This is a genomic window from Neptunomonas marina (assembly GCF_004005935.1).
GTDB classification, from domain to species: domain Bacteria; phylum Pseudomonadota; class Gammaproteobacteria; order Pseudomonadales; family Balneatricaceae; genus Neptunomonas; species Neptunomonas marina.
This window is the reverse complement of sequence record NZ_SACQ01000011.1, coordinates 1-56233: the sequence shown is the minus strand read 5'-3', so window position 1 is coordinate 56233 and position 56233 is coordinate 1. Positions and strand designations below refer to the sequence as shown.

Annotated in this window: 59 protein-coding genes and 1 riboswitch (1 of these 60 cut by a window edge); of the genes, 20 read left to right on the top strand and 39 right to left on the bottom strand. The window is 51.3% G+C overall.

What is annotated here, in order from left to right; genetic code table 11:
* From EOE65_RS17065 to EOE65_RS17045, 5 genes are all read left to right on the top strand, one after another.
* On the top strand, nucleotides 1–601 hold the 3' portion of the coding sequence (locus EOE65_RS17065; protein WP_127695981.1) for an acyltransferase family protein. 458 nt of this gene lie to the left of the window's left edge; 601 of the gene's 1059 nt are visible here — the last part of the coding sequence; the start codon falls outside the window, past its left edge; its stop codon occupies nucleotides 599–601.
* Nucleotides 602–804: 203 nt separating this feature from the next.
* Nucleotides 805–1059, top strand: a complete 255-nt coding sequence (locus EOE65_RS17060) for a type II toxin-antitoxin system Phd/YefM family antitoxin (RefSeq protein WP_127695979.1) — start codon at nucleotides 805–807, stop codon at nucleotides 1057–1059.
* Nucleotides 1052–1315 carry a Txe/YoeB family addiction module toxin gene (locus EOE65_RS17055; protein ID WP_127695977.1) on the top strand — a complete coding sequence of 88 codons (264 nt, stop codon included), beginning with the start codon at nucleotides 1052–1054 and terminating at the stop codon, nucleotides 1313–1315. Before EOE65_RS17060 ends, EOE65_RS17055 begins: the two co-directional genes overlap by 8 nt.
* A gap of 165 nt (nucleotides 1316–1480) precedes the next feature.
* On the top strand, nucleotides 1481–1939 hold the full coding sequence (locus EOE65_RS17050) for a carboxymuconolactone decarboxylase family protein (protein WP_127695975.1): 459 nt from the start codon (nucleotides 1481–1483) through the stop codon (nucleotides 1937–1939).
* Entirely contained in the window at nucleotides 1929–2699 is a 771-nt protein-coding gene (locus EOE65_RS17045) for a helix-turn-helix domain-containing protein (RefSeq protein ID WP_206052712.1), read from the top strand. Before EOE65_RS17050 ends, EOE65_RS17045 begins: the two co-directional genes overlap by 11 nt.
* Before the next feature lie 48 nt (nucleotides 2700–2747).
* Here the strand turns inward: EOE65_RS17045 and EOE65_RS17040 are convergent, their stop codons facing one another.
* The 3 genes from EOE65_RS17040 to EOE65_RS17030 are packed head-to-tail and all read right to left on the bottom strand — an operon-like array spanning nucleotide 2748 to nucleotide 5270.
* The gene (locus tag EOE65_RS17040) at nucleotides 2748–3524 is read right to left on the bottom strand and encodes an ABC transporter ATP-binding protein (protein WP_127695971.1); all 777 of its coding nucleotides are present in this window, start codon (nucleotides 3522–3524) and stop codon (nucleotides 2748–2750) included.
* Nucleotides 3521–4525, bottom strand: coding sequence for a FecCD family ABC transporter permease (locus tag EOE65_RS17035; protein WP_127695969.1), 1005 nt, complete (start codon nucleotides 4523–4525; stop codon nucleotides 3521–3523). Before EOE65_RS17035 ends, EOE65_RS17040 begins: the two co-directional genes overlap by 4 nt.
* Nucleotides 4515–5270 (bottom strand): ABC transporter substrate-binding protein, encoded by a 756-nt coding sequence (locus EOE65_RS17030; RefSeq protein ID WP_164847151.1) that lies wholly within the window; start codon nucleotides 5268–5270, stop codon nucleotides 4515–4517. The genes EOE65_RS17035 and EOE65_RS17030 overlap by 11 nt, the downstream gene beginning before the upstream one ends.
* Here EOE65_RS17030 and EOE65_RS18065 point away from each other — a divergent pair.
* From EOE65_RS18065 to EOE65_RS17015, 4 genes are all read left to right on the top strand, one after another.
* Nucleotides 5269–5472, top strand: coding sequence for a hypothetical protein (locus tag EOE65_RS18065; RefSeq protein ID WP_164847150.1), 204 nt, complete (start codon nucleotides 5269–5271; stop codon nucleotides 5470–5472). The genes EOE65_RS17030 and EOE65_RS18065 overlap by 2 nt on opposite strands.
* A 94-nt stretch (nucleotides 5473–5566) precedes the next feature.
* Complete coding sequence (locus tag EOE65_RS17025; RefSeq protein ID WP_206052708.1) at nucleotides 5567–5962, top strand: VOC family protein; 396 nt, start codon at nucleotides 5567–5569, stop codon at nucleotides 5960–5962.
* Between the two features lie 29 nt (nucleotides 5963–5991).
* The gene (locus tag EOE65_RS17020) at nucleotides 5992–6507 is read left to right on the top strand and encodes a P-loop nucleotide/nucleoside kinase family protein (RefSeq protein ID WP_127695965.1); all 516 of its coding nucleotides are present in this window, start codon (nucleotides 5992–5994) and stop codon (nucleotides 6505–6507) included.
* Between the two features lie 236 nt (nucleotides 6508–6743).
* Nucleotides 6744–8207, top strand: coding sequence for a DUF4397 domain-containing protein (locus EOE65_RS17015; RefSeq protein WP_127695963.1), 1464 nt, complete (start codon nucleotides 6744–6746; stop codon nucleotides 8205–8207).
* Between the two features lie 240 nt (nucleotides 8208–8447).
* On the opposite strand, the gene EOE65_RS17010 is transcribed toward EOE65_RS17015, so the two are convergent.
* The 3 genes from EOE65_RS17010 to EOE65_RS17000 form a co-directional block, all read right to left on the bottom strand.
* Nucleotides 8448–9131 carry an RES family NAD+ phosphorylase gene (locus EOE65_RS17010; RefSeq protein WP_127695961.1) on the bottom strand — a complete coding sequence of 228 codons (684 nt, stop codon included), beginning with the start codon at nucleotides 9129–9131 and terminating at the stop codon, nucleotides 8448–8450.
* Nucleotide 9132: 1 nt separating this feature from the next.
* Nucleotides 9133–9522 carry an MbcA/ParS/Xre antitoxin family protein gene (locus tag EOE65_RS17005; protein ID WP_127695959.1) on the bottom strand — a complete coding sequence of 130 codons (390 nt, stop codon included), beginning with the start codon at nucleotides 9520–9522 and terminating at the stop codon, nucleotides 9133–9135.
* A 268-nt stretch (nucleotides 9523–9790) separates the two neighbouring features.
* Nucleotides 9791–9997 carry a hypothetical protein gene (locus tag EOE65_RS17000; RefSeq protein ID WP_127695957.1) on the bottom strand — a complete coding sequence of 69 codons (207 nt, stop codon included), beginning with the start codon at nucleotides 9995–9997 and terminating at the stop codon, nucleotides 9791–9793.
* 53 nt (nucleotides 9998–10050) lie between these two features.
* Between EOE65_RS17000 and EOE65_RS16995 the strand changes: the two genes are divergently transcribed.
* From EOE65_RS16995 to EOE65_RS16980, 4 genes are all read left to right on the top strand, one after another.
* The gene (locus EOE65_RS16995; protein WP_127695955.1) at nucleotides 10051–12354 is read left to right on the top strand and encodes a type I restriction-modification system subunit M; all 2304 of its coding nucleotides are present in this window, start codon (nucleotides 10051–10053) and stop codon (nucleotides 12352–12354) included.
* A gap of 129 nt (nucleotides 12355–12483) precedes the next feature.
* The gene (locus tag EOE65_RS16990; protein ID WP_127695953.1) at nucleotides 12484–13848 is read left to right on the top strand and encodes a restriction endonuclease subunit S; all 1365 of its coding nucleotides are present in this window, start codon (nucleotides 12484–12486) and stop codon (nucleotides 13846–13848) included.
* A gap of 9 nt (nucleotides 13849–13857) precedes the next feature.
* Nucleotides 13858–17118, top strand: coding sequence for a type I restriction endonuclease subunit R (locus EOE65_RS16985; protein ID WP_127695951.1), 3261 nt, complete (start codon nucleotides 13858–13860; stop codon nucleotides 17116–17118).
* Between the two features lie 68 nt (nucleotides 17119–17186).
* Nucleotides 17187–18128 (top strand): restriction endonuclease, encoded by a 942-nt coding sequence (locus EOE65_RS16980; protein WP_127695949.1) that lies wholly within the window; start codon nucleotides 17187–17189, stop codon nucleotides 18126–18128.
* Nucleotides 18129–18679: 551 nt separating this feature from the next.
* Here EOE65_RS16980 and EOE65_RS16975 read toward each other — a convergent pair.
* The 30 genes from EOE65_RS16975 to cobU all read right to left on the bottom strand — a co-directional run bounded on the left by EOE65_RS16975 (nucleotide 18680) and on the right by cobU (nucleotide 47518).
* Nucleotides 18680–19090: a MazG nucleotide pyrophosphohydrolase domain-containing protein gene (locus EOE65_RS16975; RefSeq protein WP_127695947.1), complete on the bottom strand. Its 411-nt coding sequence runs from the start codon at nucleotides 19088–19090 to the stop codon at nucleotides 18680–18682.
* Nucleotides 19087–19560 (bottom strand): NUDIX hydrolase, encoded by a 474-nt coding sequence (locus EOE65_RS16970; RefSeq protein WP_127695945.1) that lies wholly within the window; start codon nucleotides 19558–19560, stop codon nucleotides 19087–19089. Before EOE65_RS16970 ends, EOE65_RS16975 begins: the two co-directional genes overlap by 4 nt.
* A gap of 124 nt (nucleotides 19561–19684) precedes the next feature.
* Nucleotides 19685–20020: an NUDIX hydrolase gene (locus EOE65_RS16965; RefSeq protein ID WP_206052707.1), complete on the bottom strand. Its 336-nt coding sequence runs from the start codon at nucleotides 20018–20020 to the stop codon at nucleotides 19685–19687.
* Nucleotides 20021–20194: 174 nt separating this feature from the next.
* Nucleotides 20195–21679, bottom strand: coding sequence for a cobyric acid synthase (locus EOE65_RS16960; RefSeq protein ID WP_127695942.1), 1485 nt, complete (start codon nucleotides 21677–21679; stop codon nucleotides 20195–20197).
* Nucleotides 21680–21685: 6 nt separating this feature from the next.
* A complete protein-coding gene (gene cobD / locus EOE65_RS16955; RefSeq protein WP_127695940.1) occupies nucleotides 21686–22705 on the bottom strand; it encodes a threonine-phosphate decarboxylase CobD in 1020 nt (339 codons plus the stop codon).
* Nucleotides 22702–23634, bottom strand: coding sequence for an adenosylcobinamide-phosphate synthase CbiB (cbiB, locus tag EOE65_RS16950; protein ID WP_206052706.1), 933 nt, complete (start codon nucleotides 23632–23634; stop codon nucleotides 22702–22704). The genes cobD and cbiB overlap by 4 nt, the downstream gene beginning before the upstream one ends.
* Nucleotides 23634–24281, bottom strand: a complete 648-nt coding sequence (bluB, locus tag EOE65_RS16945) for a 5,6-dimethylbenzimidazole synthase (protein WP_127695938.1) — start codon at nucleotides 24279–24281, stop codon at nucleotides 23634–23636. The genes cbiB and bluB overlap by 1 nt, the downstream gene beginning before the upstream one ends.
* A 2-nt stretch (nucleotides 24282–24283) precedes the next feature.
* Entirely contained in the window at nucleotides 24284–25321 is a 1038-nt protein-coding gene (locus tag EOE65_RS16940; RefSeq protein WP_127695989.1) for a sirohydrochlorin chelatase, read from the bottom strand.
* Nucleotides 25322–25388: 67 nt separating this feature from the next.
* Complete coding sequence (gene cobN, locus EOE65_RS16935) at nucleotides 25389–29186, bottom strand: cobaltochelatase subunit CobN (protein WP_127695936.1); 3798 nt, start codon at nucleotides 29184–29186, stop codon at nucleotides 25389–25391.
* 3 nt (nucleotides 29187–29189) lie between these two features.
* Nucleotides 29190–30266: a cobalamin biosynthesis protein CobW gene (gene cobW / locus EOE65_RS16930; protein ID WP_127695934.1), complete on the bottom strand. Its 1077-nt coding sequence runs from the start codon at nucleotides 30264–30266 to the stop codon at nucleotides 29190–29192.
* A gap of 9 nt (nucleotides 30267–30275) precedes the next feature.
* Nucleotides 30276–31055: a precorrin-4 C(11)-methyltransferase gene (cobM, locus tag EOE65_RS16925; RefSeq protein WP_127695932.1), complete on the bottom strand. Its 780-nt coding sequence runs from the start codon at nucleotides 31053–31055 to the stop codon at nucleotides 30276–30278.
* On the bottom strand, nucleotides 31052–31837 hold the full coding sequence (gene cobJ, locus EOE65_RS16920; protein WP_127695930.1) for a precorrin-3B C(17)-methyltransferase: 786 nt from the start codon (nucleotides 31835–31837) through the stop codon (nucleotides 31052–31054). Before cobJ ends, cobM begins: the two co-directional genes overlap by 4 nt.
* Nucleotides 31834–32631 carry a cobalt-precorrin 5A hydrolase gene (locus EOE65_RS16915; protein ID WP_127695928.1) on the bottom strand — a complete coding sequence of 266 codons (798 nt, stop codon included), beginning with the start codon at nucleotides 32629–32631 and terminating at the stop codon, nucleotides 31834–31836. The genes cobJ and EOE65_RS16915 overlap by 4 nt, the downstream gene beginning before the upstream one ends.
* On the bottom strand, nucleotides 32613–33338 hold the full coding sequence (gene cobI, locus EOE65_RS16910; protein WP_127695926.1) for a precorrin-2 C(20)-methyltransferase: 726 nt from the start codon (nucleotides 33336–33338) through the stop codon (nucleotides 32613–32615). Before cobI ends, EOE65_RS16915 begins: the two co-directional genes overlap by 19 nt.
* A complete protein-coding gene (gene cbiE, locus EOE65_RS16905; RefSeq protein ID WP_127695924.1) occupies nucleotides 33331–34641 on the bottom strand; it encodes a precorrin-6y C5,15-methyltransferase (decarboxylating) subunit CbiE in 1311 nt (436 codons plus the stop codon). Before cbiE ends, cobI begins: the two co-directional genes overlap by 8 nt.
* Before the next feature lies 1 nt (nucleotide 34642).
* The gene (locus EOE65_RS16900) at nucleotides 34643–35296 is read right to left on the bottom strand and encodes a precorrin-8X methylmutase (RefSeq protein ID WP_127695922.1); all 654 of its coding nucleotides are present in this window, start codon (nucleotides 35294–35296) and stop codon (nucleotides 34643–34645) included.
* Between the two features lie 12 nt (nucleotides 35297–35308).
* Nucleotides 35309–36097 (bottom strand): precorrin-6A/cobalt-precorrin-6A reductase, encoded by a 789-nt coding sequence (locus tag EOE65_RS16895; RefSeq protein ID WP_127695920.1) that lies wholly within the window; start codon nucleotides 36095–36097, stop codon nucleotides 35309–35311.
* The gene (locus EOE65_RS16890) at nucleotides 36087–37238 is read right to left on the bottom strand and encodes a cobalt-precorrin-5B (C(1))-methyltransferase (protein WP_127695918.1); all 1152 of its coding nucleotides are present in this window, start codon (nucleotides 37236–37238) and stop codon (nucleotides 36087–36089) included. Before EOE65_RS16890 ends, EOE65_RS16895 begins: the two co-directional genes overlap by 11 nt.
* Complete coding sequence (locus tag EOE65_RS16885) at nucleotides 37238–38602, bottom strand: cobyrinic acid a,c-diamide synthase CobB (protein WP_127695916.1); 1365 nt, start codon at nucleotides 38600–38602, stop codon at nucleotides 37238–37240. The genes EOE65_RS16890 and EOE65_RS16885 overlap by 1 nt, the downstream gene beginning before the upstream one ends.
* Nucleotides 38602–39207, bottom strand: coding sequence for a cob(I)yrinic acid a,c-diamide adenosyltransferase (cobO, locus tag EOE65_RS16880; protein WP_127695914.1), 606 nt, complete (start codon nucleotides 39205–39207; stop codon nucleotides 38602–38604). The genes EOE65_RS16885 and cobO overlap by 1 nt, the downstream gene beginning before the upstream one ends.
* Before the next feature lie 11 nt (nucleotides 39208–39218).
* The gene (locus EOE65_RS16875) at nucleotides 39219–40805 is read right to left on the bottom strand and encodes an ATP-binding protein (protein WP_127695912.1); all 1587 of its coding nucleotides are present in this window, start codon (nucleotides 40803–40805) and stop codon (nucleotides 39219–39221) included.
* Nucleotides 40802–41464: an energy-coupling factor ABC transporter ATP-binding protein gene (locus tag EOE65_RS16870; RefSeq protein WP_127695910.1), complete on the bottom strand. Its 663-nt coding sequence runs from the start codon at nucleotides 41462–41464 to the stop codon at nucleotides 40802–40804. The genes EOE65_RS16875 and EOE65_RS16870 overlap by 4 nt, the downstream gene beginning before the upstream one ends.
* Entirely contained in the window at nucleotides 41461–42243 is a 783-nt protein-coding gene (cbiQ, locus tag EOE65_RS16865) for a cobalt ECF transporter T component CbiQ (RefSeq protein ID WP_127695908.1), read from the bottom strand. Before cbiQ ends, EOE65_RS16870 begins: the two co-directional genes overlap by 4 nt.
* Nucleotides 42240–42803, bottom strand: coding sequence for a cobalt ABC transporter permease (locus tag EOE65_RS16860; RefSeq protein ID WP_127695906.1), 564 nt, complete (start codon nucleotides 42801–42803; stop codon nucleotides 42240–42242). The genes cbiQ and EOE65_RS16860 overlap by 4 nt, the downstream gene beginning before the upstream one ends.
* Entirely contained in the window at nucleotides 42800–43420 is a 621-nt protein-coding gene (gene cbiM / locus EOE65_RS16855) for a cobalt transporter CbiM (protein ID WP_127695904.1), read from the bottom strand. Before cbiM ends, EOE65_RS16860 begins: the two co-directional genes overlap by 4 nt.
* Nucleotides 43421–43429: 9 nt before the next feature.
* Nucleotides 43430–44245, bottom strand: coding sequence for a DUF4198 domain-containing protein (locus EOE65_RS16850; RefSeq protein ID WP_127695902.1), 816 nt, complete (start codon nucleotides 44243–44245; stop codon nucleotides 43430–43432).
* Between the two features lie 101 nt (nucleotides 44246–44346).
* A riboswitch (cobalamin riboswitch) is annotated at nucleotides 44347–44573 on the bottom strand.
* Between the two features lie 74 nt (nucleotides 44574–44647).
* Entirely contained in the window at nucleotides 44648–45388 is a 741-nt protein-coding gene (gene cobS / locus EOE65_RS16845; RefSeq protein ID WP_127695900.1) for an adenosylcobinamide-GDP ribazoletransferase, read from the bottom strand.
* Nucleotides 45385–45930 (bottom strand): histidine phosphatase family protein, encoded by a 546-nt coding sequence (locus EOE65_RS16840; protein ID WP_127695898.1) that lies wholly within the window; start codon nucleotides 45928–45930, stop codon nucleotides 45385–45387. Before EOE65_RS16840 ends, cobS begins: the two co-directional genes overlap by 4 nt.
* Nucleotides 45931–46983, bottom strand: coding sequence for a nicotinate-nucleotide--dimethylbenzimidazole phosphoribosyltransferase (cobT, locus tag EOE65_RS16835; RefSeq protein ID WP_127695896.1), 1053 nt, complete (start codon nucleotides 46981–46983; stop codon nucleotides 45931–45933).
* A 1-nt stretch (nucleotide 46984) separates the two neighbouring features.
* Nucleotides 46985–47518 carry a bifunctional adenosylcobinamide kinase/adenosylcobinamide-phosphate guanylyltransferase gene (cobU, locus tag EOE65_RS16830; RefSeq protein WP_127695894.1) on the bottom strand — a complete coding sequence of 178 codons (534 nt, stop codon included), beginning with the start codon at nucleotides 47516–47518 and terminating at the stop codon, nucleotides 46985–46987.
* 127 nt (nucleotides 47519–47645) lie between these two features.
* Between cobU and EOE65_RS16825 the strand changes: the two genes are divergently transcribed.
* Nucleotides 47646–48191 (top strand): hypothetical protein, encoded by a 546-nt coding sequence (locus tag EOE65_RS16825; protein ID WP_127695892.1) that lies wholly within the window; start codon nucleotides 47646–47648, stop codon nucleotides 48189–48191.
* Here the strand turns inward: EOE65_RS16825 and EOE65_RS16820 are convergent.
* From EOE65_RS16820 to EOE65_RS16810, 3 genes are all read right to left on the bottom strand, one after another.
* Nucleotides 48188–48856 (bottom strand): haloacid dehalogenase type II, encoded by a 669-nt coding sequence (locus tag EOE65_RS16820; RefSeq protein ID WP_127695890.1) that lies wholly within the window; start codon nucleotides 48854–48856, stop codon nucleotides 48188–48190. The genes EOE65_RS16825 and EOE65_RS16820 overlap by 4 nt on opposite strands.
* 86 nt (nucleotides 48857–48942) lie before the next feature.
* Complete coding sequence (locus tag EOE65_RS16815; RefSeq protein ID WP_127695888.1) at nucleotides 48943–50019, bottom strand: DUF418 domain-containing protein; 1077 nt, start codon at nucleotides 50017–50019, stop codon at nucleotides 48943–48945.
* A 100-nt stretch (nucleotides 50020–50119) separates the two neighbouring features.
* A complete protein-coding gene (locus EOE65_RS16810) occupies nucleotides 50120–50689 on the bottom strand; it encodes a COG3904 family protein (protein WP_206052705.1) in 570 nt (189 codons plus the stop codon).
* Between the two features lie 489 nt (nucleotides 50690–51178).
* On the opposite strand from EOE65_RS16810, the gene EOE65_RS16805 reads away from it, so the two are divergent.
* From EOE65_RS16805 to EOE65_RS16780, 6 genes are all read left to right on the top strand, one after another.
* Entirely contained in the window at nucleotides 51179–52558 is a 1380-nt protein-coding gene (locus EOE65_RS16805; protein ID WP_127695884.1) for a DEAD/DEAH box helicase, read from the top strand.
* 739 nt (nucleotides 52559–53297) lie between these two features.
* Entirely contained in the window at nucleotides 53298–54050 is a 753-nt protein-coding gene (locus EOE65_RS16800; RefSeq protein ID WP_127695882.1) for a hypothetical protein, read from the top strand.
* A gap of 29 nt (nucleotides 54051–54079) precedes the next feature.
* Entirely contained in the window at nucleotides 54080–54550 is a 471-nt protein-coding gene (locus EOE65_RS16795; RefSeq protein WP_127695880.1) for a hypothetical protein, read from the top strand.
* A gap of 105 nt (nucleotides 54551–54655) precedes the next feature.
* On the top strand, nucleotides 54656–55279 hold the full coding sequence (locus EOE65_RS16790) for a hypothetical protein (RefSeq protein ID WP_127695878.1): 624 nt from the start codon (nucleotides 54656–54658) through the stop codon (nucleotides 55277–55279).
* Between the two features lie 86 nt (nucleotides 55280–55365).
* Nucleotides 55366–56049, top strand: coding sequence for a hypothetical protein (locus EOE65_RS16785; RefSeq protein ID WP_127695876.1), 684 nt, complete (start codon nucleotides 55366–55368; stop codon nucleotides 56047–56049).
* A gap of 34 nt (nucleotides 56050–56083) precedes the next feature.
* The coding region (locus tag EOE65_RS16780; protein ID WP_164847149.1) for a transposase at nucleotides 56084–56233 on the top strand (150 nt) is incomplete at its 3' end.

Genomic DNA, 56233 nt, shown 5'->3' with positions numbered 1-56233 from the left:
GAATGTTGAAGAGCATAGTTATGTTGTATTGAGTGTCGTAGCCGTGCTGGCTCTTTGGGTTAGAAGGGTTTATTTAATAGTTCTTACGCTCGGTGTGAGCTGCATCGTTACCCATTTCATTTACGTTAAAAACCCCGGTTTCGCACCTGCGAACTTCGAATTCAGAACTGAAGTTGTGGCAAGCTTCCTGCTCATATCTGCAGGGTACTTTTTGGTTAAAAATCGATTCGAGAGGTTTCTGCCTGCTTGGTCGCCGCTTGTTTCTTTCGTGCTAGCTATAGCCTGTTACAGCCCTTATTCTCCGCACTGGAGTTTTGAGTGGTCAGTAGCACCGTTTCTTTTGGCCTTTACAGTGAATCACTTGAATTTACTCCCCAATTTCGTGAAGAGCGTACTGAGTATCCCTGCGCTCCGGTTATTGGGGATATGGTCTTTCTCCATCTACTTATGGCAGCAGCCGTTTTACTACTACGGTATCAAATTTGGTGAAGCCTTCCCGCTCGCTGGTGTTACGCTGTTTTCTTTAGCTATTTTAACCGGTGCCTTATCGTTTTATTTAATTGAAAACCCAGCAAGAAAATTCCTGAACGAACGATGGTAAATGAACAACGCATGTTCGTTTGTTTATCGGCTCGCGTGTCTAAATTGCTCTGGAGGCTAAGTGCCGTATTGGTCGCAGACATTCGTTAATGTTCTGCCATGCGATCCGTTCACTGTCTAGCTTTTTATCCTCTTGATCAAACTTGAACAATATATTGTACGAGATATACTTGTTCTTTATATCGTACATGTTGGAGGTGAGTAATGAGAGTAGTGAATTTCTCTGAAGCGCGTAATAAATTAAAAAGTGTTTTAGATCAGGTCGTTGATGATGCTGATTATACGGTTATATCTCGCAGAGATGCTGACGATGCGGTCGTGATGTCGTTGGATCAGTTCAACGGTTTGATGGAAACTGTTCATCTGCTTAAGACGCCAGCCAATGTTGCTCATCTTGAAAAGTCTATCCAGCAGTACAAGGAAGGTAAGGTTGTGCAGCGTGAGCTGAGTGATGATTGATATATTGTCGTGGACTCAAGAGGCGTGGGCGGACTACGTTTATTGGCAAGGACAAGATAGAAAAACGCTAAAACGTATTAATCGGCTAATTTCTGATACTAAGCGCTGCCCGTTCGAGGGAATAGGTAAGCCCGAGCCGTTAAAGGAAAACTTGGCGGGCTTTTGGTCACGCAGAATAGACGAGACAAATAGGTTGGTTTACGCCGTTGATGGCAGCCAACTGACCATCATTTCTTGCCGGTATCATTATCAATAAAAGGCTGAACCCCGCCCCAGCACTCTTTGTTTTGAGCGGTTATGCACGTTACCTACAAACCTGATACCTCACCTCAAGCACCAAGTTTCGTAGCGTGTCGAAAATCTTCAATACGGCGTTTTAGTTGTTGGTTAGATTCTCTAAAAACATAACGAGGATGTAACTATGGCACTACGCACTAACTATTTTGCACTTGCCCCCAAAGCGATAGAACTGTTGATGGGCCAAGAGGCTTACTTAGCCGAGCAGTTCAACGCTAGTGATACGGTCACGAGTACTACGTGGCACTTGGTCAAACTGAGGGTTTCACAGATCAACCAGTGCGCTTTTTGCGTAGATATGCATGGCCAAGAGTTGCTTAGCCAAGGTGAAACCATTGATCGCGTTATTGGCTTAAGCGCGTGGCGCGATATGCCGTTTTTCTCAGAGCACGAGCGTATCGCGTTAGATTGGGCTGAGCGCCTGACCAAAGCAGAGCCTATTGATGATGGCTGCTACCAAGTAGCGCTGCAAGCACTGGGCGAACAAGCTGTGGTAGATTTAACCATTGCAGTGAACGCCATAAATAGCTGGAACCGCGTTGCTAAAACGTTCAAGCCGGAGGTAGGTAGCTATAAGCCCTGATACACCATTACAGCGCGGGTTCGAGTTTCTTCTCTCAGAGCCCGACGCGCCGCTGTCTGCGTGGGTACAATCGATATGGTCAGCGTCAGTTTTACAGACTGAGCCGGTTGTAAAACCACTTTACCCTGATGCGGGTAGCGGGATTATCTTCAACTTGCGCGGCGAAGTACGTATCGGTACCGAGGTTTTGCCAGAAGGCATCATCATGCTGCCGGTAAAGCACAAGGCCGCGCATATCGCGTTAGCGCCGGGCGCTGAGTTAATGGGGGTTCGCTTTCATCCTGCGATCGGGTTTGGGGTGTTAGGCCGGTTGTACGATAAACCAACGCTGTTGCCGCAAGAGGATTCGCAGTACAGCTTGCACGAAACCTACACTGCGCTGCAAACAACGGGCAGCTCACGTCGAATAGAAGCACTTTACCAGTGGGCGCATTGCCATTTGGCACTGATACTTGCGGTTCCAGATAGCTTAGAAAAAGCGCTGGAATATGTTGAGCAGGGTGATCTATCGGGTGGCCTGAGTGGCTATTCCAACCAAAGCCTGCGGCAGATCGAGCGCCAGTTTAAGCGGTGGCTTGGCATAACGCCTAAGCACTATCAGCGCGTGCTGCGCATCAAAAAAACCATCGGTTATTTGCGCAAACACCCCAATGCCAAACTTGCTGACGTTGCCCACCAGTTTGGGTTTAGTGATCAAGCTCATATGACACGGGAGTTCCGCGTGATTGCTGAGATCACGCCGGGGAAAGTGTCATCGTAGGGCCGCTCATATCCGCGGAACCGGCGTTCTGGTACAGGGGGCTTGCGTTTACTTTCTATCCGCCAAATCGGTTGGTACAACCAATGAGCCTTGCGGCAGAGTAAGGTGAGCGGTCTCGACGCCGTAAACACCGCGAATGCGGGCTGCGGTGAGCACATCGGTTGGGCTGCCATCAGCGATGAGCTGCCCCTCTTTTAAAACGATAATGCGGTCACACCAATAGCTGGCCAAGGACAGATCATGGAGCGATGTGATCACTGTTTTACCTTGTGCAACAAGCGCTTGGAAGGTTCTCATCAAGCCAATTTGATGCGCCGGATCGAGGCCGTTTACCGGCTCATCCGCAATAATAATATCTGGCTCTTGAGCCAGCAGCCGTGCGATAAGTAACCTTGCTTGCTCTCCGCCAGAGAGCTGATCAAAAGGGCGTTCAGCAAACGATGCCACCTCCATGGTGTGCATGGCCGCCTTAACCACCTCATGATCGTGAGCCGATGCTTTCCCAAACCCCGATTGGTGCGGCATACGCCCCAGCATGACCACATCGTAGGCGATTAATGGCCAGTGTACGATCCGCTCTTGCGGCAAAAAAGCGAGTAGCTTGGCAAGCTCATCTGCGCGGTAAGCGGTGCTTGGTCTGCCGTTAAGCTGCATAGCACCAGAAAAGGGTTGCAAACCGGCGATAGCCCGCATGAGTGTGGATTTTCCCGCTCCGTTAGGCCCAATCAAGCCGATCAGCTCGGGTTTGGTGCAGGCGATCGACACATCATGAAGTACCGTTTGTTTGCCTAAAGCGGCGCTCAGCTGCGATAGCGTTAACGTCATAGTTGGGTCCTTTTCTTAACGTTATGCAACAACCAGAAGAAAAACGGTGCTCCCACCAGCGCAGTAATCACACCCAGCTTGAGGTCTTTATCGGGGAATACAAACCGCACTGCGATATCCGCTAGCAGCAAAAAGGCGGCGCCTCCTAACGCACTTGCAGGCAGCAAATGGCTTGGGCGGTTACCCACCAGCGGGCGTAATAGGTGGGGCACAACTAAACCTACAAAGCCGATCGCACCGCTGACCGCAGTGGCGGCACCAACGCTCAGGGCGGTGCCAAAAATAGCCAATAGGTTAGTACGGTTTAGGTTGACTCCCATGGAGCGGGCAACATCTTGCCCAAGGCTTAGGGCATCCAGCGCCCGAGCTGTTGCGAGCAGCAGCACGCTGCCCAGCAAAATAAACGGTAATGCCATCCCCACATGCACCCAGCTGCGATCTGCCAATGACCCGAGCATCCAGAATACAATTTCTAACGCCGCAAAGGGGTTGCTCGACATATTCAGCGTGAGTGATGTTAACGCCCCAGCCAAGGAGGTCAGCGCCACACCTGAGAGAATAATGGTTAATATGTCAGCGCTTTTGCCTGCTAACGCCCTGAGTAGCACTACCGCGACGAGCGCGCCCAACAGCGCACTGATCGGCAACGCATAAGCAAAGGCCGCGCTTAAGCCGGTGTAGATCGCTAACACCGCTCCGAGTGATGCGCTGGCAGAGATACCCAGCAGCCCCGGCTCTGCCAGCGGATTGCGTAACAAGCCTTGCAGTGTGGCGCCGGATAAGCCAAGCGCCGCGCCAATGATCAAGCCTAGTACCGCGCGGGGTAGGCGGATCTCTGTCAAAATAAGGTGATCAGCAGCAGAGATGCTCCCAGCACCAGACCAGAGCGCATCCAATGGATTGAGCCAAACGTGGCCAATCGAGATAGAGATCGCGAACAGTAGCAAAACCAACGCTACGAGTATCGCCATCAGCCATGAGTAGGGGATCTTAATCTGCATGATCTGCGTGTGATTCCATCTGAGTTTTTAGTTGGTTGATCGCCTCAACCGTAAAGGGTGTGCCGCACATCCAATACCGTGAATCCACGGCTACGCGGCGCTCCTTTGGAAACCAGCGATCCAGCGCTGGATGCAGCAGAATCTCGGTGGCTCTGCCAGTATATTGCGACCAGCTTTTCCATGTCATAAGCCGGTCGGGCGATGCGTAAATAAGCTGCTCAAGTGGTAGTTTGGATGCCCCTTGCAGCGCAAGCTCAGTGCCAAGGTGGCGAAAGCCCGCTGCCTTTACCACCTCGCTCTCTAGTGATGATTGCCCGGTGGTGTAGCTGTTTGCACCATACGAGCCCAGCACCGGTGCCGACCTGTGTGTGTGCTGGTTGGGTTCTGCGAGCGCGGTATCCAACTGAGCGATTAAAGCGTTAGCGCGTGCCTCTTGGCCCAACAGTGTGCCAATTTTTGCCAGATGAGCGCTGATATCAGCAAAACGATAGGCGGGCGCAAAGGTCTGTACGTTGACGCCAAGACGGCGCAGCAGATTAACAGATGCGCGGGAGGTATATTGCCCAGCGAGGACTAAATCCGGCTGCAAGCGAATAATTTGCTCAGCCAAGCCGCGGTTTGTATGCAACTGCGCCGCTTCTTTCGCCATAAGGGAAGAGGATGCCTCTGCCGCCAAATAAGAGACAGAGATCAACTGCCCGGGCGCAGCAACTAACAGCGCCAGCTGGTCGGTGCACAGATTCATGGATACAACCCGCTGCGGCGCTTTGGGTTGGTTGGCAACTCCCCAATCCGGCAGCATGGCTAAACTGGCGCAGGCTAACAAAATGAAAGATCTAATCACGATTGGTTTTGGCTCATTTTGCGCAATGGGGGCTCAGGCAGAGGTTGAGTGTTTTACAACGCAAGTAACACGTCAATGGCTAGGGAATAATTATGGCTCATAACCTCGTATCAGCGCCAATCAAAGCTGCCACTGGGCGCAGTAAATTGGTTATGATAAAGCCCTAATACACATTCAGGCCCATCAAGGAGAGAGATATGGTGACATTTGGCTATACCATCGCTTACGTGGCAGACGTTGATAAGGCGCTCAGCTTTTTCGAGCACGCCTTTGGTATGCAGCGTAAATTCATCACCCCTGAGCAGGATTATGGCGAGTTAAGCACCGGCGCAACCACGCTCTCTTTTGCTGCCCACAGCTTGGGGCAGGCAAACCTTAAAGATGGCTACATCAGCGCGACTGACTCGGCCACGCCGCTGGGTATGGAGATTGCGCTAGTCACCACAGATGTTCATGCCGCTCACTGCGCCGCAATTGAGCATGGCGCAACCGAGCTAAAAGCGCCCGAGTTAAAACCGTGGGGGCAAACCGTATCTTATGTGCGCTGCCCATCAGGTATCTTAATCGAGCTATGCACCCCTGTTGCTAGCTAAACCCCTTTGTCTGTTTACAAGGATTAGCTATGGCGGGTCCAACGCTTTATATCTTCTCGGGTCTACCGGGGTCCGGAAAATCAACACTCGCGAAAGCACTGGCAGGTAAAGTCGGTGCGGTTTATCTGCGCATCGATACCGTTGAGCAAGGCCTAAGAGACTTATGTGGCATCGCCGTAGAGGGCGAGGGGTATCGGCTATGTTACCGTGTGGCCGCCGATAACCTACAGCTGGGCACCAGTGTTGTTGCCGATTCATGTAACCCCATTCAGCTATCCCGTGATGAATGGCATAGCGTTGCTGAAAAGTTAGCGGTGCGTTTTATTGATATTGAAGTGGTTTGCTCAGATGAAGCGGAGCACCGGTATCGGGTTGAAACGCGAAAACCCGAAGTTGAAGGGCTGCAACTCCCAACGTGGGAGAAGGTGAAAAAGCGCGAATATCACCCGTGGTGCACTGAGCGTATTGTTGTGGATACAGCGGGATTAGATGTTGCTGAAACCTTACAAAACCTGTTGTCCAAGATAGCAGTACACTCGAAGTAAAAATATTCATTTACTTTAATTAAATCAATTAATTATCAATGCAATATAAAGTTAAATATTATCTAATTTTGTGGTTTTTGTTTCTGATTAGACGTATCTTTTTTGCGGCCAAGCGCAGTACAAACTTAGCGTTACGAACATGACTACACGGCTAACCATCGTGAAATTTTCATTGATCTGATTTTTAAACCCCACGTAAAGGTTGCATAGCAAACAACAACAAAAGGTAACTCGCTATGCCATCCCCCAAAGTGTTTCTCAGCTCCACCAAGCTTGTAATTGGTACTGCCGTCTCCGTTGGAATGTTAACCCTAGCTGGTTGCGGTGGAGGAGGCGGAGGCAAGCATGAGCCCGCTCAATCGCAGCTCCGGGTTACCCATGCATCACCAGATGCACCCATGGTGAATGTCTATGTAAATGGCAAGCTCACCCTAGAAAAAGTCGATTACAAGGTAAGCTCCGGTAATCTGATGCTTGCTCCAGGCGATTATGAGGTGGAGGTGCGCGGCATTCTCCCAGATGGTTCGGAAACCGCTGCGGTTATCGGCCCTGTAACGCTCACGACAGCCGATAACGAACGGCTAGATGTGGTCGCTACAAATGACCTTGCCGCAATCGCCCCGGTGCTGATCCGCACCAACATCGAAGAGATTACAGACGTTGCTGTATCGGTGCTGCATGCCGCGCCTGATGTAGCGGATGTCGATATCTACGTCACTACGCCCGGTGCTGCGCTCATGACAGGCACTAAAATTGATGCAGACTTTGGCGACAGTGCTGGGCCGCTAACACTAGCTGCAGGCACTGATTACCAGATCCGTATTGTGCCGGATGGCGGTGATAGCAGCGCGGTGGTTTACGACTCCGGCACGGTGAACTTCACCAGCGGAACCGAGCTGCTCCTGTTAGCAGTTGAGAACACCACAGGCATCGGCGCTAATCCGGTTAACTTGTTGGCGGTGGATAGCAGCAAAGCGAGCGAGCTATTCACGGCGGGCACCAACGCTGAGGTGCGGGCGATCCATATGTCGGCAGATACTCCAGAGGTGGATGTCTTGGTGGGTGCGCCAAGCACGAACTTGATGGCTCCTGATAACGTAGTACTGATGGATGTGCCATTCAAAGCTGCCGGCAACTACGACAGCATCGCTGCACCAACCGGCACCTACAATCTAGAGGTTGAAGATGCGGCAACCAACTCGCTAACACCGATCGATGTGGACATCGACCTGATGGCAGGCACCAGTTACACCGCAATCGCCAGTGGTAGCTTAAACGCCATGCCCACCGAATCGATTGAGCCGATCCTGTTTGCCGATGATCGCCGCGCGGTCGCGACCGAAGCTAAGCTGCGGGTGGTACATGCATCCTATATCGTTGCGCAGAACATTCCCGTGGATGTTTACCTAACCGCAACGAACGATATCTCAACCGCGATGCCTGCCATTACCAATCTGGCTTACGGTGAATATACCGAACAGCTTCCTGTGGCCGGTGGTGAGTACTTTGTGACCGTAACCGCTGCAGGTGATCCAAACACGGTTGTATTTGGCGCACCATTGATGGGCAGCCCAACCATGTTATCGGCGGGTGGTATTTATACCGTTATCGCCCGAGACCCAGCTGCGATGGAAGATTTAGGGACGAACAGTGCAGGGAATAATGCCATCACGCTAGAAGTCTACACCGCGGGCGATTAGCTCAAGCTATAACCGTGAAAAGGGCAGTAGGAGATGACTGCCCTTTTTCGTGTGTTAGCGGACTAAACATGTAATCAAAGCTCTCTAAGTTACGTAACGAGCTAGCGTAGCGGCTTAAAGAGCCTCAAAAAGTTAACTAATAGCGCCTTTAGTATGTATCAGGGTTTTGGGCTGGCAGAGCTAGCTTGAATGCACGCATTAATAAAATAGAAAGCACTAAGGCTTTCTCTGTACGTGTTGTTATTCAAGCTCAGATACAGAAAGAACCGAGATGATCTTTTGGTGATGCCCACTCCAAACATACCTAAAGTGCTGGCCCTGTAGAGGAATAGTCACCGCTTTGGGCTTAAAGGCTGCCACGCATTCACCGCCATCATGGCGCACACTACGATAAAGCAGCCCGTTGCTCTGGTTGTTTCTAACGGTTTTGGCAAACGCTTGGGAGGCGTCGTAAGAATCTGGGTGATGTAGCTCGGCATACGCGCTGCTGCGCACATCATCAAGTGGCAAAGCGATCTTATTGATGTACTGCCTCATGGTGAGCTCAGTGTCGTGCTCTTGGGTTGCCGAAAGGAAACGCTCGCGATGGTAGATGGTTTCGGCCAGCGCTGTTTTTAAATCCCGAGCGCCGTAATAAACACCATACTGGCCGTTAGTGAAGCGGCTAGCCACGCCAATATGTGTGAAAGCCGCCATCACGGGTGTTGAACCTGGCCCAGATACCCGCTCGTCTGCAGGAATCAGAGTAAGGTCGCCTACCTCGTCTCTTAACCTGTCATTGGTGATTGACTCTATGGCATACACAATATCCAGATCTTCAGGGTCAGCAACTGTTTCAAATAGGCCAATCGGCGGGAAATGGCTAGGAACCAAACGGTGAAGCTGCTCCCAATCGGGTAATACTTTGTTAGGCGCAAAATCCATCTTAGCCCCGCATTGCGTCCAGATAACGGCGTACATCCGCTAGGTTAATCACACTGCCTTTAAGCATCACATTGAGAGCAGATTCCCCGCCAAAATCGCGGTTAGGCTTTTTCGGCCAAGCGTTAGCTTGTTCTTCGGTGGGGAACAGCAAGCGTAACGCCTTATAAATACCCATCACATAAGAGATCCGCTCTAGGGTATCTTTTGGAATAACTGGCCCTTCGCCGTTGCGCCATTTATAAAAGGTTGATCGGGCGGGCCTGCCCAGTAGCGTCATCTCATCCTGAGAAGAAAGTCCCCATGCCTCAGCGATATTGAAAAAAACTTTCAAAGCGGTACTGGATACACGGCTTGGATCTTTCTGCTTGAGAAAATCTTGTGCTGCCAACATAACAGGGCCCTCATTTAGAACATGTCATTATTTTAATCCCTATAGAGACAAATATCAAAAATAGTCCACTTGTGGTTGGTGTAAGGGCGATATAAGGTTAATTTTTGGTGTTAAACGCAGTACAGGGCACCACGCTAACGCTGCAAATGCTGGTTAAAACACTATTCTGCAAGCGCCTGTCGAGGGGTGCGTAGTCGTTGCTAGGGCACGAATATCTAAGTGGTGTTTAGCAAGGTGGTCAGCGTGGTTGTTAGGAGAAGAAACCAACCTAAACAAGCACCAGAGTAAACAGTTCGCTAGCTAGCACTATTTCGGTGGTAATCAGGCAAGCAAATGAGTGAACTACACCAAAAAATACCACCTTAAACGCCTGTGAGCGGTATCGGTTTTCAATGCCGAGCAACGCCTTAAATGCCCCCTCGTTGATTCTGTAGTACACTGATTTCCAATTAAAAAGAGGCAGTGGACGCTTCATCTACGTTTTCCATTGCACTCTGTTATTCAGCTTTACAAAGGCGATAAGTACGCATGGAAAACTTCTCTCAAACAGCAGCGTTTATCTGGTCGGTTGCTGATCTTCTTCGTGGTGATTTCAAGCAAAGCCAATACGGCCGAGTTATTTTACCGTTTACGCTCTTAAGGCGTCTGGAATGCGTATTGGAATCTGATAAAACAGCGGTTTTGGCAGCATACGAAAAAGTAAAAGTGATGAGCTTGCCAGAAGAGGCAGCTGAGAAGTTAATCCTGCGGGAGACTAGCCAGAAATTCTTCAACACGTCTCCCATGTCGCTGGATAAATTGGGTGAAACCGGCATCAAAGACAACTTAGAGAATTACGTCCAATGCTTCTCTAAGGATGCCCGCGAGATCTTCGAATATTTCAAATTCGATGAGTTTGTCGGGCTGCTGAACGATGCGAACCTGCTTTACAAAGTGGTACAGAAATTTGCCAATACCGACCTAAGCCCAGAAGCTATATCTAACCACGAGATGGGCTTGGTGTTTGAGGAACTTATCCGCCGTTTTGCTGAAAGCTCCAATGAAACGGCAGGTGAGCACTTTACCCCAAGGGATATTGTTCGGCTCACCACCTCTTTGGTCTTTATGGAAGATGACGATGCTCTCACCAAAGACGGCATCATCCGCACAATTTACGATCCTACAGCCGGTACAGGTGGGTTCCTCTCCAGTGGTATGGAATATGTGCACGAGCTCAATGAAAATGCGGTAATGCGGGCCTTTGGTCAGGAGCTTAACCCCGAATCCTACGCGATCTGTAAAGCAGATATGCTGATCAAGGGGCAGGATGTTAGCCGTATCAAGTTGGGTAATACACTTTCCAACGACCAGCTCTACGCCGATAAGTTTGACTACATGCTGTCTAACCCACCGTTTGGTGTGGATTGGAAGAAGGTAGAAGGCGATATTAAAGACGAACATACCCTCAAGGGTTTTGATGGCCGTTTTGGTCCGGGCTTACCGCGTGTCTCCGATGGTTCGCTGCTGTTCTTGATGCACCTGATCAGCAAACTCCGTGACACTTCAATAAACGCCGCAGGCGCTCACGAAGGCGGTGGCCGTATCGGCATTATTCTGAATGGTTCGCCGCTCTTTACAGGCGGGGCAGGCAGCGGTGAGAGCGAGATAAGACGCTATGTTCTAGAAGCCGACCTACTTGAGGCCATTATCGCGCTGCCGACGGATATGTTCTACAACACCGGTATCGCGACATACGTTTGGGTGCTATCAAATAAAAAGACCGCTGAACGCAAAGGCAAGGTGCAACTGATTAACGCCTCCAACCTCAGCAGCAAAATGCGCAAATCACTGGGCTCTAAGCGGAACTACCTCACCGATGATGATATTCGCGCCATCACCCGAGATTTTGGCGCGTTTGATGAAGCCAGTGCCATTGACCCCACTAACCAGCAACCACTCACCAAGATCTTTGCTACCCACGAATTTGGCTATCGCCGCATAACGATTGAACGCCCTTTGCGCTTGTCTGTTCAATTCAGTGACGAGAATATCGCGAAACTACGTTTTGCGCCCAAACCGTTCAATGCGCCTATGCAATGGATCTGGAACGATCTTCTTAAAGGCCAGCCTGACGCAGCTTATAGCGAGCTGACTGCTTTTGAAGATGAGATCCGCGCCGAGATTAAAACCAGCTTCCCAGAGCTTAAAGAGAAACAGATCAAAGACCTGCTTGATAGTAAGCTTTGGCTGTTCCAAAAGGGCTTGATAGATAAGGCCTACGCGCTGCAAAGCGCACTGGGTGCAGCAATGGGAGCGGATGAGATCATCAACAACCCTTGTCATGACTTTAACCGCTTCGATGCAGCACTAAAACAGGCACTGAAAACTGCCGGTATCAAGCTGGATGCAAAAGAGAAAAAGCAACTGTTGGATGCTGTCAGCTGGAAAAACCCAGAAGCTGAACCTGTTATCAAGAAAGTACTGAAAGAAGCCGCGCAGGAAAAATATGGCGCTTTTGCAACTGAGCTTAATGGTCAACCTGCTGTAGTGGAATACCAGCCCGATGGTGATCTTCGGGATAACGAGAACGTGCCGCTTGATCCTGCACAACCAGCAAGTAACGTAATCGAAAGCTACTTTGAACGCGAAGTGGCTCCTCATGTGCCTGATGCTTGGATCGATGCCAGCAAGCGTGATGATAAAGATGGCGAGGTTGGTATTGTCGGCTACGAGATTCCGTTTAACCGCCATTTCTATGTTTATAAAGCTCCAAGAAGTCTTGAGGAGATAGATGCGGATTTGGATCAGGTGAGTGCGGAGATTATGAGCCTTCTACAGGAGGTTCACTCATGACGGTCTTTTTCCGCGATCAGCGCGTTGCGGCTGTGCTCACTCAGTCACATAGCTGGCTATGCTCCTTCGCTGTGCGCAGGCGCGCCTTCTGCTCACAAAAAAATCCTCGTCCTGAGGCGGAGGTGGGATATGAGTAAATATCCGCGTTATCCTGAGTATAAAGAATCGGGTGTTGAGTGGCTCGGCTCAATACCAAACCATTGGCAACTAACGAAGATCAAACATATAGCAGAGCTGACCCCAAAAAAACCTGATGTCGATAGAGACTTGAAGTGTAGCTTTCTACCGATGGAAAAGCTTAAAACAGACATGCTGGTCTTGGATGAAGTTCGGTCTGTGCGCGATGTTTATGATGGATATACATATTTTACCGACCACGATATTTTGATGGCAAAGGTTACTCCTTGCTTTGAAAATAAGAACATTGCAATTGCAGAAGGTCTTATAAATCAGCTTGGCTTTGGCTCATCAGAAATATACGTATTACGAATTAATCCGAAGGCGAATAACCGATATCTTTTTTATCGACTTCAAGAAGATAGTTTTATGGATATCGCTACAGCAGCGATGACAGGTGCCGGGGGATTGAAGCGGGTTCCGTCAGATACAGTAAAAAACTTCATCAGTGCATTTCCTTGTGTCGAAGAGCAGGCTCAAATCGCCAGCTTCCTCGATCACGAAACCGCCAAGATCGACGCTCTGATCGAAAAGCAGCAGCAACTGATCAAACTGCTGAAAGAGAAGCGTCAGGCAGTAATCAGCCATGCCGTGACCAAAGGGCTAAACCCCGATGTACCAATGAAAAACTCAGGTGTTGAATGGTTTGGTTCCATTCCAAAAAGTTGGCAGTTAAAAAGGCTTATATGGATAACTACTACCATCAACGATATAAATCATGAGATGCCTAAAGCTACTGATGAAGGTGTTTTATTTCTTTCCGCAAAAGACTTATTGAATGATGGCACACTAAATTTCGAAAAAGACGTAAAAAAAATAAGCAACACTGATTACAATCGTCTCTCAAAAAAAATCAAGCCAAGACGTAATGATATAATTTATTCTAGAATTGGGGCCGCACTAGGCAAATCAAGGCTTGTAGAAACTGATATCAAATTTCTTGTTTCATATTCCTGCTGTGTCATAAGACCAATCTTTGAACTAGTGCTTCCAAAGTATCTTAATTTAGTTTTAGACACTGACCTTGTATTAACAGAAGCAAAAATTAAAACAAACGGCATTGGTGTACCAGATTTAGGACTCAAAGAAATAGGAAGGTTTCCCATCCCATTGCCTCCTATTGATGAGCAAAAAGATATTTTGAGTTACTTAGAAACAAAGCTAAAAAAAATGGATCGCTTGATAAGTAAATCAGTTAAGAGTGTCGATTTAATGAAAGAACGCCGAGTCGCACTAATTTCAGCCGCTGTCACAGGCAAAATAGACGTTCGTAACTGGCAACCAGAAAACCAACCCGCTCAGGCAAACGCATCCTAAGGAAGTAAGATGGCTATTGATAACAGCAAATCAAAGGAAGTTATCTTTCAAAACGATATTATCGCGCAGCTGGTTGCTAACGGTTGGCTGTTGGGTGCACCTGCGGGCTATAACCGTGAGCTGGCTTTATATGAAGAAGACCTGCTCGCGTTTGTGAAGGAAACGCAGCCAACGCAGTGGGCCAAGTACGGTAAGCTCTACCCGCAGAACCCGGAACAGCACTTTTTAGAACGCGTAGCCTCTCAGCTTGCAAAAGCAGACCCAAATGCCGCAAGTAAAGAGCTCCGAACCTTCGGTACATTAGGTGTGCTGCGTAATGAGATCAAAGATCGTGGAACACGTTTCAGACTGTGCCAATTCAAACCCGATCACGACTTAAACCCTGATACGTTAGCTCGTTATAAACAGAATCGCTTGCGCGTTGTACCTGAGCTAACTTACAGCCCCTATGCCACTGATGAACACCTTGCCGAAACAGGAAAACAGGCTAAAAAGTGGCGAATTGATCTGGTGCTATTTCTGAACGGCTTGCCCATCGCAACGCTAGAGCTGAAATCTGAATTTAAGCAGGCGGTAGAAAACGCCATTAAACAATACAAGCTAACTCGCTTACCGAAAGACCCTGTTACCAATAAACCAGAGCCATTATTAACCTTTAAACGTGGTGCTTTGGTGCACTTCGCGGTAAGCCAGTACGAAGTCTATATGGCAACCAAGCTTGAAGGTGAAGATACCTTCTTCCTGCCATTTAACAAAGGTACGGCGCAAGGCGCAGCCGGGAATGATATTCCCGCAGACCCTAACGAATATGCGACGGCTTATCTTTGGAAAGAAGTGCTCGCCCCTGACAATCTGTTAAAAATTCTGGCGAAGTTCGTTCATCTTCAAATCGAAGAGAAAGAGGATTGGCAGGGCAAGAAATATAAAAAAGAAACCATGATCTTCCCACGTTATCACCAGTGGGATGTGGTGAATCAGCTAGTGGGCGATGCGCGCCAGAATGGCCCGGGGCATAAATATCTGATTCAGCACAGTGCGGGTTCGGGCAAATCGAATTCGATCGCGTGGACGGCTCATCAACTTGCATCGTTGTATGATGCTGAGGGCAATAAACGTTTTCACTCTGTGATTGTGGTGACCGACCGCACGGTTTTAGATGATCAGCTACAGGATACGATCTATCAGTTCGAACATGCGGATGGTGTGGTAGGGCGGATCAATAATAAAGAGGGGCAAGGCTCTAAGTCAGAGAAGCTGGCAACGGCGTTAGAAGAAGCCCAGCCGATTATCATCGTTACTATTCAGACCTTCCCCTTTGTGCTTAAAGCGATTGAGAACAGTGTTAGCCTCAAAGAGCGCAACTATGCCGTCATCGCCGATGAGGCGCATTCATCCCAATCTGGGTCTACCGCGCGCCAGCTAAAAGAAGTACTCATGGTAGACAATGCAGAAGACGTTGAAGAGCTGAGTTCGGAAGAGATTCTTGATGCGACCATCGCCGCGCGAAGGGGCTCGGATAACCTCAGTTACTTTGCGTTTACCGCCACCCCCAAAGCAAAGACGCTGGAGCTGTTTGGCCGCCTGCCTGATCCCACGCTACCGGCGTCCGCAACGAATAAGCCCAAAGCCTACCATGTGTACAGTATGCGCCAAGCGATTGAGGAAGGCTTTATTCTTGATGTGTTAAAGAATTACACCACCTATAAGGTGGCGTATCAGCTTGCCGAGAAAGCACGTGAACACGACGCGGAAGTGGATAGTAAAAAGGCTAAAGTAAAGCTGAACCAATGGGTTCGTCTGCATGATTACAATATTGCGCAGAAAGTGCAGGTTATTATTGAGCACTTTAAAGCCAATGTGATGGGGTTGTTAGGTGGCCAAGCTAAAGCCATGGTGGTGACAAGCTCCCGTAAAGAAGCTGTGCGCTACAAGCTCGCTTTTGATCGCTATGTAGCTGAGAACAAATACCAAGATATCACCGCCATGGTGGCGTTCTCGGGTGAGGTTGAGTTCACGGAAGATGATCCCAATGCGGATGCATTAGCGGGTGAAAAATTCACTGAAACCTCGATGAATCCAGCGCTTAAAGGCCGAGATATGCGCAAGGCTTTTGATTCCGATGATTACCAAGTGATGTTGGTTGCGAATAAATTTCAAACGGGCTTTGATCAGCCTAAGCTCTGTGCGATGTACGTCGATAAAAAGCTCGGTGGTGTTGAGTGTGTTCAGACCCTTTCGCGCTTGAACCGTACTTATCCGGGTAAAGCTGAATCAGGCACGTTTGTGCTGGATTTCTTTAATGAACCACAGGACATTCTGGGTGCTTTTCAGCCCTACTATCAAACAGCTGAACTGACCGATGTATCAGATCCAAACCTTATCTACGACCTTTCTGAGAAGCTTAAAGCACAGGGCATCTTTAACTGGAGTGAAGTAGAGCAGTTCTGCACCGCATTCTTTATTCCAAACAAGTCCAATGCAGCTATCAGCAATATCTGTAAACCAGCAGTAGAGCGTTGGCAGAAGCGCTATGCACTGGCCGTTGATGCTTACAAAACCGCAAAAGAGATGTTTGAACGCTGCAAGGCTTCGGGTGATGCGGTGCTGATAGCCAATGGGGAAAATAGCTTTAAGGAGTGTAAGCAGGAAAAGGACGCTCTGGAAATCTTCAAGAAGGATTTAGGTAGCTATGTACGCTTCTATGAGTTTATGTCCCAGATTGTTGATTACGATGATAAAGAGCTCGAAAAACTCAGCTTGTTTGCCAGACACCTGCGCCCACTGCTGCGTGAAAAAGTTGATCAGGACGATGATGTAGATTTAAGTAATGTCACTCTGAGCCACTACCGCTTATCCAAGATACGCCAGCAAGACCTAAAGCTGAAAGAGGATGCACCCGACTATACGCTCGATCCAAATACCGATATGGGTTCTGCGAAAGCTAAAGATAAGAAAGAGGAGTTTCTGTCTGTCATCTTAAAGCGCCTAAATGAGTTATTTATAACGGATAACCTCACCGATGATGACATGCTTAATTATGCTCGAACGGTTGCGGACAAAGTAGGGGAGAACGAGAGGGTGATGCACCAGATCAAAAACAACTCCTCTGAACAGGCGTTCTTGGGTGATTTCCCGCAAGCAGTTGATGATGCAGTCATGGATAGTTCTGACGCGCACCAGAATCAGATGATGCAGATCCTAAGTAACCCTGAGGTCGCCAATGGGTTTGCTAGAGTTGTGTTTGAGCTTCTAATGAATAGACTAAAATAGTCATATATATCATTAAGTTAAATATTTATTTTAAAGTTTAATAAGCAATAGAAAATTACGGAAAAGCCATGTCTATCCCAAAATACAATGAGATCATGCCGAACATTTTGCGTTATCTGGATGTGCATGGGGAACAAAAAATCAGAGGTCTTGAATTACCGTTAGCAGCAGAGTTTGGGCTGACGGCTGAGCAAATCGCCCAGGAGTATGATTCCGGTAAAGGGGCAATTTTTTTGGATCGGATTAGCTGGGCGCTGAGTTACTTAACAAACAGTGGGCTCACAGAAAGGCCGCGCAGAGGTGTGTATAGAAACACGGAAGCTGCGCAAGCGTTTCTCGGTAAAAGCCCTAGCGAGGTCCAGACCTATGTTAAGGAACAGATGGCACTAAGAGCCGCTGAGCAGAAAGCTACAAAGGCAACGAAAGACGTTGATGACGAATCAGATGAGTTGATGCCTGCCAGCAATCAGACGCCTCAAGAGATGCTGAACACCGCTTACGAGAGCATCCGACAGTCTACTTATGATCAAATCATAGATACGGTGTTAAGCAAGACGCCATCAGAGTTTGAAGGCCTTGTTGTGAAACTCATGGAGCTTATGGGATACGGAGGCCAGGTAAAAAATGCCGGAACGGTTACTCAAGCTTCAAATGACGGTGGTATAGACGGAATCATCAAAGAAGATGTTCTAGGCCTTGGAAAAATTCATATTCAGGCAAAACGTTATGCAAGAAACAACACTGTAGGACGCGAAGAGGTTCAGAAGTTTGTAGGTGCACTTGCGGTTGCGCAATCTAACAAAGGCGTCTTCATCACAACATCCTCATACAGCTCAGGTGCGATTGCTTATGCTGATGGTTTGAATGGCACGACAAATTTGGTTTTGATTAATGGCGAACAGTTAGCCAAGTATATCTATGACTACAGCCTAGGAATGCAAACAAAACAGCATATCGAAATCAAAGAGATGGACTCTGACTTCTGGGACACAATGCAGAACGATGGATAAAAACTCACGTTAGAAGTGATAGAGCAGCGTGCGCTACGTTGTTCTTTTCGACACTTTACCCACGAAAAAGTATTTTACGAAGCTCTCCGCACGATAGGAGCAAGCAGGCCGTTTGCTCGAAGATCATGCTAAAACCTTGTTAACCATAGTCAGCACCACGATGGAATATGGCTACTGCTTTCTAATTACACAATTTAACATAATATATATTATGCGAATCTTTGTATTTTCAGTATTTGTCTATATTTAAGCCTTTAGATAACTGTGAGCACTTAGTTCAATTCTCTAGTCTTTGCGGGTTCGGTATGGCTTTGAGGTGTGACCTACGGTGCTTGAATGGTATTTTGCTCAAGGAGATGTGTTTCTACTGGTATGTTTTGAGTCGTTTATTGCTAATGCCGACAAATGACATAGTCGGCATTAACGCACTGGTTGGCACAACTCGGTTTTCAACATTCTGGACATGCTGGCTGTTTAGAACACCGCAGGAATTTTCGAATGGCAAGCTGCGCACGCGTTAATCAAGCTGAATGTCTTTTACTAGCGCCTGCTTAGTCGGCCTTGTTGTCTCTAGCTTGTTGCTCTGTCAGTAGCTCAGATTTTTGCTGTGCTTTAATGTCTTTCCAAAGCTGGCCATTTTCAATCCCGGATATTCGATCTTCATACTTCTTACAGGCGCGCGCTAAAACGGCATCTGAGTCGATACCTGTCTGCTGTTCCAGCGCCAGCAATATATTGAGATAATTCCACAGCAGATCACCCAGCTCATCTTCGAGAAAGCACGCCCGATGCTTTGGAATTTCTTCGACGACTTCATCGATTTCCCGCTTCATCGCTTCGAGATAAGTTTCTGGCCCCTGGTACCAAGGATTAGACTGATCAAAGATCGTTTTGCGCCGCGCTATGGCGAGTAACTCAGTAAAATGCTGCGCTGAAAGCTCGGTTTTTCGCTTATCTGTCACTCTGAGTTCTCCATTTTCAGTCTGGCTTCCTTTAGACGTTGTTGAATGGTCTGTAATGCCCGTACATAGACATCATGCCAGTGATTATCGGGCTGTTCGCAAAGTGGATGCCAAAAGAGTTCAAAGCGATGCCCGCCATCATCGCTAGCCATGTGGTTCCAGCGCTCTGGCAGCGTTTGAGTTTCACAGAGTAAAAAGTGCCACACTTGCTGTTCGTAATCAGCAGGCCAGATAGCTAGATCTTGTATGACCTTTGCTGAGCTGATGCCGGCTTCTTCTTCCAGTTCGCGCAGTGCTGTGTCTTGCACATGTTCGCCGGGTTCAACGGTGCCTTTCACTAGCTGTATTCCAGCAAGTGGGTGGCGGAAAACCAGCACGTCTGTGCCCTGCTCGGTTTCTCTTATGACGACTGGGCAGGCTTTATATTGTCGTTGCTCTATTAGGCCAGCCCAATTAGGTATGGATTTCATCAATCACCAAGGCTTCGGTCGTGGTGGGGAGATCTGTTAACCGTTCGATCAAAAATGCTGGCTGCAAGTTATATTGCTGCAATTCAGTTAGCGGTATCCACCGAAACACAAGATTCACCGTGTCTTAGATCCCTGCAAAGTCGGCATTGGATATAATCTCTGGAGGGTCGATTGGGCGGACTAGAAAGTAGTTGCCCATCTCGTGATAATGCTTGGATTCAAATTCATAGAAGCTCTCCACATGCCATAGATGCTGGGTGACTTCGCATCTTATGCCGAGCTCTTCAAGCATCTCACGCTCGATTGTTTGGCGAGATGCCTCTAAAAACTCCACGCGCCCGCCAGGTAGTGCCCAGAAATCATCTCCAACCACTTGGTGAATCAGCACATGGTCATCGTGAATAATGACAGCTGCACTTCTAAAATTAAAACGCCCAGCATCGAGATTAAAACTGATCATCTTGTTCTCTTTGGTAGCTGTTTCTGACAAGACTTTGCTTGCAGCAGGCGCTGGTCAGCGCCTTTTGAGTAAAAATTGGCCGCGCAGGTTACATCCGCACGTAAGCGTTTGTCTATATGTTGCTGGTTTTGAATGGATTTTCTCTTGGCGGCATAACTCTGCACTGATGTATCTTTACTTGCAGGAATCGTGTTTCGTGCCTTGCCATGTCTTAATGTGACTCAGCATTTGATCAATATCCATATGTTCAGACAGCGTGTTTGCCGCTTCTTGAATGCTCGTTTCATGAATCGCATCAATATCGATAGACTCCACCTGCTTGAGTCCCGCCCAGCTTAATAGATGAGTTAACGCCTCAGGGTGGTCGAACAGGCCGTGCAGGTAGCTGCCAGCAACCTGATTTGGAGGGTCTATCATCCCCTCCCCTTTATCAGCGAGTTGAATGAAAGGGCGATCTTCACGCTCGCTATGTGTGATACCGCAGTGGATCTCATACCCTGTCACCGGTGTTTGCGTCCCGCAAAAGCTACCCGAGACGTTAACCAGCTGCTTGTTCGGGGTTAGTACGGTGGTTGCTGTTAGAAAGCCAAGCCCAGCAATATCCGTTATCTCGGATTCAATATGTTCTGGGTCGCTAATGGTGTTGCCAAGCATTTGGTAACCGCCGCAGATGCCCAGCAGTTTGCCGCCAAAGCGTAGATGGCGTTGTAAATAATCCTCCCAGCCTTGCTCGCGCAGCCATGTAAGATCGCGAATAACGGACTTGGAGCCCGGGAGCACCACAAGGTCGGCAGGCGGTATCGTTTGGTTGGGGCCTATAAAGCTGATATCCACCTGCGGGTGTAAGCGCAGTGCGTCGAAATCTGTATGGTTGCTAATGCGCGGGTATACGGGCACAACAACGCGCAACAGCTCAGCGCTCTCGGCATGGGTGGTTTGCGTATTTACAGCGTCTTCGGCTTCTAGATGTAACCCCTGTAGATAGGGAATCACGCCAAGCACTGGCTTGCCGGTTCTAGCTTCGAGCCAATCCACGCCGGACTGCAACAGTGAGATATCACCACGGAAACGGTTAATCACAAAGCCAATAACGCGTGCTTGCTCGCTTTGCGACAGTAGCTCTAGCGTGCCAACCAGGTGCGCAAACACGCCACCGCGGTCGATATCTGCGATGAGAATCACGGGGCAATCGGCCGCTTCGGCAAATCCCATATTGGCGATGTCGTTTTCGCGCAGGTTGATCTCTGCAGGTGAGCCTGCGCCCTCCACAACAACCCAATCGGCTTGCTGCTCTAAGCGTTGGTGTGATTCCAGCACGGCCTGCATCGCAGTGGGTTTGTAGCTGTGGTAGCGGGTAGCCACCATATTGCCAATGGCGTGGCCATGCACGATCACTTGAGCGCCAATATCGCTATTGGGTTTGAGTAGAATCGGGTTCATATCAACGTGTGGTGCACAGCGTGCAGCTTGGGCTTGTACGGCTTGTGCGCGGCCTATTTCTCCGCCCTCTGCCGTAACGGCGCTATTTAAAGCCATATTCTGTGGCTTAAATGGCGCAACTCGAAAACCACGATCTGCCAGTACGCGGCACAGTGCTGTTACTAAAAAGCTCTTTCCTGCATCGGATGTGCAGCCTTGAATCATGATCGTTTGGCTCATGTGATGTTAGATGCTCCGTTTAGCAAGTCGGTCGAGTGCGTTTTCTAAGCGTAAAAACTGCTCTGGTGAGGCTGGTAAGCCAAATCTCAGCTGGCGTTGTTCTGCAAATAGCCGCACGAGGATACCCTGTTGTTCAAGCTTATCTGCGATCTCTTTAGCGTTTGGGGTGTCTGCAGTGATAAATAGATCTGTCTTTCTGGTTTCTTTAAAACCCTTTGATAACAAGATATTAAAAAGATTATTTGATAAAGTTTCTAGGCTTTCTTTTGCTTCGTTCTGCCACTGCATATCTATAAGCGCTTGTTGCAGAATGTAGCGTGCAGGCCCAGACAGTGCCCAGGGGCCAATAAACTGGGCAAGTTGATCAAGTAGCGTTGGCTCGGTGATCACAAAGCCTGCACGCAGCCCCGCTAAACCAAAGAACTTACCTACCGAGCGCATCACAATCAGCCCATTTAGGTGCGGTGCATCGCTAGATACGCTGTGTGCAGGTTGCGTATCGATAAAAGCTTCATCCACGATGAGCCAACCATCACGGCGAGCAAGATGCGTATGCCAGCGCAATAGTTGTTCAGGCGTCCAGCGCTGCGCTGTTGGGTTGTTGGGATTGATAACAACGAGCACATCAATGTGATCCAACCACGCAAGATCATCCAGTGGAAAGCTGGCGAAGCGTTCTACACGGTGGCCCGATAGCGCCCAACGATAGCCATGCTCTTGGTAGCTGAAGTCCAAAACCGCCACGTTCGCAATACCACAGAGCTGCCTGCGTAGCTGCGGTAGTGCCTGTATCGCCATCTGGCTACCAGCGACGGGCAGCAAAGCGTCGCATTGATAGTAGGCTTTTGCAGAGGCTTCTAAGCCGTCGTTTGGCTCGGGTAAACGATGCCACACCGCTAGCGGTATATCTGGCGGTTGCCATGGTTGGGGGTTAAGCCCTGTCGAGAGGTCTAACCAGTCGGTTATCTCTGGGTGGCGCTGCATCGCTTCAATTAAACGGCCACCATGGCTTGGCGCAGGGTTCATAGCCCGCTCTCCAGAAAACCTATGGCAAATGCTGCAGCAATCCATAGTAGCAGAGTGTGTTTCACCAGCTGTAGCGCGGCTAAAATGCTATCGGCATCGGGTGCTTTGCCCTCGCCCATCACTGGCTTTTCAACGCACTGGCCGTGGTACCACGTTGGCCCGCCTAGCTCGATCTGCAGCGCGCCCGCGCCGGCACACATCACAGGCCCGCCGTTGGGGCTTGCGCAAAGGTGCGCTTGGGTTTTCCAGCAACGGAGCGCTGACCGAGTGTTTCCAAGTAGCGCATAACTCAACGCAGTGAGGCGTGCTGGCACGTAGTTGAGCAGATCATCCAATCGGGCGGCAGCCCAGCCGATATGCAACAACTCGGCGGTTTTATAGCCCCACATCGCATCAAGCGTGTTCACTAGGCGATACAGCACTGCCCCCGGTGCGCCTGCAATTAGAAACCAGAAGATGGCAGCAAAAACCCCATCGGTACCGTTCTCTAGAGTGGATTCGATGGCGGCTTTGGTGGGATCCATCTTCTCAGGGTCGCGGCTGACAATCCTTGAAGCCAGCGCCCTCGCTTGTTTGGTATCGCCTGCTTTAAGTGAACTGGCGATAGGTAATACATGCTCACGTAAACTTTGGTGGCCGATACAACCATAGAGCAGCACAACGCTTAGCAGCTCACCGATGGCGGGCAGCTGCGTAAGTAACGCGGCTCCCAAGACCCACGGTAGCACAGCGCTGGCAAGCATTGCGGCTCCAGCTAAGCGCTGCTGGAGTGGGTCTTGGCGCTTAAACCATCGAACACAATGGATCTTATCTGCCCACGCGCCAAAGATCACTAAAGGGTGATGGCGCTGAGGTTCGCCCAGCCAACGGTCGAGCATACAAGCAAGCGCTACTGCCAGCGCGGGCCATATTGCGAAATCCCACGGCATTAGCTGTGCTCCCAGCGGTTTTCCCACAATAGATCAGCAAGCGCGTCGGGTTTGCGCCATCCCTCTTGCTCTAGCATCGGACGCGGATAAAACGCATCCACATGCCCAATACATAAGATAGCCACGGGCTTTGCACCAGCGGGCATCTCAAGCAGCTTTGCAACATCGGCCGGGTCAAACAGCGATACCCAGCCCATACCGACGCCCTCAGCACGTGCGGCGAGCCACATGTTTTGGATAGCGCAGCTCACCGAAGCTAAATCCATCTCGGGCAGTGTGCGGCGGCCAAAGATGTGTGGCTCACGTTTATCCATCAAACTCACTACCAGTGCTTCCGCGCAGTGGTCCATCCCCTCCACTTTTAATGCCAAAAACGCTTTTTCCCGCTCATTCAGGGCTTTTGCCGTGGCTAAACGTTCTTTATCGACGCACTGGCGTAGCTGTTTACGCAGGGAGGATTGCGTGATGCGGATCATACGCCACGGCTGCATTAACCCAACGCTGGGGGCTGCGTGCCCTGCAGCGAGGATGCGCATCAGAACATCCTCAGCTACCGGTAACGAATTGAAGTGGCGCATATCGCGGCGTTCATCGATAGCACGATAAACCGCCGCGCGCTCACTGGCTGAAAACGCATGTTGGCTCATAATTAGCGGTGTGCAATTGGTGTTTCATCAGGTGCCGCTTCAATACGCGCGCGTTCCTCTTCCAAAATGTCATCGGGGAACTGGCGCATAAAGCAGCAGCATACGCCTTCACCAATCATCGTACGTGGCCCCAAGGGGTGTCCGATATGACGATAGACACCGTGGGAGTGGCCATGATCATGCTGATGGTCGTGGTCGTGGTCACGATACTCCGCGTGATGGTGGTGCACATCCACCTCGCCTGCTGCAAGGCGGCGTTGGAAGGAGTCCATCAGGCTTTCATCACCCACCTGCTCGCCTCCGGCTTCCGTGATGCGATCCACAAAGGTATCGATCACGTGGGCGTGATCGTTCAGGTAGCCTGCGGTAATGATCTCCACATCAGGATGCGCTGCTGCAACACGGTCGATGTAAGCGTTAATGCGCTTGATCAAACGGCCTGTAAAGAGGAAGTACGGTGCGACGACTACCCGTTTAAAGCCCAGTTTCAAAACCTGCTCTAAGCCTACGCCAACAGAGGGGTAGGTAACGCCCGAATACACGGTACTCGCCCAACCAAAGCCCATATTCTCGTTCACGATCCGGGTTAGCTTAGCGACCTCTGCGTTGGCTTCGGTATCCGATGTACCGCGGCCCACGACAACGAGCAGCGTATCGTACAGCTCTGCTGGGCGATTATCTTCACCATAGCCGAGTGCTTCATAAATACGGCCTTCAAACGCCGCAATCATAGAGGTATGCAAACCTAGCTCTCGGCCATAGTGTACGGTGAGGCCCGGGTGTTTTTCTGCAAAGGTTGTCAGTACCGAAGGGATATCATTCTTGGCGTGGGTTGCTGCAAACAGCATTCCGGGGACGGCTATGATCTCATCGCAGCCCTCGGCAACGAGCTTGTCCAATCCCATGTGGATATTGGGCGCGGAGTACTCTAAAAATCCGTACTCGACAGGCGTCTCTGGGAAGCGCTCGCGCAGTGCCAATGCAACTTTGCCGAACTCTGTTTCCGCTGCTTTATCGCGGCTGCCATGGCCGCAGATCATAATGCCTTTTTTGCTCACACTAGTTCTCTTAAATCAATCAGTTATTTAATTTAAATAAATTGGTTTATTAACTTTTTTCTTGCTGCTCATCCAGCGCTAACAAGGTATCTTTGAGCGCATCTAAGCGCTCGTTTGAGTCGCTCCACATATTGCGCTCGTGGGCTTCGCTTAATCGTTCGATCATCTTTTCAAACGCTGGGGCATTGCTCTGCAACATGAAGTCTCGGTTGGTCTCATCCAAGAGCAGCGCATCGCAGATCTGGTCGTACTGGTAATCACCCACCAAGGTGGTGGTGGCGTCATAGGCGAACAGATAATCAAGCGTGGCTGCCATCTCAAAGGCCCCTTTATAGCCGTGATCGCGCATGGCCGCGTGCCATTTCGGGTTAAGCACGCGGCTACGCATAACGCGGTTTAGCTCCTCTTTTAAGGTACGAATATGAGGGCGCTCGGGATTGGCGTGATCGCTAAAATAGACCACCGGCTCTTGGCCGCGCAGCGCCGCAGTGGCAACGGTCATTCCGCCTTGGAACTGGTAGTAATCATCTGAATCCAGCAGGTCGTGCTCGCGGTTATCTTGGTTTTGTACCACGACTTCAAGGTGGCGTAGGCGTTCGATAAACGCATCGCGCGCAACCACGCCTCCTTCAGCATTGTGTCCATAAGCGTAGCCACCCCAGTTGACGTAAGCTTCTGCAAGGTCAGCGCGGCTATCCCAACACTTTTCATCAATGAGGCCTTGTAAACCTGCACCGTAGGCGCCGGGTTTAGAGCCAAAAACGCGATAGCTGGCTTGGCGCTGTGCGGTATCAGGTGCTATGCCTTGTGCACTGAGCTCGGCGGCGCGTGCTTCAATATGTTGGCGAATCACATTACTGGTGCCCGGTTCATCAAGCTGGGCGATGGCTTGCACGGCGGTGTCGTAAAGCTTAATCACATTCGGGAAGGCATCACGGAAAAAGCCCGATATACGCAGCGTAACATCCACACGTGGCCTAGCCATCAACATAGCGGGGATCACCTTGATATCGATGATGCGGTTGCCCTGCTCTGCCCAAACGGGCGTCACGCCCATTAGGGCAAATGCTTGGGCGATATCGTCACCGCCGGTACGCATGGTGGCCGTTCCCCAGACGGATAAGCCCAGCTGTTTTGGATAATCGCCATGCTCTTGGAGGTGGCGCATAATCAGAGCGTCGGCGGATTTTTGCCCCAACGCCCACGCCGCTTTCGTAGGAACTGCACGATTATCTACCGAAAAGAAGTTGCGCCCCGTTGGCAGCGTATCTAAGCGCCCACGGGTAGGAGCACCGCTTGGCCCAGGTGGTACAAAGCCGCCGTTTAAACCCGTAAGTAGCGTGCTGATCTCGTGTTCTGCGCTCTGCTCAAGAAGTTGTAAAACGCCAGTTTTGGCGTGCTCAAGGAGTTCAGCAGTGACGGGTAGATTGCTTAGCGTGTCAGCCGTGTTTTGCTCAAGAACAATGTCGATCACAAGTTGCTGTGCCAGTTGTTCTAAGCGCTCACGGGTATCACCCACATTTCGCCACACCTCTGCCGCTACCTGCGCCAAACGCTGTGGCTTTGGTCCGTGGTAAGGCATTTGCGGTTCGCCGAACGGGTCGATATCTAGCGCTAAATCGCTGGCTAATGCGTGTAAAATGCCCTGTTCGTGGCTTGCCGAACCACGTGGTAAGCGCAACAAGGCAACGAGGGTGTCGGCCAGTTTCTCCTTTGATGGAAGCTCACCCAGAATATGCAGACCATTACGGATTTGCGATTCTTTGATCTCGCAAAGGTAGGCATCTAGGCTATCGAGCAGCGCTTCGCCTTGGCCACCATCGGGAGCGATCTCTTCAAGCAGATGGCTGCTTTGCAGCGTTTCCAAAATCGCCTCTTTCAGCCACTGCTCGCGTTGCGGGTCCATCCCCATCGCTTGGTAAAGCTCATCCACTAGCCCCTCTAGCTCTGCCATCTCACCGTAGGTTTCTGCTCGGGTCATGGGGGGCATCAGATGGTCGATAATCACCGCTTGTGTGCGGCGCTTCGCCTGCGCACCCTCGCCAGGGTCATTCACGATAAAGGGGTAGAAATTTGGCATGGGCCCCAACGCAATATCGGGCCAGCATTGCTCAGAAAGTGCGACCCCTTTGCCCGGCAGCCACTCAAGGTTGCCGTGTTTGCCTACATGGATAAAGGCATCCACTTGGTAGGTGTGGCGCAGCCAAAAATAGAAAGCCAGATAACTATGCGGCGGAATAAGGTCAGGATCGTGGTAGTTCGCAGCAAGATCAAGGTTAAAACCCCGTGCCGGCTGAATACCAACAAAGGTTTCGCCTAAGCGGATTCCGGCGATCATCAAGCGCCCGTTACGGCACTTATGATCTTGCTCGGGTGCACCCCAACGCTCCCAAACGGCTTGCTGGCAGGCATCCGGTAGCTGTGCAAAATGTGCCATGTATTCATCAATAGCCATACTTTGCCAACATGGCAGGTAGTGCAGCGTATTGGGGTTGTTGGTGATGCTTTGTAACAGTGCCCGAATCAGCGCATCACCGCCTTCTGGAATATCGTCAACCGGATACCCTTGCGCTTGTAATGCGCGCAAGATATTGATGGTTGCTGCGGGTGTATCCAACCCCACCCCGTTGCCAATACGTCCATCATGGGTCGGATAGTTGGCTAGCACCAGCGCGACACGCTTATCGCGATTGGCTTTGTTTGCTAAGGATGCGGTACGGGCAACAAAGCCACAGACAAACGCTGCGCGCTCTGGGTGTAGCTCAAAACGTACCACGTCGGTCTGGGCGGCTGTGCAGCGCCATGTTGAGGTTTTAAAGCAGGCAGCGCGGCTGAGAATACGGCCATCCATCTCGGGAAGGACCACCTGCATGGCGATATCACGGCTGCGCAGCCCTTGGCTGTGGTCTTGCCAGTCCTCTTGCGTAGTGCTGGCCATTACAAGTTGCACCACCGGTATTTGCGCCGCAAAGGGGGAGCTAAACACAGTTCCTGTGGAGGCAAGGCCCGGCGCTGCCGCACGGTTGCTCGAAAAACCGGTGCAGTTCAAAATCACGCTGGCACCGCTTTGCTCAATTAGTAGATCAACGGCGGCCAGTGCGTCTGGCTCTTTCAACGAGGAGATCGCTACCGGCAGTGGATTTAGCCCAGCATCGCGTAGGCAGGCCACCAATCCATAGAACACATCGGTATTGCCGCTCTGCAAGTGGCTGCGATACAGCAATAAAACGGCAACCGGCTGCTCCGTGTGCCAAGTGCTCTGCCACTGGCTAAGGCTGGTTGGCGATAACGTGCTTGCATCGGGCGCTAGCAGCATACAGGCGGGCAAGGGCTGGGGTTGTTCCCATGTTGTGTGGTAGCCAAGATAGTTACCGGCAAGAAAGTGAAGCAACGCATTGGCGTTTGCTACCCCGCCGGCGCGCAGGTATTGCCATACTTGCCGCTGATCCGCTGCTGAAACGGTTGATGCGGCGGCTAGCTCAGGGTCTGGCTGGTCATCCCCCGGTACGATAATCAAGGTACGGTTGGCTTGCTTGGCCCACGCCATCAAACGCTCTAAGCCATACGCCCAATAGCTGCGCCCGCCCAACAGTGACAACAGCACCACGTGTGCGTGTTCCAGCACGCGGTGTTCGTAAAGATCAAAGGCGGCGGGTTTAGCGAGCTGTAACCAGTTTGCTAAACGCACCTCTGGCAGCGGGGTATCGCAGCGGTCGATGGCGTGCGCCAGCGCCGAAATAGCGCTATCGGCGGCACCGAGGATAACAACCGGCGCAGGTGTTTGCGCAAGGTCGATAATCCCCTCGTCTTCAACATAACCGCCGGGTTGAGCTGCCAGTAGGTGCATTGTTTACGCCACTTCCGCCGTTTTCAAGGCAGCCAGTAGCTGCGCTTCATCAAGGTGCTTGCCGATAAAAACGAGCTGGGTTTGGCGGGCTTCATCGGCTTGCCAGAGGCGGTCAAAGTAGTGATCAAGACGTGTTCCCACTGCCTGCACGACGTGGCGCATCGGTTTACCCGCAACAGCGGCAAAGCCTTTCACACGATAGATGGCGTTTTCTGCGAGCAGTTGGTTCAGTAAGGTGTGCAGCGTATCGGCATCGACTGCGTTGCAGCGCAGGACCATGGAATCAAAATGATCGTGGGCATGGTCGTGCTCAGCGCCATGTGCGTGGTGGTGATCATGATGGTTATGGATGCTATCAATGCGCGCTTCGGTTGCCGCTTCAATACCCATGACCAACTCAGGTTTAACCTCTTCAGCACTCAAATAGAGCGTTTTTACTTGGGCTGGAACTTCACGCTGGACCACCGCCTCAACGCGCTCGCGAGCAGGTGTGTCGAGCAGGTCATTCTTACTTACGATCACCAAATCTGCGGCGCTGAGCTGATCATCTAAAAGCTCACGCAGTGAAGGGTCATGGTCGAGGCTCTCATCGGCAAGGCGCTGTGCCTGCACTTTCTCTTCATCGTGGGCAAAGCGACCAGCGGCAACCGCTGGGCCATCTAATACGGTAATCACCGAATCCACAGTGCAGTGTTCTTTGATGCCGGGCCAGTTAAACGCCTGCACCAGCGGTTTAGGTAGCGCGAGGCCGCTGGTTTCAATAAGGATATGGTCGATCTGATCACGGCGGGCAACCAATTGCTCCATCACCGGCAGGAACTCCTCCTCAACCGTGCAGCAGATACACCCGTTGGCCAGCTCATAGATGCCCTCCTCTTGTGCGGGCGCGGTATTATCCTCTTCGCAGTCCAGTGGGCAGCTGCGGAGCAGCTCTGAATCGATATCTAGCTCGCCAAACTCATTCACGATAACGGCAATGCGCTTACCTTGTGCTTGGCGTAACAGGTTGGATAGCAACGTGGTTTTACCGCTGCCAAGAAAGCCGGTTACGATCGTGGTGGGTACTTTCTGCAGATTCATTTCTGTTCCTTATTTATCAGATGGCGCTTTTTTATGGATCGGGCGGTAAACGTGCGCCTGCGCTTTGTCGTAGAGGTAAGAGTCAGCGAAGTTATCGGTATCTAAGACGTGGCCAACCAATATGAGAGCGGTCCGTGTGAAGCCTTTGGCACGCACTTTGGCGGTGATATCTGCCAGCGTACCCACCACTTTGTCTTGATCAGGCCAAGAGGTGCGATAGCACACCGCCACCGGGCAATCGGCACCGTAGTGCGGGATCAACTCCTCAACAATCTTATGGATACGGGTGATGCCAAGATGGATCGCTAATGTTGCACCACTTTGGGCCAGCGCTGGCAGCTGCTCGCGCTTGGGAAATGGGGTTTTGCCCGCATAACGCGTCATAATGATGGTTTGCGAAACGCCCGATAACGTAAGCTCTTTGCCGAGCCATGCCGCCGATGCAGCCATCGCGCTGACGCCGGGGATCACCTCGTAGGGAATCTCCAGTGCCTCTAGGCGGCGTATCTGTTCGCCGATCGCGCCATAGAGTGAAGGGTCGCCGCTTTGTAACCGAGCCACATCCCAGCCTTTTTCATGGGCTGTTGTGATCACGTCGGTGATCTCATCAAGGTTCATGGTGGCGGTATCGCGGATCAGCTCAGCGCTAGGTTCCACCGCTGCAATCACTTCGCGCGGAATAAGTGACCCTGCATAAAGCACCACTTGGCAGCGCGCCAAAATGCGTTGCCCTTTCACGGTCATCAAATCTGGGTCGCCGGGGCCTGCGCCAATAAAGTAGACGCTCATTGTGCGCCCTCCAACTTAGCGGCATAGCCCCGTGGGGTGTAAGCCCATTGCTGTTGTGGCGTGGTGACACAACGGGTTTCGCGGTTCCCCACACTGACCAAAGTAAACATATCGACATCTTTAGCATCGAGCTCACCCAGCGTGATGATACGTACGTGCTCGTCATCACGCGTGAGCTGGCGGCCAAGCACCACGGGGGTGCTGGCAGGCCGGTAGGTTAGCAGGATGTCGCGCGCATGGTTGAGCTGCCAGTCGCGCTTTTTGGAAACGGGGTTATAAAACGACACCACAAAGTCGCCTTGGCCTGCGGCGTGGATGCGCTGCTCAATGGTTTGCCACGGCGTTAGCAGGTCCGAGAGCGAGATCGTACAGAAATCGTGGCCCAGCATAGCCCCCACGCGGCTAGACGCCGCCTGCATTGCAGAGATACCGGGAATGACTTCAATCTCAACATCCAGCCAAGCGCTATTAAAACCGGGCTCTTCGGGTTCGTTGAGTAGCTCAAACACCAGTGTGGCCATGGCGTAGATACCAATATCGCCGCTTGAAAGGAGCGCTGTAACATTGCCATTGGCTGCAAGGTTGAGCGCAACGCGGGCACGCCCTACCTCAGCCCCCAGTGGTAGTGTGTGGTGCTGTTTGTCTGCCACTAGAGGCGCTAACATCTCGAGATACAGCCCGTAGCCGACAATATCGGTTGCCTCGCCGATGGCGTTGCGGGCGTGGGGTGTAAGCCAATCGATAGCGCCGGGGCCTGTCCCGACTAAAAACAGTTTACTCATGCAGAGGGTTCCAGCATTAAGGTAGAAAATTGAGAGGCATCAGCCCCGTAGATACGCGCAATCGCGCAGGTGGCACGCTGGCTTTTCTGCTTAGGTACGAGCAACTCAGGTGTTGCACCGGAGTGCGCGTGGGCACAGCTAAACAGCGCTGAAGACTCTGCGACACCGGCTACCCCCACCGTTTTCTTCACGTAGTCCGAAGGGGTTTGCAGTAGCGGTTCAACACGGCAAAGTTGTTCTGCAGGCCAGGTTAAAAACGGAATGCCGTAATGCTTGGCCAGCTTGCACAGTGCGATTTCATCCGCTTTGATATCGATACTGCTCAGCGCTGCCACATCCTTTAAGGCAAGGCCAGCTTGCGCCAAGGTGGCGTTGAAGAGCGTGTCTATTTCGGCAAATGTGCAGTGCCGCTCGCACCCCATACCCACCACATAGTAAGGCCGCAGGTAGGTGTTCGCGGTGGTGAGGACCAGCGTTGCGCTGCACAGTGTGCTAACTCGCCGTGCTAGTTCGTTGGCTCCGCCTTCGTGCCCTGAGAGCAGCGGAATCACAAATTGACCAAGTTCATCCATCACCAAGACGGGAGGGTCGTCGTGCTTGCTAACGAGCACCGGCGCAAGCGTACGTATCACGATACCGGTGGCGCAGATAAATAAAAGCGGTTCACTGGCGCGAAACCAGCGCTGGACGGTCTCTGCAAACGGGGTCGGTTTGTAGCATAAGGTGGCAGCTAAGGGTTTTTCCAGTCGCTCAGCCAGTGCTTTGCCTGCAGCGGTTAGTGCGATGATGCGCATGTCGCCTCCGATTTTTGTGTGACCAGAAACATCGAGAAATAGGGCCCCGCTTCGGCGGTGAGTGTGGAGACATCGCGCACAATACGCTCATTTTCGCGGCCAATGTACTCAAGATACTGGGCATCTCGGCTACGATTTGCAGCATTCAGTGCGGCTAGAATTTTTGGCCGCGCCTGTCCTGCTTTCAAAATCACCACCGCCGCATGTTGCGTCAGAGCGGTGGTGAGCTGCTCAAGGCTCTGCCGGCCAGATACCACAGCGAAGGACTCCGATTGGCGTGTTAGCGGGGTGGCTACTGCGGCGCACGCGCCATTGATTGATGAAATACCCGGCACCACTTCGCACGCAAAGCGCCCTGCAAGGCGCTCCAATAGATAGCTGAATGAGCCAAAGATCAGGGGGTCGCCTTCACACAGAAACACCACTAGTTGCCCATTGGTAAGTGCATCCGATATTTGCAGTGCGGCCTCATCGTACACGGCATTGGCGGCGCTACGATCAAGTTTCATCGGCATCGCGAGCGCGAGTTCGGCGGCATTGTCGGGCCGCTGTGCAATGGGGATACGTGCAATATGGCGTGCTGTGGAGTGCCCCGCTTCATTCGACAGGTACACCAATAGATCCGCCGCTGCGATGAGGCGTGCGGCCTTAAGCGTTAGAAGTTCTGGATCACCCGGGCCGACACCCACACCGATCAGCTTACCCATAGGACACCTCGTTTGTATCAGGTGCAAGCTTTTGGAGGCGCAGCAAGGTGACCGGTAACGCGGGTCGGTAGCATAGTTGTCCGGCTAAAGACTCGCCTCGGCTGATATTTACCTGCAAGGTGTCAAAGGAGGCTGTGCCGCTACGCTGCTTGGCCTCGCAGAAGCGCCATGCGCTGTAGCGGGTTGGCTCCATTACTGCGCTCACCAGCAGGTAGCCATTGATCGCAAGCCGCTGCCAACAGCTACTCAAGAGGCTTTCTAACTCCCCGCCGCTGCCGCCAATGAAAATCTTGTTAGGCGCGGGTAGCTCCGCTAGTGGTGACGTTAAGGCATCGGACGCTGTCCCTGCCACCACGCGCAAGTTGCGCTCTACCCCAAACTGCAGCTGGTTTTGGCGCAGGTGATATAGCCGATCAGGGTGCTGTTCTATCGCGATGATATTCGCTTGCGCGCACCAATAGGCCAGCTCCACCGAAACGGAGCCGCACCCTGCGCCGATGTCCCAAATACAGTCGCCAGCGGTTGGGCTCAGCAGCGACAGGATCTGCAAACGCACTTCACGTTTGGTGATCATCCCCTGTCCGTTGCCCTTATCGGTACTGAATAGGCGGTCGTCAAAGCCCGGAAACGTGGGCCACCTCACCGGCTGATGATGGTTGCTGCCGGTTTCAACCAAGCAGACCAGCAGCGGGTCAAAAACTTCAGGGTGGTTTACTAAACGGGTCACATGGTGCTGTGTGATCCGCTCATCGCTATAACCCAAGCGTTCCAGTACCGTTAATTTGGCATCTTTAAAGCCGATATCCTGCAGCAACGTAGCAATCGCCAGTGGCGTGCTCTGCAGATCTGTTAATAATAAAACCTGTTGATTGGGACGTAGCTGGCTGCGCAGTGAGTTTAGCGGCCTGCCATGTACGCTGATTGTCTGCACCGCATCCATCGCGACTCCCAGCCGATGGCAAGCCGCCTGCAAGCTGGAGATATTGGGATGAAACATTAGGTTAATGCTGGCTTCGCGCATGGCGAATTGGCTCAACCAGCGGCCAATGCCAAACCACAGAGGGTCTCCTGAAGCCAGTACCGCAATCTTTTCTGTGCCCTGCTCTAGTTGGCTTTTTAGCTGGGCCGAAAAGTGCTCAAGGCTGTCAAAAAGGGTTTGCCGCGTACTACCAACATAGCCCGATACCAGCTCTAGCTGACGTGGCGAGCCGATAATCATATCGCTGCCCGCCAGCGCAGAAATGGCGTTGTTGGTGAGTTGGGCGGGTTGCTCAACCCCTAAGCCGATGACATCAATCTGCATCTTAATAAAGCTCCCCACGAATACAGCGCAGTAAAGCGTTGCAACTAGCCGCTGTCACAGCGCTCCCCCCGATACGGCCCAGTAACGTAATGCAAGGTACTCCAAGGGCTTGGTGTTGCTCCCACAGCAGTTGTTTTGATTCGGCGGCTCCGACAAAGCCCACCGGCATGCCGATAATTAGCGCAGGTTTTGCTGCTCCGCCGTGCAGCATCTCAATTAAGCGAAACAGCGCCGTGGGTGCGTTGCCGATCAGTACCACAGCACCTTCAAGGTGCGGCTCCCATTGGCGTAGTGCGGCCATCGAGCGGGTCTCGCCATGTTGCGCGGCAAGCTTGGGGGTCTCGGGGTGGTTAAGAAAGCACAGCGGCGCTTCGCTAATCATGCGCTTGGTCACCCCCTCTTTGACCATCTCGGCATCGCAAAGGATCGGTGCTTGCGCCGTGAGGGCTTGCATACCTGCGGCACAGGCAGTGCCACTAAAGCGCAAGTGCTGGGCAAGTTCGGGCATCCCTAGGCTATGGATCACCCGCATGGCCACCTGCTGTTCGTAACGTGACAGGTGGTCTAGCTGCGCCTCTTGGCGGATAAGCTCGAAGCTACGCGCTTCGATATGGCTCGGATCTGCAATGTACTCTTGGGGTGACGCAGCGCTCATCTACTCTCTCGTTTATCGTCGCGGGCGTTTGCCCGGCTCGTTGGGGATGTTAAAAAAGGTGATCACTGCATCGCGACACTGGTTAAGATCGTTCAGCAGTGGCATATCGTTTAGGTGGCTCATATCGGGGCGCGCTTCTAAAAAGACACTGACACCCAGCTTGCGTGCAACATCTAATTTCGGGGCTGTCGCGTTGCCGCCACTGTTTTTAGATACCAAAGCACTCACGCCATACTTGGCAAACAGGTCGTGCTCATCTTGCTCGCTGAAGGGGCCGATCGCCTGCTCCCAATAGACGTTGTCTGGCAGCTGAGCGTCCAGCGGTACCGCTGTGCGAATCACCACTTGATCACACGCTTTGGCAAGGGCATCGATCAGTGACTGCTCCAGTTGCCCGATCGTCAGCAAGACGGAAATTTCACCCGCTAGCTTATCGGGGAGTTCCGCACGGTCTGTAAAGGTGATCCACTCATCTTCGGCAGCGGGCTGCCACGCCGGACGCTGATAACGCCAATAGGTCACATCGGCGTTTTTGCAGACGCTCCACGCTTGCTCACTAATGCGCATCGCGTATGGATGGGTCATATCGAGTACTGCGCTAATGGGCGTTTCCGTGAGGTAGCGATGAAAGCCTCCCACTGCGCGAAAACCGCCTGCGCGTGTTTCACACGGCAGCTTGGGCGCACGTACCCGCCCCGCTTCGCTGTAGATCACGGCAACACCCTGCTGGTGCAGCTGCGTTGCCATCTGTTTTGCTTCACCTGTGCCGCCTAATAGCAACAGTTTTGTCTTATTCATCATCCCCAATCTCCGTCATGCCATAACAGCGCGCAAGCAGCGCTGGCGTATCTGCATAGGATCCAACAGGGAGGCCCTTGCGGTCTACAGCCCAGACCGTAATAGTGATGGTTTTTGGGATAAATCGGCGCATCACGGCACCGGCACGCTGACAAATCGTATCTGCCAAGGGGAGCTTTTGCATTTGGCACAAGCGCAGCGCTTCCATGCTGGTGTTACACCCTGCAATCTGTTCTGCCAGTTGCTCATCACCGCCTAGCTCACGTGCAATTTGCGCAAGTTGGTGCAAGTCTATGGATGACGCGCGGCTGTGCAGATCCAAATGCCCTGCTGCTAGCTTAGTGAGCTTGCCAAAGCCTGCGCACAGCGTAAGGCGTGTCAGCTGTGTGTTGCGCCGCAGGTGCTTCAAAAACGCACCGGCAAAGTCACCCATCTCAATGAGAGCCATATCGCTCAGCTGATAGTGCTCACGCACCATCGCTTCGCTGGTGCTGCCGGTGCTGGCAGCGATATGTGTTAGGCCGTTGTTACAGGCCACATCCACGCCTTGGCGGATCGAAGCGATATAGGCAGCGCAGCTGTAGGGGCGCACGATACCGGTGGTTCCTAAAATAGAGAGACCACCGAGAATGCCAAGCCTTGGGTTCATGGTTTTCTGTGCGATCTGGGCACCGTTCTTTACCCCCACAGCCACCTCAAAGCCGCCTTCGTAAGCATAGAAGGCACGGTAGCGTTGTAGGTGGTCGGTAATCATCTGGCGTGGCACCGGATTAATGGCAGGCTCGCCAATCGCAAGGCTTAGACCCGCTTTTGTCACCGTGCCAACGCCTGCGGCAGCTTTGAAGGTGATGGCCTTTTCGCGAGTAAGGCGCAGCTGCACAAAGACTTCGCTACCGTGGGTGACATCGGGGTCATCACCAGCATCTTTAATCGTCGCCGCAATAGCGCTATCGGTATCTAACGCTTCAACATGGTGAATCGGGAGTTCAACCGTTTGTCCTCTGGGTAGCATGATCGCAACTGTGCTCAAGCGCTTTTGCTCAAATAGATAGCGCACCGCCGCAACCGTACAGGCCGTTGCGCAACTACCGGTAGTTAAACCGGTGCGCAGTGGTGTTGGCTGCTCGGAGGACTCAGGCCACATTAGATCGAAACCTCAGGTGTGGCGAAATCACCCAGGAAAAGACGGCAGATCGCCTCAGGGTTAGAGGGGAAAAACAGGTGTAGATAGGTGGCCGTTAAGGCGTTTTGGCGATAGATCGCCTCCCCCGGCGCACTGTGACGTTGGCGCTTACCATGTGCAATCGGTGCAGGTGTCCCTTCGGTGCGCGAGCGATGATGGGCATGAGCGCGTACTTCGCCCTCGGGTAACATCGCGCTCTGCATACCTTGGCAACCGCGCTTACCACGCATCACCCCTTCACCTTTGATCAGTCCACACATCGGCGAGCGCTGCCCCTCTAGATCGGTTAAACCCTCAAGGCAAAATAGCAGCCCGCCACATTCGGCCAGAATGGGTAAACCGGCTTCATAGGCGCTACGCAGCGAGGCTTGCAGCGCATGGTTTTGTGCTAATGTATCGCGGTGTAGTTCGGGATAGCCGCCCGGTAGCCAGATCGCATCGGCGGCTGGGATTTTAGTATCGCTAAGTGGCGAAAAGTACGATATCTGCGCACCATAATTTTTCAAAAACAATAGGTTAGCATCATAAATGAAAGTAAATGCTGCATCTTTAGCAACCGCAATGGTTAGCCCTTTGAGCGGATAGGAAAGCTGCGCTGGAGGTGTTTCTGTGGGTATAAATTGTGTTTTTCCAACAGCATCGAAAAAGGCGTCTAAACCTGTGCCACGTGCTAAACCGTCGTCCCACCAGTGAGCACCTTTGTTGATGAGTGCATCAATGTGCTCTTGCTGCTCTTCAACTTGGATAAGACCCAGATGGCGCTCTGGCAGTGTGATGCTCTCATCCGAACGCAGGCAAGCTAGCATGGGTAGATGATCGGGTAACGCGCTTTGGATCAGCTCGGCATGGCGCGCGGTGCTGCAGTGATTTGCGATCACTCCAACCACATTAAGCGTGGGCTGATAACTGGCAAGACCTAACGCAACAGCTGCTACTGTTTGTGCCATCCCCTTCACATTCATAACCAGTGCGACGGGAATATCAAAGCGTAACGCGAGATCAGCACAGGAGGGCTCGCCATCAAATAACCCCATCACCCCTTCAATAAGAATAAGATCTGCTTCGGTCGAGGCTTGATAGAGCATCGTTTGGCAGTACTCATCGCCCGCCATCCACATATCTAGTGGTTCAACGGGGGCGCCACTGGCCAGTGTAAGAACTTTGGGGTCCAGATAGTCGGGCCCTGCTTTAAATACCCGCACGCGCAGGCCCTGAAGGCGAAAATAGCGCGCCATCGCAGCGGTAATTGTCGTTTTACCTTGCCCAGATGCAGGCGCTGCTAGCATCAACGCCGGACACTCGAGTACAGGTTTGCTGTGGGCCATTAGTACTCGATCCCCGCTTGTGATGTGACGCCTAAACGAAAAGCATGGCGCTGATCTTTGATATCGCTGATCGTGTCGGCAATCTCTTCAAGTGCCTCTGGCATCACGCGACCGGTGATAATGACATGCTGGTGGCGCGGCCTCGCTTTCAGCGCGGCGATGACCGGCTCCAGTGGTAGATAGCGGTACTTAAACATATACGCCATCTCGTCTAGCACGACGATATCGCGGTTTGGGTCTTGCAGTAGACGTTCGGTAATCTCCCAAGCGTGAGCCGCGGCGGCTTCGTCGCGTTCACGGCTTTGGGTTTCCCATGTGAAGCCCTCGCCCATAACATGCCACTCGATCAACGGGTGGCTGCTGAAAAACTTGAACTCGCCGGTTTCACGGCGGCCCTTAATAAACTGCACCACAGCTGCAGCCTTTTCATGGCCCACGCAGCGCGCCATGGTGCCTAAAGCGGAGCTGCTTTTTCCTTTACCGTTGCCTTTTAGCAGGATGAGCACACCCCGCTCCTCTTTCGCGTTGGCGATCCGCTCATCCATGACCGCTTTTTTGCGCGCCATGCGCTCTTCGTGGGTCTTTTTGGGTTTCTCAAGCGTCATTGTGTGGTGCCTCAAAATAGCGGAAGGTAGTGAGCGTGCAACTGCTCGGCCAGTTGCTTGCTGTTGCCAATACGTAGCTCGCCCTGTTCAAGGTCGATCACGTGGGTTGTGCCCTTAAACGGCAGTGTTTTTGGGCGTTCACGGTAGCGGCCATCAGTGAGCACAAAGGTTTCAACTTCTATGTTTGGTTCACGAAGTAACAGCTGTTTGATGTAGTTCTGCGCCGTTTCCAGTGCCTTTGCCAGTGGTGTTCCGCCGCCTGCGCTGAGGCTGTCAAAGAGTGATGCACAGCTTTTTGGCGGGCGGCGTGTCTGCGCTAACAGCTCAACAGCATCATTACCAAAGCCGAACAGGGTTAAGCGCTGGCGCTGTAGATAGGCGTTCTGTGCTAGCTCCTCAACAAAACCTCGCGCATAGGCCAGAACATCAGCCCCTTGTTGCACTTTGAGTGTCGAGCCGGAGGTATCCAGTAGCACTAAGTTCAACTTGCTGACACGCTCTATCCGCTCACGCTCTACCGGCGCTGTTTGTGAGCTGGTAAGCGTTGCTGGCCAATCGATCTGGTTAGTGGTTAACCTCAAGCCCGCGTTTGCCGGCTTTACGCTGCTGCCACGCAACTGCGCCGATTGCGCATGGCGGACCTCGTCCATCGCGCCCCAATCACCCTGTTGGGGGCTATTGGGCGGCAGCTCAGTATCTTGGCGCTTACTATCTGGTGGGCGCTTTGAAGTTTGCGGCGGGCTGGGTGGTTCGTTTGGTGAGTTGCGCCGATGTGCGAGCACTAAGGCCTCGGTAGCATCAATATCACTTCGCTGCACCTCTATGCGCCCTGCTAGAGCAGCGTGTGCTTTGGCTGCTCGGGACCAGACAATATCGGCACGCATGCCATCCACATTGGCGGCGATACAGCGTTTAGCGATATCGCGCAGCAGCGCTTTGTTTAACGTGATATCCGGCAAGCAGGCTTGAGCGGCGCTAATTTGCGCGCACACCTGCTGCTGCGCTTCAGCAAACTGAGCAATTAGCGCGTGCGGGTTGTGCTCAAATAGACTGCGGCGCTCTGAGATAAGCACGCGGGCGTCGATATCGGTCTCGTTTTGTAACGCTACGCTTAATCCAAAGCGATCCTTAAGCTGATCACGCACTTCGCCCTCATCGGGGTTCATCGTGCCAACCAACATAAAGCGGCAGGCGTGCTGATGGCTGATGCCATCACGCTCCACATGATTGATACCGCTGGCTGCGGCATCTAGCAGCAGATCTACGAGACGATCTGAGAGTAAATTGACCTCATCAATATAGAGGAGTCCACCGTCGGCTTTGCTTAGCAGGCCCGGTTTGAAGCGAACAGATTTATCACTCAGTGCTTGCTGCAGATCGAGTGTACCGCAGAGCATCTCTTCGCTGGTGCCCAACGGCAGATTCACCAGCGCCCCTTTGGGCAGTAACTCTACCATCGCTCGCGCTAAGGTGGACTTTGCACAACCGCGGGGGCCACTCACCAGCACGCCGCCAATTTTGGGATCAACCGCATTAAGCAGCAACGCCTGTTTAAAGGGCTCTTGGCCAACAACAGCTGTGAAGGGATAGAGGCTCATACCGTCTCCTCGCTTGTTAAGCGGCCATCACAGAGTTGCTGGGAACGGGTCGCGACCGCTGCTACAAAATCGCTATCATGGGAGACAATAATCATCGCCTGCGGCAACGCGCGAATAATCTCGATCAGGCGTTCGCGGGTTTTGCTATCTAGGCCGTTTGTGGGTTCATCCAACAGAAGCACTTGTGGCTGCATAGCGAGTAAGCTTGCTAACGCCACGAGGCGCTTTTCGCCGCCCGAGAGCTGATATGCGATACGGCTATCAAAGCCCTCTAAACCCAGCTGCGAGAGTGCATCCAGCGCCAACTGCTGGGCTGCTTGAACACTTTTGCCCTGATTAAGGGGGCCAAACATCACATCTTCTAGAACAGTTGGACAAAACAGCTGGTCGTCGGAGTCTTGGAACAGTAGCCCTACTTGAAAACGCATCGCCTGAAAGGCTGATTCGTCGTGGCAGCGCGTGCCAAACGCTTCAACATACCCCGCTTTCGCTTTGGTTAAGCCCACTAAAATATGCAGCAAGGTGGTTTTTCCCGCACCGTTGGTGCCCTCAATGGCGAGGCGCTCACCGGCTTGCAGGCAAAAGTTCACATCCTTTAAAACGGCATCGCGTCTTGGGTAGTGGTAGTGGATACCTGCGCAGCGCAGCACACAGCTCATTGTAGGCCTCCTAAGCAAAGTGCAGCCAAAGCAAGCAACCAAACACCGAGAAAGTAGCTATCACGCGTTTGCCATGGCGGTGTTGGCAAGAGGAAAAAACGGCCATCAAAACCACGGCACTTCATCGCTTTATGGACTCGCTCTGCGCGGTCTAACGAGCGCACAAAGAGCATTCCAATCAGGTAGCCGGTGGCGCGCCATGTGTGCCAGTTGGTGCATGCTACAAAGCCACGGGCACGCATCGCTCGGCGCATCTTTTTGAGTTCACGGCCAATAACATCCATATAGCGCACAGAAAAGAGCATCAGGTGGACGATCTTCTCGGGTACCCGTAAGCCCGCTAAACCGGTACCAAGCTGGTTTGCAGAGAGTGTGCCTAGCAAGGTAAGGCCCGCTAGCAATACCGCATTGGCTTTTAAACCAATTTGTAACGCATGAATAAGCCCTTCCTCGCTGGCTGAAAACTGGCGCCACTCAAAAACCGGCTCGCCTGGGGTGGTGAAGGGCAAGCTTATCAGCAGGAGCAGAATAAAAAGATCAACCGCCAAGATGCGCCGCCATACCCGCTTGATATCGAGCCGAGCGACTACAGCAAGCGATATGGACATCAACAGTGCCATCACGAGTACACTTAAGGATTGGCTGAGCACTGCGACAAAGGCGAAGCTTGCGAGTGCAAGAATGCGTGCTCGCGGCTCGATACGATCTAACCGGCTGCTGCCGTGGCGTAGCGCCTGTCCGCGCCATGAAAAGCCACTGTGCTCAAGCGGCGCGCTCATGCGGTCTCCTTACGCATTTTGCGCTCGCGTAGCAGTGCTGCTATTCCACATAGCCCTAAAATGTAGCCAATCCCGCCGACGATATCGCGAAGGCCAGCGGCTTCTTTCAGTTCGCGCAGCTCACGGCGTAACGGTTTAACTTGGCGTGCTACGGCCGCTTCAATCTGGCTATTGAGCGCTGTTGCGGATTTGGCTGCTGCGGTTGTTACCGCCGTTGCTGCTGGGGCTTGAGTAGGTGCTAGTGCTGCGGGCAGCTCCTCTGCTGCAAGCGTAAGTGCCAGCGTGTGGCCTGCACCAAGATCGAGAGTAAAATGGTGCGTAACATAGCGGCTGGGTTTAAAGCGGAATACACCCTCGGCGTCTGTTTCGGTCTGGCCAAGGCTTGCGCCTTGCATATCCGTAACGATTACCTTGATACCTGCGGGCGCCATATCACCGTTGGAGAAACCCGCCTCGCCCTCGATGGTATCGCCAATAGTGTAGACTCCGCCCACCACATTATGTGCGCCAACAAACGATGATGTGATGAGTAATAAGGCTGTGAGTAATAGCCTGTTCATGAACTTGTCCTTGCAGCGACAGCGAAAAGCTCAGGCTTCACTTGGCCGATTAACGCCACAGCCGCCGCCGTAACGGCAGCTTCAATCACCACCAAAGGCAAGCTACTGAGAAAGGCCAGCTTAGCGGCAGGGAGAAACGCGTCGCCATTGAGGGCTAAGGTGCCCGCCACCATGAAGGCTGTTAGCGTCACGGCACCACCACCTGCCAGTGCACCTAGCATGGCAAGTTGGCGCTTTTGGGTGGTTATCGCTAATGCATGGCGCAGCAGCAAACCCACTAAAACGGCTGGAATCGCAATATTGATAAGGTTCACGCCAAGCACTAAGAAGCCACCAAATCCAAAGAAAACCGCTTGCAGTAACAAAGCTACCAGCAGCGCAGGAAAGGCCGCCCAACCAAGCGCCAGACCAATCAAGCCATTGAGTATGAGGTGGATGCTTGAGACTCCGACCGGCAAGTGGATGTATGAGGCCACAAAGAACACCGATGCGAGCAGAGCCGTCACCGGCATCTGCTCATAGTCCATATCGCGCAAACCTTTGGCGACGCCCAGTGCACCAACTACCGCTCCTATGGCTAGGATCTCGTTGCTTAGCGCACCATCTACGATATGCATGGCGCGGCCCTATTTTGCTTTCACTTCGTGTGCTTGTACCCAGATAACCGCATCTTGTGACAACGGCTTGCCTTGATAGCTGGTATCAGGGCCAACGCCGAGTGCGGCAAAGCCCCACTGGCCTGCAAATGGCAGCGTAAAGTTGATGATGCCGTTTTGGTCGGCGAAGATCGTTTGGGTGATAAACGCAGGCGCGGGTGGCACCAGGGCGGGTTGGTCGCTAAAGCGGTTGGTGTCGAGATCTGGCTGGTAGTTTACGTACTCGATCTCTATTTCCGCATTGGGAACCGGTTTGCCTGCGCTTTTAACGACAGCGCGGAAGTTGCTGCCTGCATAAATCGCATACGGTTTTGTCAGTGGAACGATCTCTGCCTTGAGCTGAAAATCGGTGCTCCAATCGGTCGGCAAGCTGCCAACATTAACGATACTCTTGGTAATCTGCTGAATGTACGCACCCTCCTCCTCTTCAAGGTAAGGTGCGGGCTCTAGGATAAAGACGTGATCGCCTAAACCGCGCAAGGTGACATCGGCTTCGTAGGATGTGCCAGTGTTCTCAGCGCTGCTCCATGTGGTTGTTTTAATGCTCTCTAAAAGATCTTGTTTGCGCCCTTTGCGGACACTGTAAAACGCCTGTGGCGCGGCCACATCCATCACATGGCCGTTTGCCGCTGGATGGGTAAATGGCATTTTCAGGGTGATGTTGCCGCCCTTATCGCGCAGTAGCTCGGGCGTGTAGAGCAATTGGAAATGGGCATTGGCACTGGTTGCAACGAGCGCACAGGACAATAACACAGCAGCGGCTGTGAAGTTTTTAGCAATCAACATTAACGTTCTCCGTCAAATAAATTGAAACGGAGTTGGGAGGCATTACAACAAAGCCAGATCGTTATCAGCACTGTCGTTCGGTGAAGCCCTCCGCAACACCAGCAAACTACATTTTTCAGGCTGGTATCCGGACTCATGGGTGAACATAGCTGTTCCAAACCTCACCTTCCCATGCATTCGCACAGTGGCATACCGAGATTTGTTAACCCATTTACCGTTGCGGGGGCAGTGCTGGGATTGTTGTCGTGAAAACGACGGAACGCACCAGCTTCCCATTTAACAACCGACCATAGACCTTAGTCGATTGACCTGAAAGCGCAGAGGCTACCGGCATGGTGGGTGAGTGTCAATTGCAGGGTGCTCATATCAACCTGCAAAAAACTAATCTACGCTAACTTGGCGCTAAATAACTGAAAAATAGACAAGAAACAGCACTTCGATGATCTCAATAAGCGCACCTGCGGTATCGCCTGTCATGCCGCCCAAACGGCGCAGCATGGCGCGGCGCAGCCACCAAAACGACAAGCCAATCAATATGGCAACACTGGGGCTGATAGAAATTAGCATCACAAGTATCAACCCACAGACAGCAGTCGCCACACGGGTGGGTAACTGGTTGGCGGTATGGGATGCGATACCCGTTGGGCTAACATAGGGTGTTGTCGCCAAGAGTAACAGCGTTGCTGTGCGGGCAACGAGTGGCGCAAGCAACAACACAAATAGCGCGCCAGCCTCAAGAAGATGCACAACGGCAGCAAATTTTAATAGCAGCACCAGTACCAGCGTCAGCACACCACTAGCACCGACTAACGGGTCCTTCATCACCGCGAGTGTCTTTTCGCGCTGTCCGATGCCTGCCATCCAACCATCGGCCGAATCGGCGACCCCATCAAGGTGTAACCCCCCTGTTATCACTGCCCACAAGGTCACAACAATGGCACTGGTGAGCAGCGTGTGGGTATGCAGGTAGCTGGCGGCGGCAAACAGCAACATGCCAATCATCACACCCACCAGTGGGTAGTACAGTGGGGCAATGCTTTGTGTAGCTGTTGCTGGGTAGGTTTTGAACCGAACAGGGATCGTGGTGAAGAATTGCACCGCGATCAAAAACGCATCAACGTGCTTGTTAAACGCAGCTCTCATGTATGAGACCAGTCGAGCCGATGGACACTGGCGTGTGGCGCTTCAATCTCAAACATTGTATGTAAACTTTGCTGGCGCAGGTGGGCAATCGCGAGTTTGATAACGCCTCCGTGGGTGAAGATCAAAACATCCTCATCGCCATGGTGCTTTGCGATCTTGCTCAATGCATGGGTAACTCGCTGTTCAAAGTGTCTCAACTGCTCCGCCTGCGGCGGTGTGCCGTTGACGGGGTCTTCCCAAAAAGCGAGCAGCACATCACGGTGATCCGCATAGGCTTCGGCGCCGGATAAGCCGTCTAAGATGCCAAAATCATATTCCTGCAGCGCCGGTTCAAGCAGGTGGCCGCTATTCGACCACTGCTCGGCAAAGGCAGCGCAGCGCTGTAACGGGGAGCTGTAGATTGCGGCAAACTGCTGGGGTGAGTAGCCTTTTAATGCGGCTGTCATCTGCTCCCAACCCACCGTTGAAAGTGGCGCATCGGTGCGCCCAATGTAGGCTTTTCCTGCAGGTGTTTCGCCGTGCCGTATCAAATATAACGCCATCTACTCCTCCTTTGTTGCGACGCCTGCTTGCGCAAAGGTTGCCATATCTTGATGTAATTGGCACGCCGAACGCAGCAACGGAATGGCAAGTGCCGCACCACTCCCCTCGCCTAAACGCAAGCCTAAATCGAACAGCGCAGGCGCGCAGAATTGAGACTCCACCGCTTTAAATCCAGGCTCTGCTGAGCGATGTGATAGCACGAGCCAATCCGATATAGAGGGGTTAATGCGCATCGCCACAAGGGCCGCCGCAGAGCAGATGTAACCATCGACCAATACCGTAATGCCGCGCTGGGCAGCGCGTACGTAGGCACCCACCAAAGCTGCGATTTCAAATCCTCCCAAACACTGCAGCACGCTGAGGGGGTCGGTAAGTTGCGGCTGGTGTAGTCTCAGCGCTTTCTCAATGTACCGCGCTTTCCGATCAACGCCGCTCTCATTAAGGCCCGCCCCGGGGCCGACCACCGTCGCGACCGGCTGTTCCAACAGCACGGCAACGATCGCCGCGGCACTGGTTGTATTGCCGATACCCATTTCGCCACCGATGAAGAGATCAGTGCTGCCCTGCTCATCGACGGCGCTTTTACCGGCATCGATTGCTAGCTGGAGCTGGGCTCGGGTCATTGCAGGTGCTTCAGTAAAGCTTCTGGTTTGCGGCGCGATAAACGCATCGATCACGTTATCAAGACCCTGCTCTAGCGGCGCCACCGTGCCGAGGCAGGTGATCTTCAGATCTGCATTATGCTGGCGAGCTAACACGCTGATTGCCGCTCCACCGAGCGCAAAGTTGCTCACCATTTGCGCAGTGACCGCTTGAGGATAGGGTGAAACACCGCTGGCCGCAGAGCCATGGTCGGCGGCAAATAGGTGTATTTTAATCGCCTCAAGCGTTGGACACTCTCGTCCTTGCAGCCCTGCTAACCGGATCGCCAGCGCTTCGAGTTGGCCAAGTGCGCCGGGCGGCTTGGTCAGTTGCATCTGACGAGCAGCGGCGGCTGTTTGCGCGCTATGGTTAATACTGTGGGCAGGTTGGTTTAGCCAATCAAAACTCATTTTAGGTTCCTGTTGCTGCGGCGTTTTTCAGGGTGAGTGGCAGGCCCGCCACAATCAATGCTGCATGATCCGCAAGCGCTGCGATCTCTTGATGCAGGATGCCAGCCTCATCGCAATAGCGACGTGTTAATGCCCCTTCTGGGACAATGCCAAGCCCCGTCTCATTCGAAACAAAAATGATGGTTGCTCGGCTTGCTTGGATCGTATCAATAAGCGCTTTGCGCTCTGAAGCTATCTGCTCTGGTGTGTAGTCGGCACAGAGCATATTAGTCACCCACATGGTTAAACAATCCACCAATAGGCAGTGATTGTCATCACGAAATTGCACCAACACCTTAGCCAGTTCAAACGGTGTTTCATGTGTATACCAAGTTGGTGGGCGCTCTGCTTGGTGGGCTTTTGCGCGCTGCCCCATTTCGGTATCGAATACTTGCGCTGTTGCGATGTAGTGCACCTGCTTGGCGGAGTTGTGCGCTAACTGCTCTGCAAAGCGAGTTTTGCCAGAACGTCGCCCGCCGAGGATCAGGTGAATCATGAATGGCTCCAAAAAGCGTGAAATCTAATCTATTCAGACAAGTGATAGCAAGGTTATCAAAAAAAGCTAATATTCATCTTAGTACTGTTATTGTGAAGCTTTTACTTTTTAGGCAAGGATGCTTTAAATGAAGTTAATTATTGAAAAACAATTATTTACATTCGCTTCATTATCTTTTTTGTTAGCTTTTAGCGGCTCCTGCTTGGCAGTAAATACGTGCGACATCGGGGGTAAAAAGGTTAAAACATCCCTCTCTTGCGATGACTATCTGCGCCACTTTGGTGATCGCAGCGCCGTGATGCCCAATAACCCAAAACCTTATCAACCACCCCAAGTTGAAGTTGAGCGCAAAAAAACCAACAGCAAATGGCTAGACGATTGGGAAGCCAAACAACGTGCCAAACGCCAGCGCGCCAAAGAGCGCGGTGAGGCATCACGTAAAAAGCTTGCGATAGAAGGTAAACTGCAGCAAATGGCGGTTATGAAAGAGGTGGCGGTTGGTATGAACAAGCAGCAAGTGAACTGGGCGTGGGGTGAGCCAGATAGAGTCACTTATCGCGGGACCACCGAGGTTTGGCGTTACCGTCGCTATAAAGGCAAAAACTACATCGGAACAGATCATGTGTATTTCGAAAACGGCGTCGTGAGCGGTTTCGATTTCGATAAAAGCTAACTCAGCTGAGTTAAGAGTTCAGTTAGGTCTGCGAAAACAGCGGTGGGCTCAGTGCCCCAAGGATCAAATACTTGGCGGCTATCGCGTTGGATCCAAGCGGTACTGAAACCCGCCTGCTCTGCTCCAATAATATCAAACGGATTGCTTGAAATAAGCCAAGTCGTCTTGGCGTTACTGGCGGTTGTTTCGAGAAAGTGCTGGTAGACAGTGGGGTTAGGTTTAAAGGTGCTTACCTCTGCCGCGCTCACAACCCCATGAAAACAGTGCAAAACATCTGCTGATAATAGCAATTGTCGTACTGAGTGCTCGCTACCATTTGAGAAAGCAAATAAACGATGTTCCAGCTGAGCGAGCTGCTGCAGCGCTTCACGGGTATCAGGGAATGCTGGCAATTGTGTATAGGCGGCTAGAAGGTGCTGTTTCTGCACATGATCTATATCGACTTGATACAACCTGCAGGTGTATTCCAACGCATCCCGTGTGCAAATTGAGAAATCAGCATAAGCTCCCATCACCGCGCGACGAAATGAGTACTCAAGCTGTTTATCACGCCATGTTGCCGAAAAATCAGACGCCCGTTCCCCGATGAGCGTGTGCAACTTCTCAACCAAACCGTGGGTGTTGATCAACGTACCATAGACATCAAAGGCAAGGGTGAGGGCCATCGTTAGGTACCTCAATTAGTTAACCTATTCACTATAGCTTGATCGCTGTAAAACAACAGCTTGCCTTTTGCCTTTTTAAGCCGTTGCTAACCGGCAACTCTGCGGAATAACCATTCAAGTGGGCCGCTGCGATAGCGCTTTAACCACAACACGCTGAACAACAACCCACCCATAAAAAATATCCCCGCACTGATGAGTGAGGCCGCGATAGTTTGTCCCTCTAACATGCCGAGTTCCTCTAATACGCCCATGCCTACAACGACATGCGCAACGTAGAGTGTCAGAGCCGTTTTCCCCGCTTGTCTGAGCCAATAGAGCAAGCGGCTGTGCGTAAAGTGATCGCAGAGGTGCAAGCACAGCACCAATATGAAGACCGCAGAACTGGCAGCAGAGATCAGATACTGAGGCATGGGTGGGATGATATCGGTAGATAATAGAAAGTTGATATCGTCTGTGCTCAAGCCCTGGATATTGGCACCTATCACTTCACGCAGCAGATAAAAAGCCAGTTCGGTTGCAACAAATATCATTAACGATGTTCGGAGCAGCATGGCGCGGATTCTCGTGCAGTTGAGGTTTAGCCGCCCAAGCCACATACCCAAAAGCAAAAATGCACTCCAAGGTATAACGGGATGAAAGCCATTAAAGAGAATGTGGCGCAGCATCCCGTCCACAGTCCATAGGTTTTCGTAACGAAGGGTCTCCCAATCCCAGTTGGATTCGTAGTCGATAACCAGCATCAGTGCAGGAAACAGAGCCACAATGGCGGCACCGCTCCATAGAATGGCTTGGTCACTACGTGTGATAAGCCATGCTGCGATCAAGAAGTAACAGCCATAAAAGTGGAGAATGTCGGCTTCCCAGATGGGAGTAAACAGCAGCCCTACAAATAACAGTAGCAGGCCTCGTTTTACGATGGTGCTGCGGGCTTTACGTTGATCAGTACTGGAACCACTGAGTCGCAAACGGTTGGTAAGGAGGGAAATACCGATACCTGCGAGAATAACAAAAAGAGCAGACGCTCTACCTTCAAACAGCGCAGCTAAAGAGATAAGCACTTGATTGCCCTGCTCTGCGCCCATCGCCACCTTAAAGTTGACGATAACCATACCCAGAATCGCCAATGCTCTCGCAAGATCTAATCCCTTGACCCGTTGATCCATAGTCAGCCTCTTGATTCAGAGTCAGTCGCGCTGTGCGACATTCCGAACAGCCTTTGATGCTGCCCAAGGCTATTACAACCGATATATCGCAGCCGCACCATTAATCGGTAGTGAGTTGGTAGCGACTAATCTCTGCTTGTGTCATCCAATGAATATCCTCACTCGGCGCTGCATCTAATGTGTACCAGTAGAATGACTGCGGAATACCCATATCTTGGTAATACCTCAGGTACGGCTGATGCTCCGGGTGTGAGTCGGGTAAAGCGGCGGCATCAGCAATATCATCACCGCCCCAGGCGTGTACCCCAATTAACGCGCCCGCCTCAATGGTGCGCTCAACGCCAGCTAAGAAGAAGTCGGTGCCACCAGATGCGATCATGCCATCGGCTGGCACATGCGTGTCTAGATCGTATTGTCGTAAGATCCGAGCCGCCTCAAGATTAGCCTCATCATCAATTGAGCCTTCTACATTTTGCAGCACGATGAGGTGTACATCAGGATGGGTGGCTAAAGCGGCTTCAAGCGTAGTAACAATGTTACTATCGATCACTCCGGTCATCACTAGGCTGTTGCCATCGCGCTGAAAGCTGGCAGGCTCGTAACTATCGTCAATGTCGGCGCAGCCAACAACAAGGAGTGCGAGCAGTGCAAAGGCGTGGCGGTATTTCATGAACATTCCCATTAATCAAACTTAATTAGTCACGGAGAAACACCATATTGCCACACCTAGCTGCCAGCTATTGTAAGGATTTGTAGCACTTTACGTGGGTGCGTTTAGTTGCCCAACGCGGCGATAGAGCACGTAGACAATTAACGGAGCGATGAGAAAAGTCAGCTGTAAACCTACGGACTCCAAACTGGGGAAGAGCCGGAGCTCGCCGATAGTAGGAATGCCGTTGATGGCTGTTGAGGGTAACCAGCTGATACCTGCAATGCGAGCACCGATTTACCGGCACATATCACCGATAAACTAAACACCATTACGGCAATGGTTTAAAAAAGAGCGTGTTAAGTGCGGTTAGACGCAATTTAAAGTTCACGCGTGCGCACAAGCGTTACACTCATTCCTGTGTAAGTTGCCTCTGCCCGTATACCAACGCGCCCGCCTAGTATATGCTACACGCCCTTCCACTACTCCAATAGTTATCGAATCGTCTATATGCAACCAGAATCCTCCGCTGACTTCAGCAGCCTTGGGCTATCACCTGATATTGTCCGTGCCGTTTCCGAAAAAGGCTACCAAACTCCATCGCCTATTCAGGCGCAAGCGATCCCTCTTGTACTTGAGGGAACAGACCTGATGGCAGCCGCCCAAACCGGAACCGGTAAAACCGCAGGATTCACACTGCCAATTATCGAAAAACTACTACATGGGCAAAAAGCGCATAGCAACCATGTGCGCGTACTGGTGCTTACACCTACGCGTGAGTTGGCCGCGCAAGTGGAAGCCAGCGTTAAGGATTACAGCAAGCATACCCGCGTTTCATCCGCTGTTGTTTTTGGTGGAGTAAAGATCAACCCACAGATGATGACGCTGCGCAAAGGCGTGGATATTTTAGTAGCAACGCCTGGCCGCTTATTAGATCTGTACAACCAAAATGCGATCAAATTTAGCCAGCTAGAGATGCTGGTGTTGGATGAAGCAGACCGCATGCTGGATATGGGCTTTATCCATGATATCCGCAAGATACTGGCGCTACTGCCAGCAAAACGCCAAAACCTGCTGTTTTCGGCAACCTTCTCTGATGAGATCAGAGATCTTGCTAAAGGTATTTTGCACAGCCCTGCAGAGGTCTCTGTTACGCCACGTAATGCCGCTGCTAAAACAGTTGAGCAATGGGTTTATCCAGCCGACAAAAAGCAGAAAACCGCGCTCCTTACCCACCTCATCAAAGATAACAACTGGCACCAAGTGCTGGTATTTAGCCGCACCAAACACGGCGCTAACCGCTTAGTGCGTATGCTAGATGGCAAAGGCATCTCGGCAGCTGCCATCCACGGTAATAAAAGCCAAGGTGCCCGCACCAAAGCGCTGGCAGACTTTAAAGCAGGCAAGATTCAAGCACTGGTAGCAACCGATATTGCCGCGCGCGGCATCGATATCGACCAGCTACCCTACGTAGTGAACTTTGATCTACCGAATGTTGCCGAGGATTACGTCCACCGTATTGGCCGTACAGGCCGCGCTGGCGCAACCGGCCAAGCAGTATCTTTGGTATGCGCGGATGAGTTTAAACAGCTCACCGCCATCGAAACCCTGATCGGCCGTATTCTAGACCGCAAAGAGGAACCGGGCTTTACACCCGTTAATGCGTTACCAGAATCCAAATACCTGAAAAAGCCAAAGAAACCCAAGAAGCCGAAAAAGCCCAAAGCGAAAGCCGAACACCAAGATGGCCAACGCTCGGGCGAGAACGCACGCGGCCATAAACCCGCTAGCGCCAAACCAAGGCGCAAACCGGCCAACAAAGCAGCGAACGGCAATACACCGCCGAGCGGTAACCCGCCCAGACGCCGCCGGGCACGCCCTAGCAACTGATGTGAATAGCTTAGACCATGTGATTTGTCCCAAATTGCTTGGTTTGGCACAGCACTGAGCTGTAAAACCAGAGCAACTGCTGCAACAGGAATATGGGCTAAAAAAAGAAAAGCGCTCGAAAGAGCGCTTTGATACGGGATGTTTGAGCAATGAAACTGATATAAAGTTAGACCAAGCCCGCCATACTTTCAAACATAAGTTTAAAATTTTGTAACTCCCCTCCTCTTAAGTACCTTACCAACAGCACTGCCGTAAGCCTTGAACTGATCTATATAAGCCGCTACTGTTCTACTCGAAAACGCGGCCACCGTTAGGTTGCTTGAAGGTAAGGAAACCGAACCACATGAACGCACACGCTCCTCATAACACTGTATGAATAGACAGTCTATTTTTCTTGCCTAATTTCGAGCTAAAAAACGCTAACGCTCGCCACTCTATTTTTCATTAAGCTGACTGGGTTGATTTAAAGCCTTTAGAAACAACGGTTTAAAAAACCAGCCGAAAAGTCAGAAAAATAGAATGAATGCATTTAAATAATTATTATGATGCCTGATGGCGTCATAATCGGACTGTTATGCCTCTATCGCGAGTTGACATAAATCGGAATAATCATGAAAATGCACGTGGACCTATCGTCTAATTTGGAAAGGCACCGTTCTTTGAACGGGATCCCGGTTCGATTCCGGGTGGGTAAAGAGCATTTTCAGCAAGTGTTTTTTACCCACCTTGGATTGGATGAATGCTAGAGTCAGATAGGCTTGATGTGTTTGCTGCTCAAACAGAGAATGTAAGAGCTCTTGAGCAAGCTTGGAAACACATAAACAAAACAATCAACGCGGCTTACTCAAGCGGCGATAATTCCACTGCAGAAATTCACACAAAGCTACTGGCACAAGTCTATTGTGCGTTCGCGGAAGCAGTGTTTTCTAAAGTAATTCATACTCCAGATGGCCTGACCTTAGATGAGATTGCGCAAGTCAAATCTAAAGGCAAAAAGAACATAGTCGAAGCATGGAAGAAGTGTGTAGAACTTTCCCTTCGTAGGGTTCAAGGCAAAAGTAGTGGTCACGTAGCTAACACTCGCCAAAAAATTGAATCTCTAATAGATCAATATATTTACGATCCCAGCTTACTTCGCAACAAGATTGCTCATGGCCAATGGAAAGTTGCTCTAAACACGAACAACACAAAAGTAAATTCTACTTTAACGAGTAAAGTCCAGGCTATAACCGTTGTCGATCTCTACCGGCATAAAGAAGCATTTCAAAGTCTCTTTCGTATCGTTGAAGACATAATTGAATCTCCAAATAAAGCTCATCATAGGGACTACTGGGTTCATATTTCACAATTTGAAAAGTCCCAACTTAAGATGTCTACTTGGACTGTTGAGAACAAGGTTTCAGCACTTAAAGCAAAGAAAGAACGTTCAAAATTGGCAAAAGGCATAACAAGTCAAAGCACTCGGACGCAGCGAAGCTGCGCCGGTGTTTGAGGCGTTAGAAATATCAAAGGAGATATGTTTTGAAAAAAGCTATTTGGGCTGCTGTGCTTTCAGCCACAGTGTTTTCTTCTTTTTCTGTATTGGCAGAAAGCGAAGTCGAGGCTTGGTATACGTCCAAGGGTAACGAATATCTTGTAAGGGATTCAATTCATGGAGATCTTCATGCGTTACTGTCTATAGCAAAATCAGGAAAGCCGTATGTTTATATAATCATGTTTGATTCTGACTGTGAGGAATCTTCAGGGGATGTTATTTCGCATAACCCAATCTATGTAAATGGAACGTTGACTAGGTATCAGCAATATTGTAGTGGAAAAAGACGCTACTTTATGCCCGCAACTGAGGCTGGTAGATCGCATATAGTTAAAGAGTTTAAGTTAAGAAATTTTGTTGAAATCAAAGCGCATGATGAGAGTGCTAGATTTCTGTTTTCAGCAAAGGGGTTTTCTAATTTTCTACAAAAGCTAAAACTTGAGCAGAAGGGTATATAAATTCTAACAAATGCAGGCACGGCGACGCCCACTACATTGCGCCTTCGGCTCCATTCCGTAGGCGCGCATGCTGCAAGCGTTATGCAGTTTTAAGGAGGTAGTAGTTTGCCATACACCAAGGATAGTTGGAGGCGCCGTTACTCAGAGCGCACAGATTTAACCACAGGTCTGGTTCATCTGACGAAATCGTCACCAAAAAACAAGCTAGTCGAGGTGATGTTTAAAATACTTGAAGAAGGAATCCTTCGGGGTAGTACCACTGATAAGGGTTTTATTGTTGGTAAAAACCGTGCTGTTTGCTTTCAAGATGCACCGGTACAGTCTGTAGCACAAAATTGTTGGTTTGAGCAGAAGCTAAGAGAGAGTGGCGAGCAGGTTAAAAAACGATATTTCCCGTCTGGGTTTCTATTCCATAAGCAGGAAATATATAAAAAAGGCGGACGCCCTGTAATATATGATAAAACAGTGGAAGCGAAGAAATATCTACCAGAGACTGAGTGGTGGAGAATTGTCAATTTTGATATTAGTGACGATGATGCATTTATTGACTGGACGCATGAGCGAGAGTGGCGAATCAAGGGTGACTTCTCATTTAAATTAAAAGATGTAACTCTGCTTTTTACCAAGCCAGCAACGTATAAGAGCTTCATTAAGCTTTGTGATGAGAAGGAAAAACCATTCTATAAGCAGGTTGCTGGTGTAATTGTAACCGAGCAGGTGTTTTTCTGAAAATGCATAACAATCGTAAGCACTTGACCCAAAAAAGCTACGCTTTTTCGGTCAAGTGTTACAGGCGTTATGCATAATGGAGACATATGAGCATTTACGAAGATGAAACCAACTTATTCAAAAGTTGGATTGGCAAACGAGAAGGCTTTGTCGTGGATGGTGTCGTGTCGGAAGAACACTACGTCAACTCTTCGCTGAAACTCTGTTTTGTCCTAAAGGAAGTCAATGACGAAGGTGGTGGAGGTTGGGACCTCAGGCAATTTATTCGCGACGGTGCGCGTTGGCAGACTTGGGATAACATTTCGCGCTGGGTTAAGTGCATTTCAAAACTTGATAAAGATGTTTGTTGGTCTGAACTGGCTAACATTACAGAAGATGATAGAAAGGACACGTTAAAATCAATTTGTGCCATGAATCTCAAAAAATCACCGGGTGGGCACACAACTATTAAAGCAAGCTTCAACAAAGTCGTAGCTGAAGATAAAGAGTACATACAAAAGCAATACTCATTATATAACCCCGATATAACTGTGTGCTGTGGTACAGGGTGGGACTTTCGTTGGGCTTTAGATCTCGATAAAACGGAAGTGTACGAAACAAGTAGGGGTATTAGTTGGTTTTTAAATACTGATGGTAAGGCTGTGGTCATGTTCGCTCATCCATCGGCAAGAGTTCAAGATTCATTATTGATCTATGGCTTAGCTGATGCTGTACGTGAAATTATGCATAACAAAGCGTTTAAGACGGATTCTGTAGTTCCCCCGGTTTAGTGGACACCTCAATCTAATTGAGTTGAGGTGTTCAGTGCCAGCATATAAAAATCCAAAGAAGACGCGACAGTACAGCAATGAGTTCAAGTCTAAAGCTGTTAAGCTGAGTCACTTAAAAGGGGCAAGCGTGAAAGGTGTTGCGGAGTCACTCGGCATTCACCCCTTCATGTTGTCTCGGTGGCGA

Coding starts and splice junctions, on each gene's coding strand:
- EOE65_RS18065 (WP_164847150.1), top strand. CDS start 5,269: ATGGATACAACCCGCTGCGGCGCTTTGGGTTGGTTGGCAACTCCCCAA.
- EOE65_RS17055 (WP_127695977.1), top strand. CDS start 1,052: ATGATTGATATATTGTCGTGGACTCAAGAGGCGTGGGCGGACTACGTT.
- cobO (WP_127695914.1), bottom strand. CDS start 39,207: ATGACGCTTGAGAAACCCAAAAAGACCCACGAAGAGCGCATGGCGCGC.
- EOE65_RS16785 (WP_127695876.1), top strand. CDS start 55,366: ATGAGCATTTACGAAGATGAAACCAACTTATTCAAAAGTTGGATTGGC.
- cobN (WP_127695936.1), bottom strand. CDS start 29,186: ATGCACCTACTGGCAGCTCAACCCGGCGGTTATGTTGAAGACGAGGGG.
- EOE65_RS16870 (WP_127695910.1), bottom strand. CDS start 41,464: ATGAGCTGTGTGCTGCGCTGCGCAGGTATCCACTACCACTACCCAAGA.
- EOE65_RS16885 (WP_127695916.1), bottom strand. CDS start 38,602: ATGGCCCACAGCAAACCTGTACTCGAGTGTCCGGCGTTGATGCTAGCA.
- EOE65_RS17025 (WP_206052708.1), top strand. CDS start 5,567: ATGGTGACATTTGGCTATACCATCGCTTACGTGGCAGACGTTGATAAG.
- cobD (WP_127695940.1), bottom strand. CDS start 22,705: ATGAACCCTGCGCCAAGCCATGGTGGCCGTTTAATTGAAGCGATGCAG.
- EOE65_RS17010 (WP_127695961.1), bottom strand. CDS start 9,131: ATGGATTTTGCGCCTAACAAAGTATTACCCGATTGGGAGCAGCTTCAC.
- EOE65_RS16990 (WP_127695953.1), top strand. CDS start 12,484: ATGAGTAAATATCCGCGTTATCCTGAGTATAAAGAATCGGGTGTTGAG.
- cobS (WP_127695900.1), bottom strand. CDS start 45,388: ATGAGAGCTGCGTTTAACAAGCACGTTGATGCGTTTTTGATCGCGGTG.
- cobJ (WP_127695930.1), bottom strand. CDS start 31,837: ATGAGTAAACTGTTTTTAGTCGGGACAGGCCCCGGCGCTATCGATTGG.
- EOE65_RS16895 (WP_127695920.1), bottom strand. CDS start 36,097: ATGATGAATAAGACAAAACTGTTGCTATTAGGCGGCACAGGTGAAGCA.
- cbiB (WP_206052706.1), bottom strand. CDS start 23,634: ATGCCGTGGGATTTCGCAATATGGCCCGCGCTGGCAGTAGCGCTTGCT.
- cbiM (WP_127695904.1), bottom strand. CDS start 43,420: ATGCATATCGTAGATGGTGCGCTAAGCAACGAGATCCTAGCCATAGGA.
- EOE65_RS16800 (WP_127695882.1), top strand. CDS start 53,298: ATGCTAGAGTCAGATAGGCTTGATGTGTTTGCTGCTCAAACAGAGAAT.
- EOE65_RS16875 (WP_127695912.1), bottom strand. CDS start 40,805: ATGAGCCTCTATCCCTTCACAGCTGTTGTTGGCCAAGAGCCCTTTAAA.
- EOE65_RS16995 (WP_127695955.1), top strand. CDS start 10,051: ATGGAAAACTTCTCTCAAACAGCAGCGTTTATCTGGTCGGTTGCTGAT.
- EOE65_RS16960 (WP_127695942.1), bottom strand. CDS start 21,679: ATGAGCCAAACGATCATGATTCAAGGCTGCACATCCGATGCAGGAAAG.
- EOE65_RS17050 (WP_127695975.1), top strand. CDS start 1,481: ATGGCACTACGCACTAACTATTTTGCACTTGCCCCCAAAGCGATAGAA.
- cobW (WP_127695934.1), bottom strand. CDS start 30,266: ATGAATCTGCAGAAAGTACCCACCACGATCGTAACCGGCTTTCTTGGC.
- EOE65_RS16820 (WP_127695890.1), bottom strand. CDS start 48,856: ATGGCCCTCACCCTTGCCTTTGATGTCTATGGTACGTTGATCAACACC.
- EOE65_RS16805 (WP_127695884.1), top strand. CDS start 51,179: ATGCAACCAGAATCCTCCGCTGACTTCAGCAGCCTTGGGCTATCACCT.
- EOE65_RS16965 (WP_206052707.1), bottom strand. CDS start 20,020: ATGATCAGTTTTAATCTCGATGCTGGGCGTTTTAATTTTAGAAGTGCA.
- EOE65_RS17040 (WP_127695971.1), bottom strand. CDS start 3,524: ATGACGTTAACGCTATCGCAGCTGAGCGCCGCTTTAGGCAAACAAACG.
- cbiQ (WP_127695908.1), bottom strand. CDS start 42,243: ATGAGCGCGCCGCTTGAGCACAGTGGCTTTTCATGGCGCGGACAGGCG.
- EOE65_RS16810 (WP_206052705.1), bottom strand. CDS start 50,689: ATGAAATACCGCCACGCCTTTGCACTGCTCGCACTCCTTGTTGTTGGC.
- EOE65_RS16915 (WP_127695928.1), bottom strand. CDS start 32,631: ATGCGCATCATCGCACTAACCGCTGCAGGCAAAGCACTGGCTGAGCGA.
- EOE65_RS17015 (WP_127695963.1), top strand. CDS start 6,744: ATGCCATCCCCCAAAGTGTTTCTCAGCTCCACCAAGCTTGTAATTGGT.
- EOE65_RS16815 (WP_127695888.1), bottom strand. CDS start 50,019: ATGGATCAACGGGTCAAGGGATTAGATCTTGCGAGAGCATTGGCGATT.
- cobU (WP_127695894.1), bottom strand. CDS start 47,518: ATGATTCACCTGATCCTCGGCGGGCGACGTTCTGGCAAAACTCGCTTT.
- EOE65_RS16900 (WP_127695922.1), bottom strand. CDS start 35,296: ATGAGCGCTGCGTCACCCCAAGAGTACATTGCAGATCCGAGCCATATC.
- EOE65_RS16980 (WP_127695949.1), top strand. CDS start 17,187: ATGTCTATCCCAAAATACAATGAGATCATGCCGAACATTTTGCGTTAT.
- EOE65_RS17020 (WP_127695965.1), top strand. CDS start 5,992: ATGGCGGGTCCAACGCTTTATATCTTCTCGGGTCTACCGGGGTCCGGA.
- EOE65_RS16890 (WP_127695918.1), bottom strand. CDS start 37,238: ATGTGGCCTGAGTCCTCCGAGCAGCCAACACCACTGCGCACCGGTTTA.
- EOE65_RS16850 (WP_127695902.1), bottom strand. CDS start 44,245: ATGTTGATTGCTAAAAACTTCACAGCCGCTGCTGTGTTATTGTCCTGT.
- cobI (WP_127695926.1), bottom strand. CDS start 33,338: ATGGGTAAGCTGATCGGTGTGGGTGTCGGCCCGGGTGATCCAGAACTT.
- EOE65_RS16825 (WP_127695892.1), top strand. CDS start 47,646: ATGAAGTTAATTATTGAAAAACAATTATTTACATTCGCTTCATTATCT.
- EOE65_RS17005 (WP_127695959.1), bottom strand. CDS start 9,522: ATGTTGGCAGCACAAGATTTTCTCAAGCAGAAAGATCCAAGCCGTGTA.
- cbiE (WP_127695924.1), bottom strand. CDS start 34,641: ATGCAGATTGATGTCATCGGCTTAGGGGTTGAGCAACCCGCCCAACTC.
- EOE65_RS17000 (WP_127695957.1), bottom strand. CDS start 9,997: ATGAAGCGTCCACTGCCTCTTTTTAATTGGAAATCAGTGTACTACAGA.
- EOE65_RS16940 (WP_127695989.1), bottom strand. CDS start 25,321: ATGATCTGCGGCCATGGCAGCCGCGATAAAGCAGCGGAAACAGAGTTC.
- EOE65_RS16970 (WP_127695945.1), bottom strand. CDS start 19,560: ATGAAATCCATACCTAATTGGGCTGGCCTAATAGAGCAACGACAATAT.
- EOE65_RS17035 (WP_127695969.1), bottom strand. CDS start 4,525: ATGCAGATTAAGATCCCCTACTCATGGCTGATGGCGATACTCGTAGCG.
- cobM (WP_127695932.1), bottom strand. CDS start 31,055: ATGAGCGTCTACTTTATTGGCGCAGGCCCCGGCGACCCAGATTTGATG.
- EOE65_RS16860 (WP_127695906.1), bottom strand. CDS start 42,803: ATGAACAGGCTATTACTCACAGCCTTATTACTCATCACATCATCGTTT.
- EOE65_RS16840 (WP_127695898.1), bottom strand. CDS start 45,930: ATGGCGTTATATTTGATACGGCACGGCGAAACACCTGCAGGAAAAGCC.
- cobT (WP_127695896.1), bottom strand. CDS start 46,983: ATGAGTTTTGATTGGCTAAACCAACCTGCCCACAGTATTAACCATAGC.
- bluB (WP_127695938.1), bottom strand. CDS start 24,281: ATGAGCCAACATGCGTTTTCAGCCAGTGAGCGCGCGGCGGTTTATCGT.
- EOE65_RS17030 (WP_164847151.1), bottom strand. CDS start 5,270: ATGAATCTGTGCACCGACCAGCTGGCGCTGTTAGTTGCTGCGCCCGGG.
- EOE65_RS16985 (WP_127695951.1), top strand. CDS start 13,858: ATGGCTATTGATAACAGCAAATCAAAGGAAGTTATCTTTCAAAACGAT.
- EOE65_RS17060 (WP_127695979.1), top strand. CDS start 805: ATGAGAGTAGTGAATTTCTCTGAAGCGCGTAATAAATTAAAAAGTGTT.